The 53,051-nt window shown below is 50.9% G+C and carries 33 protein-coding genes and 1 tRNA gene (1 of these 34 only partly in view); 11 read left to right on the plus strand and 23 right to left on the minus strand.

Going from position 1 to position 53,051, the window contains the following annotated elements; all coding sequences use genetic code 11:
- The 4 genes from DU481_RS04615 to DU481_RS04630 form a co-directional block, all read left to right on the plus strand.
- Positions 1 to 1,152, plus strand: the 3' portion of a protein-coding gene (locus tag DU481_RS04615; RefSeq protein WP_350132990.1) for an AAA family ATPase. The gene continues 129 nt to the left of window position 1, outside the view; only the last 1,152 of its 1,281 coding nucleotides appear in the window; its start codon lies off the left edge, out of view; it ends in the stop codon at positions 1,150 to 1,152.
- Positions 1,153 to 1,158: 6 nt separating this feature from the next.
- Positions 1,159 to 1,638, plus strand: a complete 480-nt coding sequence (locus DU481_RS04620; RefSeq protein ID WP_350132992.1) for a hypothetical protein — start codon at positions 1,159 to 1,161, stop codon at positions 1,636 to 1,638.
- A 128-nt stretch (positions 1,639 to 1,766) separates the two neighbouring features.
- Positions 1,767 to 2,000: an AbrB/MazE/SpoVT family DNA-binding domain-containing protein gene (locus tag DU481_RS04625; RefSeq protein ID WP_350132994.1), complete on the plus strand. Its 234-nt coding sequence runs from the start codon at positions 1,767 to 1,769 to the stop codon at positions 1,998 to 2,000.
- Positions 1,975 to 2,328 (plus strand): type II toxin-antitoxin system PemK/MazF family toxin, encoded by a 354-nt coding sequence (locus DU481_RS04630; protein WP_350132996.1) that lies wholly within the window; start codon positions 1,975 to 1,977, stop codon positions 2,326 to 2,328. Before DU481_RS04625 ends, DU481_RS04630 begins: the two co-directional genes overlap by 26 nt.
- A 1-nt stretch (position 2,329) precedes the next feature.
- On the opposite strand, the gene ald is transcribed toward DU481_RS04630, so the two are convergent.
- From ald to queD, 5 genes are read right to left on the minus strand one after another with little or no spacing between them, the layout of a single operon-like run.
- The gene (gene ald, locus DU481_RS04635; protein WP_350132998.1) at positions 2,330 to 3,445 is read right to left on the minus strand and encodes an alanine dehydrogenase; all 1,116 of its coding nucleotides are present in this window, start codon (positions 3,443 to 3,445) and stop codon (positions 2,330 to 2,332) included.
- 22 nt (positions 3,446 to 3,467) lie between these two features.
- The gene (locus tag DU481_RS04640) at positions 3,468 to 4,208 is read right to left on the minus strand and encodes an SDR family oxidoreductase (RefSeq protein WP_350133000.1); all 741 of its coding nucleotides are present in this window, start codon (positions 4,206 to 4,208) and stop codon (positions 3,468 to 3,470) included.
- A gap of 39 nt (positions 4,209 to 4,247) precedes the next feature.
- Positions 4,248 to 4,895: an ankyrin repeat domain-containing protein gene (locus DU481_RS04645; protein ID WP_350133001.1), complete on the minus strand. Its 648-nt coding sequence runs from the start codon at positions 4,893 to 4,895 to the stop codon at positions 4,248 to 4,250.
- A complete protein-coding gene (locus tag DU481_RS04650; protein ID WP_350133003.1) occupies positions 4,879 to 5,661 on the minus strand; it encodes a TatD family hydrolase in 783 nt (260 codons plus the stop codon). Before DU481_RS04650 ends, DU481_RS04645 begins: the two co-directional genes overlap by 17 nt.
- Positions 5,662 to 5,683: 22 nt before the next feature.
- Entirely contained in the window at positions 5,684 to 6,133 is a 450-nt protein-coding gene (gene queD, locus DU481_RS04655; protein ID WP_350133005.1) for a 6-carboxytetrahydropterin synthase QueD, read from the minus strand.
- Positions 6,134 to 6,196: 63 nt separating this feature from the next.
- On the opposite strand from queD, the gene DU481_RS04660 reads away from it, so the two are divergent.
- Both DU481_RS04660 and DU481_RS04665 read left to right on the plus strand, forming a co-directional pair.
- A complete protein-coding gene (locus DU481_RS04660; RefSeq protein ID WP_350133007.1) occupies positions 6,197 to 7,036 on the plus strand; it encodes a radical SAM protein in 840 nt (279 codons plus the stop codon).
- 475 nt (positions 7,037 to 7,511) lie between these two features.
- On the plus strand, positions 7,512 to 9,113 hold the full coding sequence (locus tag DU481_RS04665; RefSeq protein WP_502889911.1) for an alginate export family protein: 1,602 nt from the start codon (positions 7,512 to 7,514) through the stop codon (positions 9,111 to 9,113).
- A gap of 27 nt (positions 9,114 to 9,140) precedes the next feature.
- Here the strand turns inward: DU481_RS04665 and DU481_RS04670 are convergent, their stop codons facing one another.
- The 6 genes from DU481_RS04670 to DU481_RS04695 form a co-directional block, all read right to left on the minus strand.
- On the minus strand, positions 9,141 to 10,673 hold the full coding sequence (locus tag DU481_RS04670; RefSeq protein ID WP_350133011.1) for an amidohydrolase family protein: 1,533 nt from the start codon (positions 10,671 to 10,673) through the stop codon (positions 9,141 to 9,143).
- Positions 10,674 to 10,805: 132 nt separating this feature from the next.
- On the minus strand, positions 10,806 to 11,600 hold the full coding sequence (locus DU481_RS04675) for an FxDxF family PEP-CTERM protein (RefSeq protein WP_090317039.1): 795 nt from the start codon (positions 11,598 to 11,600) through the stop codon (positions 10,806 to 10,808).
- A 422-nt stretch (positions 11,601 to 12,022) separates the two neighbouring features.
- Complete coding sequence (locus DU481_RS04680) at positions 12,023 to 13,156, minus strand: glucuronyl hydrolase (protein ID WP_350133013.1); 1,134 nt, start codon at positions 13,154 to 13,156, stop codon at positions 12,023 to 12,025.
- An 85-nt stretch (positions 13,157 to 13,241) separates the two neighbouring features.
- Positions 13,242 to 13,514 (minus strand): MoaD/ThiS family protein, encoded by a 273-nt coding sequence (locus DU481_RS04685; RefSeq protein WP_350133015.1) that lies wholly within the window; start codon positions 13,512 to 13,514, stop codon positions 13,242 to 13,244.
- A 69-nt stretch (positions 13,515 to 13,583) separates the two neighbouring features.
- Positions 13,584 to 14,027: a M67 family metallopeptidase gene (locus DU481_RS04690; RefSeq protein ID WP_350133017.1), complete on the minus strand. Its 444-nt coding sequence runs from the start codon at positions 14,025 to 14,027 to the stop codon at positions 13,584 to 13,586.
- Positions 14,028 to 14,516: 489 nt separating this feature from the next.
- A complete protein-coding gene (locus tag DU481_RS04695) occupies positions 14,517 to 15,431 on the minus strand; it encodes an alpha/beta fold hydrolase (protein WP_350133019.1) in 915 nt (304 codons plus the stop codon).
- 225 nt (positions 15,432 to 15,656) lie between these two features.
- Here DU481_RS04695 and lpxK point away from each other — a divergent pair, with 225 nt between their 5' ends.
- From lpxK to DU481_RS04710, 3 genes are all read left to right on the plus strand, one after another.
- Complete coding sequence (gene lpxK / locus DU481_RS04700) at positions 15,657 to 16,676, plus strand: tetraacyldisaccharide 4'-kinase (protein WP_350133021.1); 1,020 nt, start codon at positions 15,657 to 15,659, stop codon at positions 16,674 to 16,676.
- A 423-nt stretch (positions 16,677 to 17,099) separates the two neighbouring features.
- On the plus strand, positions 17,100 to 18,329 hold the full coding sequence (locus DU481_RS04705; protein WP_350133022.1) for an aspartate kinase: 1,230 nt from the start codon (positions 17,100 to 17,102) through the stop codon (positions 18,327 to 18,329).
- Between the two features lie 50 nt (positions 18,330 to 18,379).
- Positions 18,380 to 18,472: transfer RNA gene (locus DU481_RS04710), tRNA-Ser, on the plus strand.
- A 341-nt stretch (positions 18,473 to 18,813) separates the two neighbouring features.
- On the opposite strand, the gene DU481_RS04715 is transcribed toward DU481_RS04710, so the two are convergent.
- The 10 genes from DU481_RS04715 to DU481_RS04760 all read right to left on the minus strand — a co-directional run bounded on the left by DU481_RS04715 (position 18,814) and on the right by DU481_RS04760 (position 34,973).
- Entirely contained in the window at positions 18,814 to 19,218 is a 405-nt protein-coding gene (locus DU481_RS04715; RefSeq protein WP_350133025.1) for a hypothetical protein, read from the minus strand.
- A gap of 335 nt (positions 19,219 to 19,553) precedes the next feature.
- Positions 19,554 to 21,761 carry a penicillin acylase family protein gene (locus DU481_RS04720; protein ID WP_350133027.1) on the minus strand — a complete coding sequence of 736 codons (2,208 nt, stop codon included), beginning with the start codon at positions 21,759 to 21,761 and terminating at the stop codon, positions 19,554 to 19,556.
- Positions 21,762 to 21,763: 2 nt separating this feature from the next.
- Entirely contained in the window at positions 21,764 to 23,407 is a 1,644-nt protein-coding gene (locus DU481_RS04725) for a long-chain-fatty-acid--CoA ligase (protein ID WP_350133028.1), read from the minus strand.
- Positions 23,408 to 23,438: 31 nt separating this feature from the next.
- Positions 23,439 to 26,576, minus strand: coding sequence for an efflux RND transporter permease subunit (locus tag DU481_RS04730; protein WP_350133030.1), 3,138 nt, complete (start codon positions 26,574 to 26,576; stop codon positions 23,439 to 23,441).
- A complete protein-coding gene (locus DU481_RS04735) occupies positions 26,573 to 27,745 on the minus strand; it encodes an efflux RND transporter periplasmic adaptor subunit (protein WP_350133032.1) in 1,173 nt (390 codons plus the stop codon). The genes DU481_RS04730 and DU481_RS04735 overlap by 4 nt, the downstream gene beginning before the upstream one ends.
- 47 nt (positions 27,746 to 27,792) lie before the next feature.
- Positions 27,793 to 29,163 (minus strand): efflux transporter outer membrane subunit, encoded by a 1,371-nt coding sequence (locus DU481_RS04740; RefSeq protein ID WP_350133034.1) that lies wholly within the window; start codon positions 29,161 to 29,163, stop codon positions 27,793 to 27,795.
- A gap of 39 nt (positions 29,164 to 29,202) precedes the next feature.
- Positions 29,203 to 30,180: an alpha/beta hydrolase gene (locus tag DU481_RS04745; protein ID WP_350133036.1), complete on the minus strand. Its 978-nt coding sequence runs from the start codon at positions 30,178 to 30,180 to the stop codon at positions 29,203 to 29,205.
- 52 nt (positions 30,181 to 30,232) lie between these two features.
- Positions 30,233 to 32,386, minus strand: coding sequence for a TonB-dependent siderophore receptor (locus tag DU481_RS04750; protein WP_350133038.1), 2,154 nt, complete (start codon positions 32,384 to 32,386; stop codon positions 30,233 to 30,235).
- Between the two features lie 171 nt (positions 32,387 to 32,557).
- Positions 32,558 to 33,859 carry a lysine N(6)-hydroxylase/L-ornithine N(5)-oxygenase family protein gene (locus DU481_RS04755; protein ID WP_350133040.1) on the minus strand — a complete coding sequence of 434 codons (1,302 nt, stop codon included), beginning with the start codon at positions 33,857 to 33,859 and terminating at the stop codon, positions 32,558 to 32,560.
- A 10-nt stretch (positions 33,860 to 33,869) separates the two neighbouring features.
- Positions 33,870 to 34,973: a GNAT family N-acetyltransferase gene (locus tag DU481_RS04760; protein WP_350133042.1), complete on the minus strand. Its 1,104-nt coding sequence runs from the start codon at positions 34,971 to 34,973 to the stop codon at positions 33,870 to 33,872.
- Positions 34,974 to 35,245: 272 nt separating this feature from the next.
- On the opposite strand from DU481_RS04760, the gene DU481_RS04765 reads away from it, so the two are divergent.
- Positions 35,246 to 36,916 carry a cyclic peptide export ABC transporter gene (locus tag DU481_RS04765; RefSeq protein ID WP_350133044.1) on the plus strand — a complete coding sequence of 557 codons (1,671 nt, stop codon included), beginning with the start codon at positions 35,246 to 35,248 and terminating at the stop codon, positions 36,914 to 36,916.
- Positions 36,917 to 36,920: 4 nt separating this feature from the next.
- The gene (locus DU481_RS04770; RefSeq protein WP_350133046.1) at positions 36,921 to 38,189 is read left to right on the plus strand and encodes a PepSY-associated TM helix domain-containing protein; all 1,269 of its coding nucleotides are present in this window, start codon (positions 36,921 to 36,923) and stop codon (positions 38,187 to 38,189) included.
- Between the two features lie 357 nt (positions 38,190 to 38,546).
- Here DU481_RS04770 and DU481_RS04775 read toward each other — a convergent pair whose 3' ends face one another.
- Entirely contained in the window at positions 38,547 to 50,426 is an 11,880-nt protein-coding gene (locus DU481_RS04775) for a non-ribosomal peptide synthetase (RefSeq protein ID WP_350133048.1), read from the minus strand.
- The coding region (locus tag DU481_RS04780) for a non-ribosomal peptide synthetase (protein WP_350133050.1) at positions 50,427 to 53,051 on the minus strand (2,625 nt) is incomplete at its 5' end.

Consider the following 53,051-nt stretch of genomic DNA (forward strand, 5'->3'; position numbering starts at 1 on the left):
ACGAGACCAGACTTTTGGTTCTTTCCTCGTTTTGATAAAACCGAAGATCTTCAACTAAATAGTTTCTCAGACATTGTTTCAGCTAATTCTGAAAATTTAACATTCTTTGACGTGGGAATTATAAATGTTTCTCTAAAGAAAAATGGCAGCTACGATCTTGATGTCGCTATAAATCGATTTATCGAACAAAATACGATGCCTACAATTGCAACACACTTTCAGCTTCAGGCTGGAAAAGAAACTCATATACGCTTCAACAAGAAAGATACGCAATACCTTGTAGAACCATCACCTCCTTCTTTCGAAACCGAAACAACTGCATTAGAGTATTTCTGGCATAGGCTGCATGCACTTAACGATGCTACCGATTTCAAATCTTTACCACAAAGCTTTCCACCCAATCCACCGCTTGCAGTAGCATTATCTCTAATCCGAGCAATCGAATCAGGTGAGAAACCAAAACTCAATGAATTCAAAGCAGAAATACCAATGGCAATTGATTTAACCTGGATCGCCCCTATCCGTACTCGACCGAAGCGAATATACGAAGGTTTTTCACGCGATTACTCCGCAGAAGGAGAACATTCTCCTTTTGTTCTAAAAAGAAACTTGAAATCCAAAAAATTTGCAGATCGTCTTGCAGCATTTGGTGATGCAAGTGGCCTATTTGAAACAGTAATTACTCATACCTTTGGCAGAGGCGAACGAAATCCTTTTGAAGTTCTGATTAGATTACGAGGTACCAATCTGAATATTAACAACGTTGGATATGGCGTTTCTCAAGCACTTCCTTTAGTTGTAGAATTCTTAGCTCGAGAGAAAGGACGTACCTTTGCTGTACAGCAACCAGAAGTCCACCTGCATCCTAGAGCTCAAGCGGCACTTGGAGGGCTTCTCTTTGAGCTCGCTGTAGAAAGAGAGCATTCATTCTTAGTTGAAACACACTCAGATTACCTCATCGATCGATTTCGCACTGAAATGTCGAGATCAGAAAATCCTCCTAAAGCACAAGTTCTTTTCTTTGCGCGAACTGAAAAAGGAAATACGGTAACACCCATTGAGATTGCTCAATCTGGTCAATATCCTAAGGATCAACCAAAAGCTTTTAGAGAATTTTTCATCAATGAAGAAATGCTACTTTTGTCACTATAAAAAAACATGACTATCGTAATTGACATCAACACGTTTTCAATGGTCTTCGACAAAAGTAACGTAAATTATGATGACTTTGAGCCGGTAAAGAACTGGTTAGACCGTAAAGATGGTTTTCTTCTCTTTGGGGGTACAAAATATATCGCTGAATTGACGCGCTCGTACCGTCATATGCGCTTAGTCAGAACATTAAAGGATGCTGGGATAGCTGTACAAATAAAATCTGATCAAGTTGATTCTATTGAAGATGAAATTAAAGTACTTACTAATGGAACTTGTTGCAATGATCAACACATAATGGCGCTATTGGCAGCTGCAAACTGTTCACTACTTTGTTCTCGTGACGCTAAGCTATATCCATTTGTTACACAAAAGCAGTATTATCCAAAAAGAATCAAGCTGAGAGTCCGAATCTATTCCTCAGCGCGCAATACAAATCTGCTTAGTCGCACAAAACTTAATAATATTCGAAATGCTGATCTTTAGATCAACTTTATTGAATAACTCATTGATAAATAGCATATATAAAAATTATTCTTAATACACAGACTAATTGCAACCTCGCCAGATATACGTTACCGTAAGGAATCCTCACAAAATAAAGGAGTACTGAGGTGTCTCAACTTGCCAAATTAAGTCAAAAAGGCCAAATCACGGTACCTGCCGAAGTGCGTAAACGGTTACAGCTCAAAGCAGGAGATACGCTTGCGTGGGAGGTGCTGGAAAACGGAAAAATATCGGTACATCGAGTGGAAGAGTCACTGGATGCGAGTTACTTGGCTGCATTAAACGATGTTTTATCGGAATGGAACAGTACCGAAGATGACGAAGCCTACCGTAATCTATAATCGCTACGATGTTGTCAAAGTTCCTTTTCCATTCACCGATCAGCAGGCCAGCAAGAGCCGACCTGCGCTGATTATTTCTTCAGCAGCATCATTCAATGATTGTATTGGCCATAGTGTGATGGCCATGATCACTTCAGCTCAACACGCTCCTTGGCCATTAGATACATCCATCGCTGATTTGAATAGCGCAGGTTTACCGGTGGCATCGATCATCCGGTTAAAGCTCTTTACTCTGGATCACCGTCTGATCATTTGCGCATTAGGCCATTTGTCAGATCAAGATAAAACAATTTTTAACAAAAACTTCACCGCACTCACTGCTGATTGAATTACGCCAGCACATCCACCGCAGGCGTATAACCCAACCCCAAATCCCGCGCCACCGCTTCATACGTCAACCGGCCTTGGTAAACATTCAGGCCATTGCGTAAATGCACGTCGTCCGTTAGTGCTTTGCGGTGGCCCTTATTGGCCAGCGCCAAGACGAACGGCAGCGTCGCGTTATTGAGTGCGAAAGTAGAGGTTCGTGCGACTGCGCCGGGCATGTTGGAAACGCAGTAATGCACCACACCATCGACGGTGAAAATGGGATTGGCCAGCGTGGTCGGTTTGGAGGTTTCGAAACAGCCGCCTTGGTCGATGGCAACATCGACCAGCACCGCGCCGCGGTTCATGCGGCTGACCAATTCGCGGCTGACCAATTTAGGCGCTGCGCCGCCGGGAACCAGTACCGCGCCGATGACCAGATCGGCGGTTGAAACATGTTCTTCCAGTGCATCCACCGTTGAGAAAACGGTATTAATTTTCGAGCCGTATTGAAAATCCAGTTGCTGCAAGCGGTGAATCGATTTATCCAGCACGGTGACATGCGCTTCGACGCCCATCGCAATACGCGCGGCGTTGGTGCCGACGACACCGCCGCCGATCACGACGACCCGTGCGGCAGGTACACCGGACACACCGCCCAGCAGCATGCCGCGACCGCCTTGATCCAGCTCCAGCGCGTGTGCCCCGGCTTGAATCGCCATGCGGCCCGCTACTTCGCTCATCGGTGCGAGCAGTGGCAAGCCGCCGAAACTATCTGTCACGGTTTCATAAGCGATGGCGATACAGCCGGAATTCATCAGAGCTTTAGTCTGAACCGGATCGGGAGCAAGATGCAGATAGGTGAACAATACTTGCCCTTGGCGTAACAGCGGCAGCTCGGATGCTTGCGGTTCTTTGACTTTGACGATCAGATCGGCCTTGGCGTAAATTTCCTGCGGCGTTTCCACGATTTCCGCGCCCGCGTTGCGGTACTTATCGTCGCTCAAATCGATTTGCATCCCGGCATTTTTCTGCACCATGACATGATGGCCATGAGCAACCAGTTCGCGTACCGCTGCCGGCGTCAGTCCCACGCGGGATTCATGAATTTTAATTTCCTTAGGCACGCCGATACGCATTTGCTTCCCCTCTCCCTATCTGTTAAATAATTCCACCGTTGACGCCAATATTCTGTCCCGTGATCCAGCGGGCTTCATCGCTGACCAAAAATAACACCACTTGCGCAATATCATCCGCTGCGCCCAGCCTTCCCAAAGCCGCCATCGCCGCCATGCGTTCGATATCCGCCGGGGTTTTACCGCTGCGGAACAATTCCGTATCGACCGGACCGGGCGAGACGATGTTTGCGGTAATGCCGCGCTTTCCCGCTTCGCGCGCGAAAATCCGCGTCAGTTGCTCAACGGCCGCCTTGGTCGCAGCATATGCGCCGTACTTAGGCAGCATCAGGCGCGTCACGGTGCTGGAAACAGTCACGATACGGCCATGATCCGCGAGTTTTGCCGCGGCTTCGCGCAATGCATAAAAAACACTCTTGAAATTGATATCGACAATGCGATCGAATTCGTCGTCGCTGATTTCGGCAATTTCCTTAAATACCAAGACTCCGGCGTTATTGACGAGAATGTCGATCTGCTGGAAACGTTCGATTGCAGCCGTGAAAAGCTGCCGCACCGCAGCCGGATCGCTGACATCGGCCCGCACCGCCAAGCATTCGCCACCGGCTTCGGTAATGGCGGCGCATACACGGTCCGCGGCGGCTTGGTTTTGCGCATAATTGACGATGACTTTAGCACCTGCTTTGGCTAACGTAAGCGCGATCTCGGCACCGATTCCACGCGCCGACCCGGTTACCAAAGCCACTTTTCCTTGCAGCAGCTGCATGCTCAAATTACCGGACAGATAGCTGCTTTCGCGTTCATTTTATTTCGCCACTTCGCGGGTTTTAAGAAACTTAACCATATCCGGGTGATTGTATTTTTCCGCCCAGACCAGAGCATTGTCGCCATGCTCATTTTTGATCGCTGGATCAGCACCTTGGTCGAGCAGCAATGAAACCGCATCAACATGATTTCCCCTGACCGCCATCATCAATGCGGTCGAACCATTGTCGGTAATCGAGTTAATATTAGCGCCACCGGACAACAGTAACCGGAGGGTGTCCAGATGCCCGCCGTAAGCGGCGTAGGTCAATGGATTCCAGCCGCTATGATTGATCTCGGCGCCTTTGATATAAAACAACCGCACCAATTCGGTCAGGCCGTGATAGCTGGCCAGCATAATCGCCGTTTCGCCGTAGCGGTTGCGAATATCCAATTGCGCACCGGCAGCGATCAGCACTTGCGCCATGTTCAAATTCTTATCCTTGGCCGCGATCATTAAGGGTGTATAGCCATCGCGGTTCGCCAAATCCGGATTAGCGCCTTTTTCCAATAACCGGGAGACTTCGGGTACATTTCCCTTTTCCACCGCCCACATGAAATCTTCCTGAATACCCGCAGCCGCGTGAAGCGGCAGGTAAGAGAGCAGCACACATATCGATAACCAATACGATTTAAGCAGATATGCCATGTTTAGGTGGTTTGAATAGGTTAAAAAAATTATCCGTGGTTGCCGTTGCAATATCTTCCAGATCCGCATTCCGCAAGCGCGCGATTTCTTCCGCCACATGCCGCACGAATGCAGGTTGATTCTGTTTGCCGCGAAACGGCACCGGCGCGAGATAAGGCGAATCGGTTTCAATCAACATTCTATCCAATTGAATGTTCTTGGCAACTTCTTTTAATGCCACGGCATTTTTGAACGTCACGATGCCGGAAAATGAAATGTAAAAATTCATTGCAATGGCTTGCTGCGCAACTTCCCAGCTTTCGGTAAAGCAATGCATCACGCCGCCCACTTGATCGGCGCCCTCTTCCTGCATGATCCGCAACGTATCCGCAGCAGCGGAGCGGGTGTGAATGATCAGTGGCTTATTCACCTTGCGCGCTGCACGAATGTGTTGGCGGAAGCGCTCGCGCTGCCATTCCAGATCGCCTTGCAGACGGAAATAATCCAAACCGGTTTCCCCAATCGCGATGACTTTGGGGTGATTGGCCAATTCTGCAATTTGCTCGGCGGCCGGTTCTATTTGATCTTCATAATCCGGATGCACACCGACGGAGGCAAACAGATTCTCGTGCGCTTCCGCCAAAGCGCGTACGCGAGGAAAGTTCGGCAAATCGACGCTAACGCAGAGCGCGTGCGTAACGTGATTTTGCTGCATGTTCAGTAATAATTGATCCAGATCTTTGGCCAGATCGGGAAAATCGAGATGACAATGTGAATCGATAAACATAACAATAAATAGTCTCTAAAAATTAGACTGAGCCACGCACCGCGTCGGCCCAGCAGTTCGGTGTTTCATACAAACGCACCTGCTCGAGTTGCAGATGATTGCCATAGCTGTCCTGGTAAGCGCCTTCCAGAATTTCAAATGCAAGCAATGCCAGATTTTCCGCTGTCGGTTGCACATCCAGCACAACCGTTTTATGGTCTTCGATCGATTGCAAAAATTGCAAAACTTTCGTATCGCCGGAATACACTAAGAAGGCGTGATCCCACTGATCAACCAATACCGATTTGGCAATGCGTTTGACTTCGGAGTAATCCATCACCATGCCTTGCTGCGCAACACCTTCGTCAGCGATAATGTTGCCGGATAACGTAATCTCGATACAGTAACGGTGGCCGTGCAGATGGCGGCATTGGCTGTTATGCGTTGAAATGCGGTGACCTGCGTCAAATTCCAGCCTTCGAGTAATGAACATACGTACAATTGAGAAGCGAAATGAATATATGGAATTGTAACATTGCGAGCAAACTCTAAACTATTGAATACGACCGATCACAGCCGCGACAGCGCCGGACTCACCTACGTGTACCCGGTGATTTCGCGCCGCGCCGGTGGTGTCTCGATCGGTATTAATCTGAATCCGAACAATGCTTGCAACTGGCGCTGCGTCTATTGCCAAGTGCCGGATCTGAAACGCGGCTCCGCGCCGCGTATTGATCTGAACCGGCTGGAGATCGAATTACGATCGTTTCTGCACGAACTGACAGCCGGAGATTACATGCAACAGCATGTACCGCTTGAAGCCAGAAAAATTCACGATATCGCCCTATCCGGTAACGGTGAACCGACGAGCGCGAAAGAATTCGAGCAAGTGATCGAATTGATCGGGCGCGTCAAAAATGATTTTGCATTACCGGCAGCGTTAAAAATCGTGCTCATCACCAATGGCAGCTTGATTCACCGTCCTGCGGTACAAGCTGGTTTGAAGCATATGGGAGAGCTGAATGGAGAAATCTGGTTCAAGTTCGACCGCGCTTCCAGCAAGGAAAGGCAACGCATCAACAACACATCGATCAGTCTGAGAAAAGTCCAGGATCATTTACGGATAGCGGCTTTACTCTGCCCAACTTGGTTACAAACTTGTGTTTTTCAGCTGGACGGCATGCCGCCCTCGAATGAAGAAACTGCCGCTTATTTAAGTTTTTTGCAGCAACTGACCCACAATGAAATTCCGGTCCAGGGCGTTTTATTGTATGGCATCGCGCGCCCATCGCTACAACCGGAAGCATCTCGTCTTTCTAAAATTGACAATGCTTGGTTATCTCAATTCGGCGAGCAAATTAAACGCACGGGGTACGCCGTCAAAATCAGCCAATAGGGTGATGAATTGCCTTAAAAACCGAGTCTGGCGCAGGGTTATACCGCACCCTATGTTGTTGATTTACAACAAAACAACATTCAATCAATTCTACTAAAATCAATCAGTTATTTAACCACCATTTCATCCCGTAATTGACTGAAATCTATCAGTTACCTTGTCAAGAAGGGAAAAGCATTGTTTTAATGTATTATTTCTCCACTTTTCCATACATCGAAGCTATTTATAATACGACACCCTAATTGGCCGCCCTTGGCGATGTCATGCCATAAAGACCAGTAGCCTGCGGTATAATATTTTCAATTCTCTGATACCAATCATATGATTCCATTTGATTACCAACCCGGATTATTAACAACGGAGCTTATTAATGAATAACTCGAGATTCTTCACTTTCTCTGCATTTGCCACTCGTAAGCGAAAACTTGCTATGGCAGGAAGCATGCAGCGATGGTTGCTTAAACTTGGTGTATGTATGCTGAGTATGGGAGTGCCGCTGTCGGTGTATGCAAATCCGCCCGCATCTGCTCCTAAAGCCTCGGATGCCCCCAAAGCTGCTGAAGCGCCCAAAGCAGCCGAGGCGCCGAAAGTTGCTGACGGTAAATTTGATATGGCCAAAGTACCGGCAGTCTCAGCTCCATCACGTCCAGGCTTGTTTCTGTTACCGCCTGCCGGTCCGGGCTATTTTTCACTGTGGGATTTGGTAACCGGTAATAAGCGTGAAAAACCGCCCGTCGCCCCTTATGCGCCGTTTGCGTTATTGACCACACCGGCGTACGACATTGACTTTCGCTATCTGGCCACACCGGGACACGAGAAAGACATATTCGATCCGGTTAAGAGAATGAATCTGGGCGATGATTGGTTATTGTCACTGGGTGGTAACTTCTGGTATCGCTATATTCACGAAACGGATAGCCGTTTGAATGCAGCGGGCACCAATAATGACTTCCACTTGTTGCGTACCAGGGTTCACGCGGATTTATGGTACCGCGACAAAGTGCGGTTATTTGCCGAATTGATTGATGCTCGCGCTTTTGGTTCCGAGTTGCCACCGCTTGCAACGGATAGAAATCATGCTGACATATTGAATATGTTTACCGATATCAAGCTGGCCAATATCAATAATGGACCGGCGTATATCCGTGTGGGCCGGCAAGAGATGATGTATGGTTCGCAACGCTTGATCTCGACATTAGATTGGGTCAACACACGTAGAACATTCCAGGGTGTTAAAACGTTCTGGCGTACGGCGGAATGGGATGTGGATGCATTCTGGATGCGCCCGATGGTCATTGAAAAAGGGAACGTCGATAACTGGGATACACAGCAAAACTTCTTTGGCTTGTGGGCGACCAACAAACCGAAACCAGGCCACTTAATCGATCTTTACTTCCTTAGTTTAATCAACGATCGCAACGTTTCTGCTGCGAACATGCTCGCGGGAAATATTCTGCAAGGCAATGCGGATACTCATACGCTCGGTGGCCGCGTGGCAGGTAACTTCGATAATCTGCTGTATGAATTGGAGGGTATGTATCAGTTCGGTCAGCGGTCCAATCTGGACGTATCCGCTTTCGCTGTGGCAACCGGGGTAGGTTACCGCTTACCGCTGCCAATGAACCCGCAAGGCTGGATACGCTATGATTTTGCATCCGGTGACGGTAATTCCAAGGACGGCAGAAGCAATACGTTTAATCAACTGTTTCCGTTTGGTCACTACTATCTCGGTTTCCTGGATCGTGTCGGACGTCAGAACATGCATGATTTCAATGCGCAATTCACCATGCATCCGATGCCCTGGATAACATTCATCACGCAATATCATCGCTTCTATTTGGCGAATAACCGTGATTATTTGTACAACGCTGCCGGTCAGGCAACATTGCGGGACATCACAGGTCAGTCTGGCAGTCATATCGGCGATGAAATTGATTTCCGCTTAAATCTCCACATGAGCCGCCACCAGGACGTGTTACTGGGTTACTCAAAATTGTGGCGCGGTGAATTCCTGGATAAGCAAAGACCGGGAACTTCTCCTGATCTTTTCTACGTTCAATACAATTTCCGCTTCTGAGTTTTTCAAGTAAGTCAAAACAACAAACTACTGACAGCCAGATAGCGGCAGCCAATTCGCCAGCGGCCCCTCGCTTCGCAATAGCCCATCCGCTTGCTTCATAAAATAAACATGATTATCCGCCGAAGAAATGCCTGCATACACTTGTGTGGCTGGATAATAACGGTAACTGTAGAGACTTGAAACCACCGTTGTCTGACCAGCAGGCGATAATAATTCAGGATACTTTCCTTCCGCCCAAGTCAGAAAACATTCGATACTTGCCGGAGATGATTGATTGATGAATTTATTCACAATCGTGCGTCCGCCGGAAATCACCAATTGTGGATATTCCAACAGTTTGAATTTCTGGAATGGATTACCTTTTACCGCAATCACATCGGCCGGGGCACCCGCCACCAGCGTCCCTAGCGGCGCCAGATCCAAATGCTCACCCGCTTTTGATGTGGCCGATTTAATGACATTGACCACGTCGGTAAAATCGATGGATTCTCTACTGGTTAAATGCAATATCATATGCAACTCTTCGCCGTTGATCCCCCAAGGCACGTTGTCATGTCCAATCTCAGAGCCATAAATAAATTTCGCGCCTTTACTGGCCAGGCTCATGGTATTGGAGTGAATGCCTTTACCTGTGGCGGTATCCACACAAGCTGCCAGCGTATCAATGGTGGTGACGAACATAACCCCTTGATCCACCGCGCGCTGTAGCAAATCTTCCCTGATTTCGCCACAAGGTATATGCGCAAATTCATCAACACCTGCATTAAGCGCCCGTTCAAAACCGGTATTCTCACCGACATGCACGAGAACACGTTTACCCAATGCGTGGGCTTTGGCGACAATGGCATTGGCGATATCTTGCGATAACATCGGCCAGGGCGTCTCGGGCACCGGAACACCGTCGTGCGGCTGCATCCAGGGCGCACCGGTTTCGCCTCCCGGTTCCAATGCCATTTTGATTGCAGTTGCTCCACCAGCAATCAGATCGGTGACCACTTTATCGGCCTCGGTCGTGGATGTGACTGGAATACCGACTTTGTCATAACCGCCATCGCCACCACCGAATACATTCAGAGGATAACCACCCGCTGCTTGAATAATCGGCCCCACGCTCAACAACCGCAACGTTCCATCACCGCCTTCTTTAGCCTGCAATGGACCACCGGTATCCTGAACGGTCGTTACACCGTGTTCCAGCACAGCATTTTTATTAACACCCTGGAATGTAATATGTGCGTGCGACTCGATAAATCCCGGCAGAATAGTCGCATCCCCTAAATTAATCTGATTGGCACAGGATCCGCTCAATTCGGTTAAAGCCCCAATGCGCTTGATCTTATCGCCTTCAATCAACACCGCCATATTGTCTTGCGGAAAATTGACGCCGTCGAACAACCGGGCAGCTGCCAGTATTTGGCATTCCGGCAAACCGGGCGCTAACGTAACCGAGCCGCCATGATCTTCTCCGTCATGACTGAATGCGTTGAAACTGATTCCTTGCCACAGAATCAGTGCGATGGTTATTTTTTTGTTAAAACTGAAATTTATATTTGTCATTTTAATCCGGAATGGATGAAATTGATTCAGAACAAACGACAGCCCCGTATCACGCCGAAGAGGTAGGATTCGTATGATACAGGGCTGTGCGGTACAAATAGCCAGGAGGGTTGGCTATAGAATCAACTCTGTTTAGAGTTTACGGCGGCGGCTGGCGCTGAAGCCGATCAAACCAAGACCTGCCAGCAACATGGCATAGGTTTCAGGTTCTGGCACCAGTGCTACAGTGCCAGCCAGACCATACGCAAGGTGTGATGCAGCAAACTGATCAGCATAATCCGATCCACCTACAAATATTGAGTAGTCGCCCGCTGTCAAATGAAAAACTCCTGATACGGAATGATCCGCCAGACCATCAGCACCGGGAATAACGCCGGTACCATAATCTACAGGACTGCCATCATAGGCGGAACCAACATAAGTAAAGACACTGGCTGGATCGTTAGCTGTATTGGTAATACTCCAATCGGTCAGTGATCTGAAGGAACCTTCAGTCAAACCAACCCCACCCACCGCATCACGAATTGCAATTGACCCTGGGGTAGAGTCAAAATCCGCTCCAAATGGCGCAAGATGCGCAAGTCCTTTGTAAATAGAAAAACCAGGCAGTATACCGGCGGAAATCGAGGCGCCAGCTGAGGTAACATAAGCTTGCTCTTGGAACGAAATTTTCACATCGGCATCACTTGTCAAAGTAAAACGATATGCTTTCACCACATGAGAATCACCCCAGTCGGAATCGGTTCCGTCAATCCAACCATAATTTCCGGAAATTGATTGATTTGTAATTGTGCTAGAAGCTGGAGCCCCAGTGAAGGTACCAAAATCGCGGCCACCATAGCCGATATGTGCCATGGCAGGCAATGATGTCAAACCCGCCAATAACAATGCATATTTCAATGTACTTTTAACGAATGTTTCTTTCATAAATGACCCTAATTTCTTATTTGATTATGAATAGGCGAGAAAAGATTTCACACCTGCTGCGTTGGCCAACGTACGCGCAGTATTGATCAAACACAGTTAAGGGTCAATGCGGTAAATTGTCGCAGTTACAATGAGTTACGCCTAGTTTTGCAAGACAAAAAGATCCCTTCTCCGAACGTAAAAATAACGTCAGGAGCACAGACTCTGAATAGGCAAGCAATGCAGATTATCTAAAGCATTGTATTAGAATATAAAAACTGAACAGTTAATGATAATCCGGCCGACAGTGATCGTGATCGGAAAGAATGAGCATCAAAGCAAAAATTTCGTATGCGATACCCGTACCCCATGCTTTTACCCATCATGATGTGTGGCGACATCGATTTTCTTCTTCTCTTCAAGAGAGCAAGCATGTTCGCAATCTAACAATGGCCGGGTTCGATAAAACCCGTCAGCGTAGCGAGTGCGGCCATCAGGAAAAAATTACCCCACACCGATTCCACCAATTCTTCTTCGTTCTGCCCGGTTTTGTAGCAACACCCCCAGAAAACTCCGGTTGAGCTATTTTTCTGATTTTCACTGCATCCGGTGTCTTGCTGAAATCCGATGAAATACTGGCTGCGGATGATGACACTGATCTGGCGATGCGCGTAAGCACGCCAATATTCGCCTTCGGGCAACAAACGCGCCAGGGAAAGCATCGCAATCGATGCGATGACGGCGGCGGAAGGATCATCGCAGGACACCAATTGACCGAGCCGGTTAGGCGGTAAGGAGCCTGGACGGGAATGCTGCCAATACTCACACGCTGTTTTGGCATGCGTCAAATACGGCTCACCCCACAAAGCCGCTGCCCGGGTTAATCCCAGCATCGCCCAGGATTGACCGCGTGACCATGTGCCCGCTTGATCGTCCGGTTGAAACCCCCTGCCGTCAAAATACGCGCTGGCGTGAAATGCGCCATTATGACGGCGGCACGCCGTCAACATTGTCTCGGCATGATGCTGTGCCATGTAGTAATGGAGGTTTTGTTCGCCGCTGGTCAGGAGCTGAAGCAGCGCGGCAAAATTATCGATCGCGATCGACTGATGACCGGTGGAAACTCCACCCATCGCGGCCCCCAGCGGAATGCAATTTAATTTGGGATTGAAACTGTGTGCCAGCGCGGTAATGGATTTTCTGGTCAGGGCACGCGCCTGTGTATCGCGAAACCAGATTTCCCCCAAAGCTGCGCCATACCAGAAAATCAAACTGCGATATCCCGAATCGACAGGAATTTTTCCGGCCAGGCGCTGGCAAATATCGGCAGCATTCTGTTGATCACTGGCCGACTCGGTTAATTTTGCCCGCAACCACCAGCACGCTCCCCAAAAACCGCCCATCCAGGAACCACTGGAGGACACAGTCCAGGCATTGGTATTCTTCGAGGAATACAATGGAAAATCGGTTGTGCAAATAGCGTTGATTGCATCCATACGGCGAAACATCAATTCCAGCGCATCAATCATTTCTTTGGAACTGAGCAACTGATCAGCCGCGTTATGAGGTATAGACATAAATCTTTCTTGAAAAGGCAATGTCATGGCAAAAGTACTGCAAAGAATCCGATAAAGTGCATGGAATATGCCACGATAAATTCTTTTAGCCTGCTGTCAGTGCAGGCAAAATGGTCACGATATCGCCATCTTGCAGGTTGGTTGCCAAGCCGTCGTGCAAGCGGATGTCGTTATCGTTGACATAAATATTGATGAAACGATACGCACTGCCGTCGAAAATCAATTTCGCTCTGATACCCGGATACTGCTGTTCCATCCGCTCAATGACTTCGGAAACCTTAACGCCTTCGATCGCGATATGCTTTTGCTGATTCGTCAACGATCTTAATCGCGTTGGAATAACTACGGTGATTGGCATGTCTGCGCCTGTTTGAATATTTTGAGGGGTTAGGAAAAAGCGTATTAGGTTGTCAGGATCGATCCGTACTTAAGCAACCATTTGCAATTCGAGCTCGGGTTGATATTGCCGCACGATTTGCACCCTTTCCTCGATCACCATTTGATCGGCAATGCGAAAACTGCGGATCTCCGCTGGGTAGAGATGTTGAGTCGGAATGATGACGTAATGCGCTTGCGGCTCGGTAGCCAACTCGACATCGCTGCGCCTCGGATAAGCTGCGCTGCTGGTGTGGGAGTGGTAGATAACGACCGGTTCCTCGCAACGCACGCTCATTTCTTTCCAGACTTGCAGTTGCTGTTGCGGATCAAACTGAAAGAAATTGTCCGATTGCGCGGCATTACGCATAGGAATCAGACGTAACGGCCAATTAGATCCCGCAGGACCGGCGATGATGCCGCAGGTTTCCACCGGATGATCATTCAATGCCTGAGCGATCATGGCATCAACCAGTTTAGCGTGTATCGTCAGCATAATTCCTTGTCTCCTTAATTATTATGAGTTAATGGCCGGTTTACGGCGCCTCTTTGCAGATGGGTAGCGATTGATCGGCCTGAACGCAATCAATCGCCGGACTGGTTGGTTCTTCTAGTCAGTCAAGATGGATTAGCCGTGCTTTGCGCACGTAAGCGCATCCTTTCAAACCCTTCGTTGCAATTAATTCTCGCGAAATTTAAATTAAACAAACGGTGTTGGGAATGTGGCAAATTGCCGCGCGGCAATTTGCCACAGTGTTGATCTATCTATTCCACGAGATGCTTATTAATCAGCAAAAACAAAATTTCTTAAGGAGAAATATGACATTAAACAATTCAATTCAAACAGCTGAGGTTCATGTGTGAAAAGGAATTGCAGATGCTGAGGTGCCCGGCACGATGGATGTTTTCGTTCGTTCCGGGAAAATGCCGCAAGAAATGCAGCGGTAAAAAAATTCAGTTCAGTGACCTCCGGTTTTGCCTGAGATCATTGAACTGTGATAACAGTACGCGATTTCAGAATGAAATCCCGTACGATTTTTATCTGATGGTCATCCATAAGCATCGGCGCATGGCCGATGCCGGGTAACTCGACGATTTGCGCTTTTGCGCCGCGCAACTGCATTTGCGCTGCCGTTTCAGCCGATAAAATGTCTGATTCAACGCCACGCAACACCAACGTTGGCGTCGCTAACTGATCCCATTGCGCCCACAAATCGATATCGGTGATTTTATGTTCTTTGAAACTGACCGCAATCCTGGGATCATAGCGGAAGCCGTAAGTACCATCCGGATACTCGCGGACACTATGAATCGCCATATGCTTCCACTGTTCCTCGGTCAGAGGCCCAAACGACGCTGAAATCACTTGCATGTACTGTTTGAATTCTTCGAAACTCTTGAAACGCGGATCTTTGCCGACATAATCGGCAATCCTTTTCAGCGCAACGGCAGGAATCAATGGACCGATATCGCTCAAGACCAATTTATGGATCGTAACCGGCTGGTTCGGTTGTATCGCCAGAATCATGCCGATCAACCCGCCCATAGAAATACCGACCCAATCCAAGGTGATTTTCTCTTGATACTGCGATTGGAGATGCGTTATCAACGACACCGCATCAGATAGATACAACGGGTAATAATCATAATCATGCGCGTGCTCAAGCCAATCACTTTGGCCGCGCCCCACCACATCGACGCAAATCACCCGGCAATCCGCTTGCAGCGCCTGTGCAAGATAGTCGAAATCACGGCAGTTACGCGATAAACCATGCACACAGATGACTACATGCGGATTGCGCGGATCTCCCCAATCGGTATACGCAATATGATGCGGCTTTTTAGATTGGCCATCTCCCGACAGCGTGGGAACAAGCAGCCGGTTTACAGATATATTCATGATCTTATTGCTCTTGTGAATTAAGTGTCAGACCCGCATTGATTGCATTATTGCTACGCGAATCCAAACAAAAAATGAAATTTATGATGGCGAATATTCACACAATTCCTAGAGTCTGGATATAGGCCGGGTAAAAATTTTTGCCGGTTCAATCGCATGATGGATAACGATTGGAATCGCATGTACTATGCATACCGTAATCCATACCTCATCTGAATGCAAAATATGAAATTATCGGAGCTGTATTGGCATCGCATCACCCCGTTACACTTTGTTTTGTGGCCATTAAGTGTTCTGTATCGTTTCTTCCTGGCGGGGAAAAAATTGTGCTACTGGTTGGATATTCTTCCGTCGGTCACACTACCGGTCCCCGTGATTATCGTCGACAGCATCAGTATCGGCGATGGCGGAAAAACACCACTGCTGCTTTGGCTTGTCGATTTATTACTGGCGCATGGCTTTCACCCTGGAATCGTCACACAAGGTAACTCGGATAATGCCGGGCCACCGGCAGCAGTCACAACCGCCAATAGCTCGCAGCATAGCGGAGGAAAAGCATTTTTATTAGCGCAATTACATGGAAAATCTTGCCCGGTCTGGGTGGGCAACGATCGGATTGCCGCCGCACAAGCGCTTCTCACCACGCACCCCGAATGCAACGTCATCATCAGTAATGATGGCTTGCAATATCATCGCCTGGAACGTGATATTGAAGTCATTGCCGTTGATTTTAACGAGCAGAACTTCGGCAATGGATTGCTACTGCCTGCCGGCCCTTTACGCAGCACTCTGAAAGATCTGGGAAAATCCAGCATTCTTGTCGCCAATAACTTGCAGAATCATTATATTGATCCGAGTCAGCAGAATAAAATTTACAATATGAAGCTGGTAAACGAAACCGCTTATCTTGTGCTCGATCCACAACAGCGCAAAACTATTGCCGATTTCGGAAAAGAATCAATCCGGATTGTTACTGACGCCGACAATGTCCACTGGCTTTATGAGCTTATGCAAAAAACAGGCATCAACGCGGAATTGCATTCGCATCCAGAAAATCACCGCTTTAAAACGGAAGACATTCATTTCGCGGATGCTGATATCGTCCTCATGCCGGAAGAAAATGCGCTGCAATGCAAAGACTTCGCGCACGGCACACTTTGGGCAGTATCTCAGAAAGCCTGGGTGAATAGCGAACTGCAATCCGTTTTATTAAGGAAACTGCGCGGCAATCCCTCCTCTTTATAAGGGGATACTGATGCTTACCGAACGCCGGTCAGTCTTGACAAAATACCGTTTTCATTTAAAATCGCGGCCACTGAGAAAGACTGCATTGATTTTTCATTTCAGTATTCTCAAAGCTATCGAAATGGGTTCTCCTTCGCAATCCAGCAAATAAACCTAAATCATAGCTAAGTGTTTCAGTTACTTCATTTATATCCTTCCAGAGTACTATCCCGCACGAAATACCCTGGAAGGATTATCCAACAGCTGATCAATAGTGAATAAACCTGAAGTACAAGTGAATACTCGTTGTTGCACGCATCCGCACGATAAGATGGAAAAACAACCTGCTGCCTTTTTCAAAAGCAGCGCAATCTAGTTTTCTAGCAGTGAAATGTGTAGAATTACGCGGTTTTCCAATTCTGAAATTTAGCGGATCATAAATTCGTGGCTTTTTACGTACAAAAATATGGCGGTACCTCAGTTGGCAGTACCGAGCGAATAAAGAGCGTTGCGCGCCGGGTCGCGAAATTTCATTCGCAGGGACACCAGATTGTTGTTGTCGTTTCGGCCATGAGCGGCGAAACCAACCGGCTGATTGCGTTAGCCCATGAAGTACAAGAAAACCCCAGTCCACGTGAACTGGACGTCATGATCTCCACCGGTGAACAGGTTTCCATCGCACTTTTGGCGATGGCATTGATGGAACTTAACGTTAAAGCAAAAAGCTATACGGGACCGCAAGTTAAGATTCTGACCGATAGCACGCACACCAAAGCCCGCATTCTAAGCATCGACGAAGCAAAAATCCGCGCCGATCTGGATGCCGGATATGTCGTCGTGGTAGCCGGATTTCAGGGTGCGGATGAGAAAGGAAGCATCACCACCCTGGGCCGCGGCGGATCGGACACCACCGGGGTTGCATTAGCAGCCGCCTTGAAAGCCGACGAATGCCAGATCTACACGGATGTGGACGGAATTTATACGACGGATCCTCGCGTCGTTGCGGAAGCCAGAAGACTGAACACGATAACCTTTGAAGAAATGCTGGAAATGGCAAGTCTTGGCTCAAAGGTACTGCAATTAAGATCGGTCGAATTTGCAGGAAAATACAAAGTTAAGCTGAGAGTGCTATCCAGCTTTGAGGAAGAAGGCCAAGGCACGCTGATTACTTTTGAGGAAGATGAGAATATGGAACAAGCTGTCATTTCAGGTATCGCATTCAATCGAGATGAAGCGAAAATTACCGTATTGGGCGTTCCCGATCATCCCGGCATCGCTTATCAGATTCTCGGACCCGTGGCCGATGCCAATATCGATGTCGATATGATTATCCAAAACGTAGGCCATGACGGTTTAACGGACTTTTCGTTTACGGTTCACCGGAATGAATTTAAAAACACCATGAACATCCTGCGAGAAAAAATCCAACCGCATATTGGCGCCCGTGATGTACTCGGAGGTGATAGAATCGCAAAAGTATCGGTGGTCGGTGTTGGCATGCGTTCACACGCAGGTATCGCCAGCAAGATGTTCCGGGTTTTGGCGGAAGAAGGCATTAACATCCAGATGATCGCCACCTCGGAAATCAAAGTATCCGTGGTTGTCGACGAAAAGTATATGGAACTGGCTGTCAGGGTTCTACATAAAGCATTCGATCTTGAGCAAGCGCTCTAAGAAATCGATAATGCTGATTTCGGGAAAATCATTATAGTGTAGTCATTAACGGAGAGATGGCCGAGTGGTCGAAGGCGCTCCCCTGCTAAGGGAGTATAGGCTCAAAAAGCTTATCGAGGGTTCGAATCCCTCTCTCTCCGCCAAACATTATATATAATCAATTGAATTATAATAATAATTATATTTTGTTATTATAATGTACACATCTTTTTACCCATATCTTGTTGCTGGCTAGCAGCGGATAATGCCGGATAAATCTGGAGCAAGCATTGTTGTTGACCCCAGTCGTAATTGACCATAAAAACTTGAAATATCAGGATTGTTTACACAGAAGTTGATTGAAATAAGCGTTGAGTATTTCATAAGGGACAGCATTATTCAAACTCTTATGCGGTTTTACAGTATTGTAGAAGTTAATGAAACGGAAAAGCTGAATGCAGCGATCGGTGCTGCCTTAAAGCAAGTTTTGCTGTGCCACATATCATCAGTACGGATGACTCGTTCGCTTTGTCGTTGGTTTGAGGGCGATTAATGCGGGCAAACTTCTGCCCGATACCCTATGCCTGCAAGCTTTGACGACAGCATGAGCGTCAGTTCCTTTAAATTCCTGGCCGTTATCGGAATAAGCATAGTCGATCTGGTAAGGACATTGAGCAGCAGTACTTAGGAGGAAGCAAGCGGCGCGGCGCGGCGCTGTGTTGGGTTTTATCAGGAAAGATCTCAGCATACAGCTCCCTGGAAAATCATCGATGGCCACAAACAGATATTCGCGAGGTTCACTAGCGAATTGCCCTTTCAGCAAGGAAAACCGCTTGGTATCGAAGTGAACAAGCTCGCCCAGGTAAGACTTGTTATAGCGCTTGGCTTCTCGTTTGAGACCGTACTGCAATGTTCTAACCGCTGGTTAGTGCTGTCGCGGGGAGTAAATTCCTGTAGTCTCGCGCGTTTCAGCACGTCATAAATCTTTGGAATGCTGACAAAGGAGCATTCCGCCAAATGCGCTACCTTCCACAGCCGTGGTTTGATTTAGCCGCCAGATCTCCTGGCGATTCAATAAAGTTAATCGTGTACGTTTATGTATGTCCATCTACAGTATTCTCCTGAATACTGTAAACAACGCTAGAAATTCTTACAACTAAGTAATCAAGGTCTGCTTATCGGACTTAGTGTCAATCTAGCTATTTAATAATATCTTTTCAGGTAAATTCAAGCTGCAAAAACTGACTATCGTGTTCTATTTTCATAAATATCCAGCGTATCGTAAGACAGAAATTCACGGAATTGCACATTACTTTCAATCTCATTTTGGCTGCGCCATGCAGGGCGCAATTGCTGCTTTGCAGATAGATGCAATTGGCTAGAAGTTTCAAAAACCTGCGGTTGCGTAGCATTACCGTATGTCACCAGTACTTGCGCACGCATTGGCTTGGAAAATTCAACGACTGCAATAAAAGAATCCCCATAAAACGATCTCAATTTTCCATCGACATCCGGCTCGTAGACAATTTCTCTAAAAACTCCCAAATCCGTGTCAGCGCCATTGCCAGGTAAATCGATCCCATCGCGGCGCAGCCGGGCAACCTCACCCCACGACACATCGAGCTCTCCCGTCTCGGCAAGTAATTGGCTGATCGATTCCCGTAAGGCTGTAAGTGCGAGCGGCTTGTTGGCCAGACCAGATGGTGTAATTAGCGGCTCTGAAGAATCAAATGGCCGTAAATAAAAACGACTGCCCAGCAACTGATCGGGGGTAAAAACATAACTGGGATTTACTTCCGTCGCCTTAGCGATTGTTAATTCAATCCATTTTGCAAACCATAAACTAAAAAGCCTGGCGCCACGGCTTTCCGCCAAATATTGCCGGTCCCATTGGTTCATTACTGCAGCAGCTTGATGTAATAGCGGATCGTTGCTGACTCGCGCAACTGACAACAAATCATCGAGCAATTGATCAGCCGCCAGCGAATGCGTCGAATGCTTGGCGGCGATCACTGCTTCGAAACTCATTTTTTGTTGTGCCGCCAGCATCCTTAAGCTTTGCAATTCGCGATTATTAGTCACATCGATCGCAATATTTTCCGGATACTGATTTTTGTCAAGCCTGGGTAAGGTCATATACCATGGCGCGCCGTTACTATTTTGCACCCAGCCGGAATCCGGATTAATAACTTTAGGCAGATCTTGATAGTAGTGCGCTTGCTTCCAGATCAACCGGGAATCATCGCCAGCTAGGGTTTTTCGCCAAAAGAACGCATCACCGGTTGAACGTTGCGGAATAATACCGTTAAACGCCAGCATAATATTCTTGTCCGCATCGGCATAAATCACATTGAATAAAGCTAAGTGACCACCCGACAAAATTTCCTGGAATTTCTCCAGATTAGTGGCGCGCCCCATTTCCCACCATTGCCGATTCATGCCATTTAGTAGTTGTGTTTCAAGTAGCGCCAGACGTACCGACAAAATTTCTCCCGCATGATCAATTATCGGTCCCTGCATAGCACGGCGAATTGTCAACACCTCACTATCGATGCGGCCATCCGCCCGGAGAATCCGTATAGTCTCACTGCTTAACGCAAAATCATGCACAACACCGTCGAGCCAATAACCATCACTTAAGTGGTTACCGGCCAGCTTTAATCGGTATAGATCACAGCCATCAATGGGATTAACAGTGTGCGTCCAGCCCAAATGATCATTGAATGCGATTTGCAAAACGGGTGATCCAACCAGAGCAGCGCCATAAAGATTCAAATCGGGCATCAAAAGATGCGCTTCAAACAGTGTTTCCATACCGTGCCAGCTCAAATGGGGATTGGCAAGCAACATCGTATGGCCACTGCTGGAGAATTTGGCGCCCAAGGCCCAGCCGTTCGAGCCTGGAGGCTGGTTATTGAAATCAAATCCGGGCAATACCGCGCCGCATTCCGAAATGCCGGCGGTAAAAACGGTCATGACCCGCGTAGTATGTGCAATGATGTCTTGCGGCGTAACCGGCAGAACGGCTTTAACCTGATCAGAAACCGCTTCGGGATGGCGTTGCGCAAAATCGTTGATACCCGCAGCAAAAGCCGACAAATTGTCTTTAAACCCGGATTCCTGCTCCTGGTACCACTGTTCGGCCAGAGCTGGAATACCGAGCAAACGAACCGAACGATCGGCGGACAGATAGTCTTCTCCAAAATATTCGGCGCCGCGACCCCGCGCCATCGCGTACAGTTTGAGCAGCAAATCGGCGTGGCTGCGCATTTGCGCCCAGCCAAAGGCATAAAAAGCATCGCGTTCTTGAACGGCCACGATGTGCGGAACGCCCCAGTTATCCCACAAAATCTCGGGATTCCCACGCTTGCTTGGCAACGGTTCGGTTGTTTGGCACGCACTCAGCGCCAAAACAGACAGCAGCCCACAACGGATAAAAAAGGATCTCATCATTTTCATTCCGGGCTTAGTGATGCAGCAACCCCATGCTCGGACCGTAATGCTTTTTTATCGACCTTGCCGACGCTGGTTTTGGCGATGCCTTGCACCTGTCTGAACTGGGTCAGCAGGGCATGTTTGGAAATCAAACCTTGTGAAATCGATGAGCGAATGTGCTGCTGTGCCGCTGCTTCATCGAATAACTCCGGATCCACCGTCAGCAAAGCCAACGGCCGTTCCCCCCAGCGTGCATCCGGTATGCCGATCACCGCGACCTCCCTGACGCCGGCCACGGAAGCCAGGACATTCTCCACTTCCAGCGACGATACCCACTCCCCTGCCACTTTGATCACATCCTTGAGCCGATCGGTAATGCGCAGATAACCATCCGCGCCCATTACACCGATATCCTGGGTATGCAGATACCCGCCCTGCCAAAGCGCCGCACTGGCTTCGGAATCCTTCAGGTAGCCTTGCGTCAGCCACGGCGCGCGCACGGCAATCTCGCCGTTGCTGCTACCATCGCGAGCTTGGGGTTGCATCGTCGCATCGACAATTTGTACATCCACCAGCGGAATCGCACGCCCGGCGCTACAGCGTTGCATCGTCGACGCATCTTCATCCGCTTGTGGGGTCGCACCGTCCGGCTTCTCGATCGATTGCGCCAGCGTCAGGATCGGTGCGGTTTCGGACAATCCGTAACCGGCAAAGCAATCGATCCCCATGTCCAATGCCTCTTTAGCCAAGGTCCGCGGCAGCGCCGAACCGCCCACCACCACTTTCCAGCCGCGCAGATCGGTGCCAGCCGCTTGCGCCGCCGCCAGGATCATTTTCAATAACGTCGGCACGCAATGTGAGAAAGTTACTCGTTCCTGGACGATCAACCGCAGCAACGATTCAGCCGTGTAGCGGCCCGGATAAACCTGTTTTACGCCCAATAACGTGGCAATGTAAGGAATTCCCCAGGCGTGCACATGAAACATCGGCGTCAGCGGCATATACACGTCGCCGGCATGAAATCGCTGCTGCCTTGCCGGCGCCGCTAACGCCATCCCCGCCGCCAGAGTATGCAGCATCAACTGTCTGTGGGTATAAAAAACACCCTTAGGCAAACCGGTCGTGCCGGTGGTATAAAAAACCGTAGCGCGTGTGTTTTCGTCAAAATCGGCAAAACCGAAATGATCAGACCGGCCCTTCAACCAGGCTTCGTACTCGTCATCCAAGCTCAGCGCTGTAGGCGGTAACGCATCGCCGTCGCTCAGCACGATGATCTTCCGTATTCCGACCAACTGCTCGCGAATGCTTTCGATGATCGGTATGAAGTCGGTATGCAGCAATAATAACGTGGCTTGCGAATGATTCAGGGTGTAGGCGATCTGGGCCGGTGCCAACCGGCTGTTGACAGTCATCATGACGGCTCCGTACATCGGAATCGCAAAATAACACTCGAAATAGCGATGACTGTCGTGATCCATCACTGCAATGACGTCTCCGCGCTTGGCACCCGACGCCGCCAGCGCAGCAGCAAACCGGTTGATGCGCGCATAAGTCTGGCGATAACTCGAGCGATAGCGGTCGCGATAAATAATGGACCGGTCTGCTGCGTTAGCCAGTGGCGTATGCCAGAGCTGTTTAAGAAGCAATGGATAGATTGCAGTCATGTCAAGAAAACCCGGTAAAAATGTGCGCCGGTCAGTATGCTTCTCCGGTGCGTGCGGAAACCTTCATGCGTTCCGTTATTTCGCGCAATACCACGCAACTGACGGGCACCAGCACCAAAGTAACCAGTACCGAAAACAGAATACCGAAGGCCAGTGTCACCGCCATCGGCAGAATTTTTTCCGCGTCCGAACTTTGCACATTGATGAACGGTAACAAGCCGACAAAAGTAGTCGTGCTGGTCAGAAAAATCGCGCGGAACCGCGCCTTGCAAGCCCGGATCACGGTTTGATAGCGAGTGAAACGCTCTTGTGCGGCTTTGTTGATTTGAGCCACCAGTATCAGGCTGTCGTTGATTACGATCCCTCCGACCGCAAACAAAGCCACATAGGATTCGAGCGATAACGGTATGGCCAGTAACAAATGACCCAATATCGCACCGATGAAACCGAACGGAATCGCCAGCATAATCATCAACGGTTGCAGATAGGACCGCAACGGAATCGCCAGCAACGCATAGATACCCAACAACGAGAGCGCCCCATAGCGCCACAGATCGGCCATAGCGGCCTCCTGTTTCTGGCGGGCTTGCCCCGATTCGATCTTTATCCCTGGAAACTGTGCTTCCAATGCGGGAATCACATGGGTACGCAAATCGGCCAGGATAGTTTCAATACTGGCTTGTTCCTTATACACTTCCGCACTGATCAATTGCATCCGTTCCCGGTCCTGCCGGACAATATTGGCGAAACCCGGCATCAAATCGGCTTCCGCCACCGTGGCAAATGGCACGCTATCGCCATTGGGAAGCTGGATCGGTAGGCGATAAATATCATCCAGCGAGCGGCGCTGTTGCGCGGGCAAACGGACGATGACGCGGATTTCGTCGCGATTCAGAAAGAATCGCTGCACTTCCAGACCTAGGAAACCATTACGCACCTGTTCTCCCAGACTGTGCATGGTCAAACCCTGCGTTACCGCTTCCGGCTTGAGCTTGAGATGCAATTCGGGTTTACCCATCTGCATCGCGCCGGTGACGCTATGCACACCCTTATAACCAGCCAGCCTGGTTTTGAGTATTTCGCTAACAATGCTTTGTTGTTCGATATCCTGAGCAATCAACTTCAATTCGATGGCCTTGGCCGATTGCGCGGCAGTGATCCCGAGATTTCTTGGCCAGAAAGTTTGAAACGACAGCGTTGCACCGGCCGGCAGCTCGCCCAGACGCTCTTCCCATCGCTGCTTGATACTGTCCATGCGCAAGCGGATCCGCTCATCGATGGCAATTTCAATATCCACAAACGCGGCGTTATCCTCACTCACCGAAATGATATGTTGAAAACTATCCTGTAACCTATCTGTCGCACCCAATCCGAGCTCGGTATTCAATTCCATCCGAATATCATTGGCGGCGCGCTCCAAGCGAAATACATAGTCATTGACTTCTTCGAACGGTGTACCCGGAACGAACTGCAGGATGGCGAACAGATAATAATCATTGACCGGCGCATCCATAACACTTTGAATCCTCCCGGATGAAACAAGTGCAATTGCCACCAGCAAAATCATCGCAAAAATCGACAGCGTAATGTAACGAAAGTATAGCAATCGCTTCAGTAGCGGTATGTACACGCTATTGACGAACCACTGCAGCGTCGCATCGACCTTTGCTCTGACCTGCTCAAATGCGATCTCGATTTTGCTCTGTGTCGATACCGGACGGTCATACGACGACAAATGAGAAGGCAGAATGAATAACGCTTCCAGCATTGAGAATGCCAATGCCAGAATCACCACGGCGGAAACGTTATACATCAAGTGGCCGCTGAGACCCAGCAGGAATAGGCCAGGTACGAAGGCAATCATGGTGGATAGCACCATCATGACAATCAGCGGCGCCACTTCCAGCGTACCACTGATAGCGCCGGCCAATCCCGGATTCCCCCGTTCCTGGTGGGTGTAGATATTTTCCCCTACGACGATGGCATCGTCAGCCAGAACGCCAATGATCAGAATCAATGCAGAAATCGAGTAGGTGTTTAACGAAATACCCAGCATCGGCATCATCCATAATGCGCCGAACAACGACATAAGGATGCCACTGCTAACCCAAACCGCAAGACGGAATCGCAGTGTAAACATCAACACCAGAAAAACCAGGAAAAAACCGGAAATGGCGTTTTCCTTCAACATACTCATATTTTCCGCATAGTATTTCGACCAATCATCCCACGTCGAAATACCGACACCGGCCGGCAATTCGGGACGGAATGCGTCGATCACGGCATTGACCGCTTCAACCGATGTCGAAATCCGATCCTTGGACATCACGAAGATTTGCACGGTCGGCTTGCCATCAATCCTGGCCCGCATATCCTTGTCATTGACTGTTTCATGGATCCGCGCGACATCCCCCAGTAACAAGCGTGCGCCATTGATATCCGAGCGCAGGGGGATTGCTGCATAATCCGATACCGTCATGGCTTGATGCTTGCTTCTCAGCAACAGTTTGCCGTCTGGCTTCTTGAGTTCCCCGGCCGGAATGTTTTGCGAGACTGCCTGAATCGCTGCAGCTATTTCCTCAAAACTCAAATCGTAACGGTGCAACTCAGACTCCGTGACTTCAATCGAGATTTCATAAGGGATCTCAGGCCAAGGTGTGAGTTTGCCGATATCCGGATGCCGGCTCAGCAGAGCTTGCAACCGGTCGCGTTGACGCATTAAGGTCAACAAGTCTACGTCTCCGTGCACCATCACGGTCACAGCGGTGGTGCCGATTTTCAATTCCGTGATCTTCAATTTTTCGGCTTCCTTTGGAAAAACCGTGATGCGATCCATTCTAGCCTGCACATTAGCCTGGAAACGAGCCGCATCGATTTTCGGATCAAACTCGACGATCACCTCGCATTGCGCCTGGTGAGCGGTTGCATTGAGTTGTCGGATACCTTCCAGATCATGCATCGCTGTTTCTATCGGAATGCACAATGCGCGTTCTACTTCCGCCGGACCGGCGCCCGGATATTCGATCTCGATTTGCAGTTGATTTTGCGGCGCCGGGGGGATGGTATAGCGCTTGGCGATTGTCAATCCCAGAATTCCGCCTGCAATAATGAGTAGCATCAGGAAGTTTGCCGCAATCGGATTCCTGGCAAACCAGACAATCAGTTTCATGGCCTTTCCTTCGCCACCACGGACATGCCTTCAAGCGGATGCAGTATGCCGGAAACCATGATCCGTTCACCCGGCATCAAGCTTTCCTTCAGAATGACCTGCTCACGCTCCTTTTTCAGAACGGCAACGTGGCGCAAGCGCAAACGGCTGTCTTGATCAACGACCGCAATCCGATCGTCTTTCAGCAACGCACTCGCAGGAAGCACATACACACCTTCCAACCATCGGCCTGCGATACTCGCTTCGACATACAACCCTACCGGCAACATCGTGACCGCACGATCCTGTTCATTCCCTCGCAACCCGAACGGATCACTGACTTGAGCCACGATCATCACCATGCCGGTCTTTTCATCGATGGCCCCCTCACCGCGCACAATCCAGCCCCGCCAGGTTTGTAATTCTCCGTGATAGTTCGCTGACAAAATGACTTCCGCACCTTTGGCTGCGGCGGAACGTGCTGGCCAGTCTGGCACATCAACCCAAGACAGCTCCTGGGTATTGACGGGTAAACGCACTTCCGCCAGATCGCTGCTGTAAATACGGCCCAACACGTCGCCAATATTCAGGTACTGCCCTATCCCGATGGTTTTGCTGCGCACCCGACCATTGAAGGGTGCCCGTATTTCCGTCCGCTGCCGCAGCAATCGGGCATTTTTCAGTTCCTCCTGTTCGGCAGCGAGTTTTGCTTTTTTTTCCTTTAATTGCGGAATTCTCAAATTCAAAGGACTGGGGTCGCCCTCACCCAATTGCCGCCACTCCTGTCGCGCCTGCCCCGCTTCGGCTTCCTCGCGGGTGAGTTGATATTGCGCTTCCATCATCCGGGCTTGCGCTTGCGCCACGCGCAAATCGTATTCGGCCGGATCGATGGAAACCAGCAAATCCCCCTTTTTGAAAAAACCGCCACTGACAAATGCTGGCGCCACATGGGTGATATTGCCCGAAACACCCGTTATGACCTCGATTTCGGTTTGCGCTTTGACACGCCCTCGCGTTTGCACTGTCATTTGCAGCCGTTGCGGTTGTACCGTGATCGTTTGCACCACTGGCGGTTCGGCAACTTGTGGCTGCTGATCGGCTTGTGGCGGCATCTGGACGATAATCATGGCGGCAACAACACCTGCCATTATCACGAATAAAGCAATGAATAGTTGTTTACGCGCTTTCATCAACAAACAAATTTTTGCATGAAGAAAAGATGACTGTATAAGCTCGATCAGGCATTGCCACCCAGAGCCAGGTAAAGATTGATACGGTTACTCAGCAATTGCCGCGTTACGGAAAGATGCGCCGTTTGTGCATTCAACATGCTGCGATAACTGTCCAGCAACGTCAAAATTTCAATGGTGCCGTTTCGATACGAATAAATGGCCAGTTTCTGGCTGGACCCGGTATGTTCAACAGCTTTACGCAAGGCAATTTCCTGCTGCCGTAACCACTCCTCGGCTGCCAGTGCCTGTTCCACCTCGCGAAAAGCATTCAGTGCCGTATTTTTGTACTGATTCAGGGCTTCCTCGGCACGAGCCTGGCTGCGAAAAATCTCACCTTGAATGCGCCAACCGGTAAACAAGGGTTGCACCAATCCGGCAAATACATTCCAAGCCGCAGCCCTGGGGTCGATCAACTCGGTCAGATCGACACTGCGGCTCCCACCGGTTGCTGTCAGCGTAATTCGTGGCAAGCGCAATTTTTGCGCGCTGACCGTCCGCAAATCGGCTGCGTGCAAGCGCTTGAATGCAGCGATCAGATCGGGCCTGCGTTCCAGCAATTCCGACGGCAATCCTGCCGGTATCGCGGCCGGTAATAACGGTAGTTGGGTGATGCTCCACACTTTATCCTCGGGATAATTACCTAGCAAGATTTCCAGTCTTTTGGAAATTTGCTGCACCCGGTTGCGTGCTTGCTTCAGTTGCGCTTCGGCATTCGTCAGATCATTTAAAGCCAGACGCAAATCCAAGCCACGAACCAAGCCACGCTGAAAGCGGCCACGCACCAGATCGGCGATCACACCACGTTCTTTGATCGACTGTTCAATGATGGCCGATTGCAATTCGGCTTCGATCAATTCGAAATAACTTTGTGCAACGCGCGCCGCCAGCGATAAACGGGTTCCTTGAAAATCCGCCTGCACGGCAGTGGCTTCTGTTAGGGCCGCCAAGTGTGAGTCGCGGATTCTTCCCCACAAATCCACTTCCCAGCTGACACCGAACAGAGCCTCGAAAACGTTAAAGCGGGCGGAACCGAAGCCAGCATCGCGGATTTGTACTTCTTCATAATCCGCTGAGAAAAAAACCTGCGGCCAGCGCGGGGATCCGTCAATGCGTGCCTGAGCTGCAGCGGCTTGAATTCTCGCGGCTGCGGCCTTCAATTCGTAATTATTTTCCAGTGCGCGATCCACCAATTGTTTTAGCGTTGCATCCTGAAATGTTTCCACCCAGCTCACAGCGACGGATTGCTCCACAGCATGTTCTCTCCATTGCTGCGGGATGTCTGCACCGGCATCACCGGTACGCCGCTCGGACAACAGGCTGCAGGCGCTTAGAGCGAACAAAGGCAGCAGGAAGCAAAACAAATGGAATGGTTTCATAGTGAAGCACGTATAAACTGCATGCACATTTCCCTATTCTCAAATACGATTATTTTCAGGATAAAAAGCTTTCGCCAAGGTATCCGCCAAATCCTGGCGAACTTGCCCGGCTTCTTCGACGATATTGCCCAGCCGTGCAAAATCATGAACCATACCCGGGTATACGTTGACTTGTGTATCCACGCCGCTGGCTTTCAGCCGCTCGGCATAAGCTATTCCTTCATCCAGCAATGGATCGTACTCGGCTAAAACAAGACTGACCGGTGCCAGCTTCGACAAATCCGGCGTTTCCAGCGGCGCAAAGCGCCAATCAGTTCGATCGGCATCAGTGCGAAGATAAAGCTTAAACATCCATTGCAAGGTATCCGCTTCCAGCAAATATCCGCTGGCAAGCCGACGATGGGATCCGGTATTCTGCCATGCACTAGTACAGGGATACAGCAGAAGCTGATAAAGCGGTGGTTGCAGGTTTTCGTCCCGAGCCATGATCGCGATCCCTGTCGCCAATGTACCGCCTACACTATCACCACCGACAGCAATACGATTCGTGTCAAGACCGTGAGCCGATCCATGTTGCACAAGCCATTGATACGCATCATGCGCATCATGCACAGCGCTGGGAAAGCGATGTTCCGGTGCCAACCGGTAAGCGACATGCAATACATAGCAGGGTGTCAGCGCAGCCAGTGAACGACACAATGAATCGTACGAATCCAGACTGCCCAGACAGTAACCGCCGCCATGAAAATATAGCAACACCGGTTGCGGATCTGAAGTCTCTGCAAATTCCAAAGGCTTATACAACCGAGCACTAATCCAGTATCCATCGCGGCTTTCGATGCAAAGCTCTTGCACACTTGCCACTTGCGGACCCGGAACATCCAGTACGTGCGTGGCCGCTTCGTATTCGTGATACGCCTGATCCGCCGGCAAATCGTGCAATGCAGATCTATCTCCATTGACCACTGCTTCTGTTGCCAAGTCGAGAAATACGGATAGATCTTCATTTAGTGACATACGCGCTCCCCCCGATCCAACCAAATATCGAAAAAAACATCATAGCCACCTATTAAAACCGGAATGTCAAGGTGCCGACCACAGTACGTAGCGATCCGAGATAATACCTGTTGAAGTTTGTTGTAGAAATATAGCGTTCATTAAAAATATTACTGGCATTGATGTGGAACGACATGGGGCCTCTCTCATAGCGCAGCATAGCATCGAACAATGTAAACGATGGTGTAGTACTGATATTGCCTTCTTCATTGAACGTACTGCCAACGTAACGAACACCCCCTCCTAGCCCAAATCCTTTCAACCATTCGTAACCCAAAGTACCAAAGGAGTAATCGAGCCATCCGGAAGCCATCGTAGTGGGAATCTGTATCGGTCTTTTCCCTTTAAAGTCGGTTTCTTTTACATTGTCTACATCAAGATAGGTAAAGGTGCCGATGGCATTCAAACCGCGCAGCAATTCGCCACGTCCTTCCAGCTCAACACCACGCGATCTGACTTCTCCAATTTGCATAAGATGCGCTCCGGTAGGATCACTCGGATCTCGTGACAGCGCGTTCGTTTTGGTCAGATCAAAAAATGCTACTGTATAAAGAGACCTTCCTCCCACCGGCTGAAACTTGACACCTGCTTCGAATTGCGAAGCTCGGGTAGGATCAAATGGCTTGCTATTAGCATCAACGCCGGGTTGTGCCATAAATGATTGTGAATAACTAAAATAGGGTGCAATACCATTTGCAAACAGATAGGTTAAACCTGCCCGACCGGTAAATGCGCTATCCTTATTCCGGGTTGCGGAATCACTGAGTAGATCGCTATCCTTGGTGCGAAGCATGTCATAGCGCCCGCTCAGAGTTAAAATCCAGTTCTCATTGTATTTAAGTTGATCCTGAATGTAGAAACCTAATTGATCAATCCGCTGTTTCGCGTTTTGCAGCAACATATCAGGTCTCGGAATAGGTTGCGACGCATAAATCGGATTGGCAATATCAATAGAAGGCGGTACAAAGCCACTGTTATATCCTTCAAAATACCGTAAGGATGCATTGGTCTGATTCCAATCCGCTCCCAGAAGCATGGTGTGATGAACAGGACCGGTAGTGATTTTTGCTTGCAGATGGGTATCGAGCACAGTTTGGTTCAAACGTTCATTGGTCGCATAAGTACTGCGATCCGCCACAGTTGGCTGCTCAGGGTTGTTAAATCCCAACGAAAATATGTCCTGAAAAGTACCTTTCTGAAACGCATGACGGAAGTTCTGCCGGACTGTTAGCATTTCATTGAAATGATGTTCAAGTCGATAGCTGAATGATCCTTGGTTCTGTGCGTAGTGGGAAAACTTCGGTTCGCTCTGAAACACATTGGTAAATCGGCCATCCGGTGCTGTAATAAAAAATGGTGAGGAAGTGCTCCGGTTGTTAAGTACATCTCCCATAAAAGTGATAGTTGTCACAGCGGTCGGCCGGAAAGTGATAGACGGCGCGATATAAAACCGCTCATTATGCGCACGCTCACCTCCTGTATTCGGGTATCTGTCCTGCGTATCAGTGTCAAGTGCTGTAGTCACCAGCCGAAACATGATCGTCCCATCCTTGTTCGCCACCCCCAGATCGGCTGCGAATCTTTTCCGGTCAAAATTACCATACTGAAATTGCACTTCGCGAATCGGCGTAGCAGTCGGCAGTTTGGTTACCCGATTCACAATACCACCGGCATCACCGCGTCCGAACATTACCGAAGATGGACCACGCAGCACATCGACCCGCTCCAGGCCGTAGGTATCCGTGATAAAGCTGTTGAAAAACAAACCTTGTGCCGCATTGCTCAGGCCATCCCGAAAATTCGCGGTCGTTAAGGCGTTAAATCCTCTCATCATTAGATATTCAAAACCACGTCCTTCGAATCCGAATTGATCAACTGTAACGCCAGGCACATAGCGTAAGGCCTCAGTGAAATTTTGCACACTGCGCATATCCATTTCATTGCGCGTCACCACCGATATCGATTGCGGTATCTCGATTATCGGTGTATCGGTCTTGGTCGCGGTAATACTACGTTTAGCGGCATATCCGCTTGTTTCCCCTGTATTCTTAGCTTCAACTACCACGGCCGGAAGCGTCGAATCAGCGGTTCTATTTGTATCCGGTTTGTCGGAATCCTTTTCAGGAGAATCAGTTTTACGATCAGATGCTCCGATTGAATTTTGCATTTCGGCTTGCTTCGTTTGCGCAAAGCCGCTGCTGATGGTTGTAGTTAACACGATGGACAAAACTGCAGAAAATGCCAGATGTTTTGATAGGCCAAGTGATATTGTTGTTTTTTTGTACATGACTAGAAATATAAAAAGCTATGAAAAAAGTAATTGATTAATACACACTGCTCAGGCAGTTAATGATGAAACGGCTCGTGCTGTTATCGGAGGTCTAATTTGATCCAGAGAATCCATCAGGGCTTGAGTAATTTCACTGGCTCGAATTGCAGTAACCGATAGCAAGGTGTCGCTCAATCCATGACTGGATTCGCAGGCTCCTTGTAAAAAAATGGCCGGTTTGAATTGCGGAGCAGCACTCAACCGGTAACTGCGATCTACCGACAAGGTTTTGAAGAAGGGCATTAGCGGTGAGAACAGTGTTTGAAAATGGTCACGGTGATATCCGGTCGCAAGTACGATGGCATCATAGGTTTCAGAGAAATCGCAATTAGCATTCAAGTCGCGAAGTGTGAACTGAATTCCCTGCGATAACGAGTCGGCTCGCCGCACTTCGTGTCTGCGTAAAAACCGATGTCGTTTCGCACCCGCCACCTTCTGTTGGTAGAGCACATTGAATATCTGCTCGATCAGCACCAGATCCGGTGCGGCATAATTGGTATGCCAGAATTCTCCAAGCAGGCTACTGCGCTCCTGTTCTGTGCTATTGAAAACAAAATCGGTGAAATCGGCATTAAAAATTTCATTGACAAAAGGGCTATCATCGGAAGGCCTGATCGAGCGGGCACGCATGATCAAATCGACTTTTGCGTGATCAAAACGGCCGTGTAAATCCATGAAGATCTCCGCAGCACTCTGTCCGCCTCCCACGACAGCAATTTTCTCGACATTTGGGAATTCCCTAATTCTTCTCAAATAATCATTGGAATGGAAAATACGGTTGTCGTCCTTCAATGCCAAGAAACAGCCCGGAATTCTCGGTTTTCCACCGATACCCACCGCCAAGCTGCGTGTCAATCGTTCATGTACGTTGTGATTCCGGTCGCAGGACCTGACGCGCAAATACATTACTTCATTGCCGCTTTTTTCCGGCAAGACCTCGATCACCTCTTCTCCGTATGCGCAACTGTCATCGAAATGCGAGGCAGCCCATGCCAAATAATCGTTAAACTCGTGTCTGCTAGGGAAAAAGGTCTTCAAATTGATGAAATCCTGCAACCGGTTTTTCTGATGCAGATAATTGACAAATGTGAAGTAGCTGGCAGGATTACGCAGCGTGGCCAGATCTTTGAGAAATGAAACTTGCATGTGGGCGTTATCCAACATCATATTGGCATGCCACGCAAATTCTGGTTGTTTCTCGATAAAAAAAGCGTTGATGTGATAGCCGGCTTGCTTTTTTTCTTCCATTGTTATGGCCAGGGCGATATTCGATGGACCAAAACCAATACCAATCAAATCATAAATTTGCATAACGTAACCCTCAAGATAGCGATAAGGAATGTGCGGTGACGGCACTGCGCGGCACCCACTGTTGTTCGGAAAAAAAACGCTCGCGCAGCAGCATGTGCAGTGCGGCACGTTTATGCAGAAAGTCGAATTCCTTGAGACTGGCGTAGCCGCCATATGCGAGATTACGCATCATCTTGAGATTATCGATGCGAGGCTCGATGACAATGCGCTGCGTCCGGCAATCATCCAGGAACAAGAAATGCGAAATCGACGGCAACCAAGCTGTCACGAAAGGTTTGCCGCGCATTTGCGGCTCGCCGATCAGCACATGCCAGCCGCGATCAAAGTCATGCGCGTCGTAAAATGGTGCGATGCGATCTTCTTTTGCCCAATAAACCTCGAAGTAGCCGAATGGCTCATCGTTCAAACACGCAATGAGATTCAGCATGTGAGGATCCGCATCGATCATTTCGAGATAAGCCCGATGTTTTTGCATGTCTCCGGTTTCCTGCCAGAACGCAGCAACAACAGGATCATTCATCCAGCGATTGAAACGCTGTAGATCTTTATCGATGACCACCCGGCGAAAATTCAATGTGGATCCAAGCCAAGGAATATAGCGCCGGTAAACCAGACCGGAAGGTTTGGGCGGGCGCAATGGATGGCGCTGTCCTTGACTGAATTCATAGCGGATGGGATATGGTGCGTCACTGCCGCGTTGATGCCATAGTCTGGGCAGTTGCCAGAATGCTTCGGCATAAACGATCACCCGGCTGCCATCGGCAGTCAGAACTCCTGCCGCAAACAACTCGGGAAATCGCGATTGCGCAACAGTCAGTGTCACTTCCTTCTGTGCCGGGTAGCAAAGCAGAGCTGCTTCGATAACCGCCAACAGTTCCGTTGCAGACGGTTGTTGACTGATAGCACCGATTGGTTCCAAAGTCAGTTGCCCATCGGTATTTTGCAATGACCAAACCGATGGTTGTTCATTGTCTCGACACCGAACGTGTAGCTTTTGATCATCATGGCAGATGGTGCAGCAAACCTGATCGGGATACGACAGTAGGTTCACTTGTGCAACCATGCTTTCGTCGATCAGAGTCATAGATGAATCACTGAGCAGATTCGATTTCATTTATCTCCAACGCAATTTTATTTTTACAATATACTTTCTAAACACTGAAGACGAATGAGAATTATTTTTATTTATAAATAATCATTATTTCCGATAATGTGTGATTCAATTAATTAAGACCAAGCGAATGATTATTAATGTTTTTATTTTACAGATATCGATTAAAACAACTTCTTCAGTCGATATTGCCGCGACACGATTCAGCGATAACTCTGTAAATAATTCTTATTGCCATTCGTCTCAAAGTTGTATCGAAATGAAACAGGTGGAGCATGCTGAAATTTCTCGTTAAACAATCAAAATCCTTATTGCTTGGCGCATCGCTTGCAAGCGTCCTGCATGGCATCGGCAGTGTAATGTTATTGGCGCAGATCAATTCCGCGTTGACCTCGGAAAATACGGAGCGTGAGCAGATGGCATGGTTATTTGCCGTTACCGCACTCGGTGTGATGTTCACTTACGTCATCGCAGCCATTCTTTTCGAACGGCTCGGTCAACAGGCGCATGCCGATTTACGCAGCTTTATAGCAAAACGCGTCATAAGCGCGGACTACCGGCAACTGGAAGTTCTGGGTGCAGCCCGGGTGCAATCCGCCTTATCCGACCACTGTAGCCGGGTTGCCGAATTTTTCGTCAGCTTTCCGGTCATTCTGACCAATGCCGTGGTCGTAATCGGTTGTCTGGCTTATATGGCTTTCCTATCCTGGCAAGTGTTTTTGCTGGCGGTTCTCATTATCGGCTTGGGTTGCATCGGCTATCATCTTGCTCATTTACGCGCAATCCGGCATCTCGATGCAGCCGCCCAGGAACAAGACCAATTATTCGGGCACTTCCGTTCCTTGACGGATGGCGCCAAAGAATTGCGTCTTAATCATGACAAACGGATTATTTTTTTTGACGATGTATTGCGGCGCTCCATTGAGAAAGTACGCAAGGAGCGCACTTTCGGCATGTCGGTCTTTGTCGCATCTGCAGGATGGGGAAACTTTCTGATTTATGCCTTCATCGGTCTGGTGTTGTTCGTTCTGGTAGGTAATGTGCCTGACCGCACCTTGATCATGACCGGTTACGCGCTGATTTTCGTTTACATGGTGGGACCGCTGGAAGCATTACTTCTGAATATTCCTCGCGCCAATTTAGCGCAAGTTTCCGCGGACAGGATCGAGGAAATAACGCAAGCCATGGCTTCCACGGAACAACCGGTCACCGACACAGCGATACCGCCGTTACAGTCGATCGTGCTTAAAGATGTGCTTCATCGCTACTATCATGAGCAAAAAGATGAAATGTTCACACTCGGTCCGGTCGATTTATCGTTCCGTCCCGGTGAAATTACTTTTCTGGTAGGCGGCAACGGCAGTGGCAAAACCACGCTAGCAAAGCTGCTCGTCGGCTTGTACCCGCCGGAAGCCGGTACCATCACGCTGAATCAGATTCCGGTCACCGACATCAATCGCGATTATTACCGTCAATTCTTTACGACCGTCTTCTCTGATTTTCATCTCTTCGATCGGATTTTGGAAACCGGTCACAACACCGATTTGGATCAAAAGGGAAATCAGCTGCTGGCGAAACTGCATTTGCAGCACAAGGTGAAGGTACGCAATGGCTCCTTCACTACCTTATCGCTATCGCAAGGACAACGCAAACGGCTTGCACTGGTGGTGGCTTATCTCGAGAGCCGTCCGTTTCTGGTGTTTGACGAATGGGCCGCCGATCAGGATCCGTTATTCAAGGATATTTTTTACCATGAATTGCTGCCGGAATTGCGCGCGATGGGCAAAACCATGCTGGTGATTTCGCACGATGATCGTTACTTTCATTTGGCCGATCGCTTGCTGCGCATGGAAAATGGCTGCTTGACAGTCGACCAAAATCACGACCGTTCCGATCAATCCAAGCCGGCTTCAACCCCGTTGTTTGCTCTCAATAGCATCACCTGACATCATGAAAAAGCCTCTCGTCACAGAATTGCCTGATCAACCTCAGCAATCCGGAAAAAGCATTACAAAAATACGAGCAACACGTCACATCCTGACCTTACTCCATCGCTGGGCAGGTCTCTCGCTGGCAGTTTTTCTGTTTATTGCCGGATTTACCGGCGCCATCATTTCATGGGATCACGAGCTAGATGAATGGCTGAATCCACAACTATTTGAAAGGCATAGCCAAGGAGAAACATTGCCTCCGCTCATGCTCGCCGATCATCTGGAAAAAACCGATCCTCGCATCCTGATCACCTGGCTGCCGCTTTCCATCGAACCCGATCAGAACCTCGGATTGGCGGTCATTGGCCGGCCGGATCCGCAAACTGGAAAAGCGATCGAAATCGGGATAAATCAAATCGCGCTTGATCCGATCACTGCAGAAATCCGGGGATCGCGCATGTGGGGAGAGATTGCGCTGACACGGGAAAATTTCGTGCCGTTTCTGTATAAGCTGCATTACAGCATGCACCTGCCGGATTTTTTCGATATCGAATTTGGCATTCTGTTCATGGGCATACTAGCGATTGTTTGGGTCATCGATTGTTTCGTCGCCTTGCTATTGTCTTTTCCCAATTGGCAAACCTGGCGCAAATCGTTTACTTTCCGCTGGCATCAGGGCGGATACAAACTGAATTTCGACTTACACCGCTCCGGTGGCGTCTGGTTATGGGGTTTGTTGTTGATTCTATCTGTAACGGCTGTATCGATGAATCTGAATCAGGAAGTAATGCGTCCTATTGTTTCGGTATTTTCCACGCTAAATCCCGATCCTTTTTCCGTGCGATCCCCCAATGCGCATGACGAACCGATCGAGCCCGGTATCAACCGGCATGAAATCGTTAGGCTGGCACAAGCTGAGGCGCATCGGCTAGGTTGGAAAATCCCGCTGGGCGGAATGTTTTACGACCCGGAATATAGTATTTACGGTGTGACGTTTCACGAGCCCGGCAAAGACCATGCGGACCGCGGACTCGGCAATCCTTGGCTGTACTTCGATGGCCAGGATGGCCGCTTTCTGGGCGATAAGATTCCCGGCAGCGGCAGTGCCGGGGATATTTTTCTGGATGCGCAATTTCCCTTACATTCCGGCAGAATCCTAGGATTACCGGGGCGCATCATGGTCTCAATGCTGGGTTTATTGGTTGCAATCCTGTCGATTACCGGCGTGATCATCTGGTACCGCAAACGCAATGCTCGGGCGTTAGTCAATTATCTTGATCGAGGCTAAGGAAGCGCTCATTAATTGACTGCACGAGCGAGTTGCTTCGTTGCGCGGCACTCACTCCATCACCTATCAGATTGATATATCGCGATTTTTGCGTTCCGTGCGCTTCGGCCCTTCATCACACTCGTCGAATTAATCAGCACTTCCCCAATACACTAACCGATTAACTTCAAAATCTGCTGAAACGTAAAGATTTGTAAAAAAACTGATTCCTTCACTACTCACGATACAAATCGTAGTTTAATTCTCTCCTAATCTGTATCACAATCATAACTGCCGGATACTGAAATCGTTCTCTATCATCCCATTGGCATCGACCAAATTCATAGTGCAAAAGTAGTTAGGCCGGAGTCATTTGGATTATGAGTTAAATTGAATCAATCCCGCAGATATGCTCTGAAGCAAGGCTTCGGCGCGAATGATCCCGAAATGATCAGTATCAATTTCAATCGAATGAATCTCAGCGGGAGCAATCTGCTGTTCGAGGGCCTCTCGATGGTCTGGTTCGCGATCCGACGCCCACCAGCATACGGGATTTACGCGCAGCGCTCTCAATTTCGTTGTCTGTATCGACAGCATTTTCAAGCGCCGTGCCACTAAAAAGACTTGCGTCAATTCATCTGTTCCCATCGCGGCGTAGCCGGAGGCCTTACAAACACCCGCCGCGCTCTCAAAAAGAGACATGAGAACCATGGCTACCGTTTGCACGATTTCATGTTCTTCCGCTAACGGGGACGGCACGACCGGTAATACAGTATCAGAAACTGCACCAAGAGCGACAACGGTTACAAAATCCGCCAAATCCTGCCGCCAGTCATCCGCTTGCGGCGATTCCACACCGGGTATATAAGGATCGATCAACCCCAGGAAAGCCACGGATCGCCTATCGGCTTCGAATATTTCCGCCATCAGCGCCGCCAGAGTTCCTCCCAGCGACCAACCGGCAAGATGCACCGGTCCTTCTGGCTGAATCGCGCGAATCATGGCGCAATAGTCTTGTGCCATTTGACGCAACGATGTATCCCGATGCGCCGGATCGGCCAGCATGCGGCAAGGCAGACCATACACTGTGCGTATCCCTTGCAACTGCCTCGCCAGCGGCTGGTAGTCGAACACCGTACCCAACCCGGCATGGATACAAAACAAGGGCAGTTTACTGGGATCGTCAATCGCTTGATTCAGCAACAGCAAACCACTTGCAACCGGGCTATCCAATCCCAGCAGACTGGCAATGGTAGGTTTCTGCATTAAATCCCGCAGTTTGAAATTCAGATTCAGTTGTTTCTGATTGCGGATACGGGCGATGACTTTAAGACTGGACAACGAATCACCTCCCAACGCGAAAAAGTTATCCGTTTCACCGATCCGCTCCACACCCAGCACTTCCTGCCAAATTTCCGCCAGCGCCCGTGCTTGCTGGGTCGATGGCGCGCGATAGTTGTCACCGGCTGCTTGCGGCTCGGGCAAGCGTTTGCGATCCAGTTTGCCGCTCAGCATCCGGGGCAATTCGTCGACTGCAATCCAGTATGACGGCACCATGTATTCCGGTAGCTGTTGGGTCAATGATTGTTTCAACCGGGTCAGTAAAGATTGCTTCACGGCCCGGTTTTCCGGCAGGATATAAGCCGCCAGTTGCGCACCGCTCGTCCCCGCATGCACGACCACAGCCACATCGGCCACGCCATCCACGGCACGAATACGCGCCTCGATTTCACCCAGTTCGATACGAAATCCGCGTATCTTCACCTGATCATCGGCACGTCCGACGTACTCGATGTTGCCGTCGTCCAGCCAGCGCACCAGATCACCGGTACGGTACAAACGTCCTCCCGCAGGGTCGAACGGATCGGCCACAAAACGCTCCGCAGTCAAGCCCGCCCGCCCCAGATAACCTCTGGCCAATCCGTATCCACCAATATACAACTCGCCGACAATACCAAACGGCACCGGTTGCATATCGGTATCCAGAACATAGACCGTGCGCTCCCCAACCGGACGGCCAATAGGCGCATACGCGCAATCAAAACTATCAGTGGCACCGGTTTTCCATATCAGCGGCGTCACCACGGTCTCGGTCGGCCCATAGCCATTAATCAGTCTGTCCGGTCGTAATATCTGACGGATCAAATCATACGAAGCTTTCGGCATTGCTTCGCCGCCAAAAACATACAACTCCACCGGCGGCGGGTCGGTACGGGACGACGCCCATTCGGCAATCTGGCCCAGGTACGCAGGCGGAAAAGCGGCATTGGTAATCCGGTAGTGCCGCAAGGCGTCGTAAGTTTTTTCCGCCGTCCATAATTCTTGATCGCGCACCGCCAGTCCGGCGCCGACCGTCAACGCAGTCAACCAGCGCTCGTGCGCGCCGTCGAAAGAAAACGACATGAACAACAACTCGCAAGAACCGGGATGCATCTCGTATATTCGCGCGGTCGCCTGACAATGCATCGATAACGGGCCGTGAGTAACGCCAACCCCTTTAGGAAGACCGGTCGATCCGGACGTGTAGATGACGTATGCCAATTGCTGTTGATGAACTGCGACTGCCGGATTCGCCGTGTGTTCAAAATTCCATTCGATGCCGTCCAGCACAAGTTGCGGTACGCCACTGTCAAAAGCATACCGGGCCAGTACCGCCTGTTGCGTAATCAACAGCGACAATCCGCTGTCCTTGATCATGAACTGCAAGCGCTCGATCGGATAATCGATATCCAGCGGCACATAGGCTGCACCCGTTTTCAGAATCGCCAGGAAGGTCACGATGACATCGAGCGACCGTTCCAGGGCAACACCGATGCGGATTTCAGGCGCAGCGCCCAACTGCATCAGTTTATGCGCCAAACCATTGGCTTGCGCATTCAGTTGCGCGTACGACATTTCCTGCTCACCCATCAGCAAGGCAATCGCATCAGGCTGCACTCGTGCATTACGCTCGATCAGGCAATGCACCGGTTGGTAAGATTCTGTTTCCGTTGAAGTCGCGCTGGTACCACGCAGCGACAGTAACCTGGCTCTCTCCGGCTGACTGATCCAGGATAATTCACCGACGGGGCGAAGCGCATCGGCCATCATTTCACGCATCAATGACTCCATGTGCAAACGCAAGTTTTCCACAAAAGTTTCGCTGAAATCATTGCAACTGTAGGCATATTCGATTTCCAGCGTCTCTCCGGCGACAACCTGTAAATCCATGGCATAGCCGGTCATACCCTTGCTATGCAGGGTGCCGAATTGCAATCCGCCGCTTTCCGATTCGCGCAATGCGGCATCGACCGGATAATTTTCAAAAACGACAATGCTATCGAACAGTGGTTGCCCGGAATAACCAGCCCAACGCTGAATGTTCGCCAGAGCGGTATGCTCGAAATCGCGCAAGCGCACATTCGTTTCTTGCAGTCCTCGCAGATATTCCGCAACGGTCCAATCGTTGCGGCGCTGCACCGGTACTGGAATGGTATTGATGAACAGACCGACCATCTCGTCCGAACGCGTGAGACCCAACGGCCGCCCCGCCACCGTGGCACCGAATACGATGGATTCCTTGCCGCAGTAGCGTTGCAACAGCAACGCCCAGGAAGCCTGAACGAAGGTGTTCAGTGTAATATGCTGACGTTGCGCAAAATCCTGCAAACGGCCGGTTTCCTCCGCATCCCAGCGCGTATACAGCAGCGCAAAATCTGCTGATCCATCCCGGGGCACCGCCCGCCTGGCGGCTTGTGCCAGTAGTGTCGGCCCCTCCAACCGGGCCAGCTCGGTTTGCCAGAATTGCTGTGCTTCCTGGCTCGGCTGTGCTTCCTGGCTCGGCTGTTTTTCCAGCCAGCGCACATAAACCCCATAATCCGGGCCAGTTTGGCGTAACGATTTGCCGCAATAATCATCCAGCCAGTCCCGGATCAGCAGGGTATGACTCCAGCCGTCGAACAGAATATGATGATGCGTCCAGATCAATTGGTGGCGATGTTCCCCGGTTCGAATTAAACACAACCGCGCCAACGGCGGACGAAGGAAATCAAACTCCTGCTTCAATTCAGCTTCGGCATACGCTGCAATCCGCTGCTGCAAATCGGGCTTGTCCTGCCAATCCAATTGCACCACCTCGGCAATAGCACTCCTGAATACCATTTGCAGCGGCCGTGCAAGCCCCGAACGCCATAAAAACCCGGTGCGCAACACCGCATGCCGGTCTATCATGCGCTGCCAGGCCTGCACCATGCGATCGGCATCGAGTCCGTCGACCGTCACGCTGATCTGATTGACATACAACCCCGTGCCCGGTGCTTCCAGCGTATGAAACAACATGCCTTCCTGGGTCGGTGACAGAACATACACATCGTCGATCCGGTCATTTCCGATTCCCAGGGAAGCGATCGTCGCCGCATCGAGATAATCGTCCAGCCGGGCGCGCTCCACTGCCACTTCGGCAATGCCGGTTGCTGCGACAGTCTCCACCATCAGCGCCAACGCCGCCACGGTCTGCTGTTCGAATAACTGCCGCGGTGTAATTTTCCAGCCGACCTGCTGCGCTTTCGAGACAATCTGCAGACTCAGAATCGAATCCCCACCCAGCTCGAAGAAGTTATCGTGCCGGCCTACAGTTGCGACGCCCAGCACCTCCTGCCAGATTCCGGCCAGCATGACCTCGATCTCACCCTGCGCCGCCTCGTATCCATCGGTACCGGCAAACTCCGCTTTCGGCAACCGGTTACGATCCAGCTTACCATTGGCATCTAGCGGTAACTGACCCAGCATGACAAATGCCGCCGGTATCATATAGTCGGGCAGCGCAGCCGCCAGGGCTGCGCGGATTTCAGCAGAGGTCGCTGTTTCTCCCGGATGCAACGCCACATACGCCGCCAGCCGTGTACCGCTGGCCGCAGTTTGCGCCAGCACGACTGCCTGGCAAATTTGCGGCAGCGATAACAAGTGTGTTTCAATCTCGCCCAATTCGACCCGGTAGCCGCGGATTTTGACTTGATGATCTCGTCGCCCCAGGTACTCGATTTGCCCATCCTCGCGCCAGCGCGCCAAATCACCGGTACGATAGAGCCTGCACCCGTTGCCGTCAAATGGGTCGGCGACAAAGCGCGTTGCGGTTAAACCCGCTTGCTCCAGATAACCGCGCGCCAGCAAGTCTCCACCGATACACAACTCTCCGGCTTGGCCGCGACCGGCTGGGAGCAGATCGTCATCCAGCAAGTAAATCCGCCGTGCAGGCAGCGGTTTTCCAATGGCGACCGGTTGCCACTGCTGCCGGCCGTCATGCCGGTAGCGGCTGCAATCGAACGCGGTTGCGGTGACCACCGCTTCGGTAGGCCCATATACATTGAGCAACCGGATGTGATCCAAACCGGCGGTATGCCATTTTTCCAGCGATTCCGGCGGCATGCTTTCGCCGCCGACATTGATATGACGCAGCGCGGAATAACGGCCGTGCCGGAGCTGCTCGCACTGATTGAGCAGAACAGACCAGTAAGCCGTAGTCAGATCGGCAACGGTGATGCGCTTGTCGTGTAATTCACGATAGAAAGTTGCCACATCCCACAGTTGCGAATCGCGCAACACAACTGCGGCTCCGCTACATAATGCCGGAAAGAGTTGATCGATAAACGCATCAAAATTGATGGTGGAAAATTGCAGTATGCGGTCGTCGCGCTTCAAGCCATAACTGAATGCCGCAACTTGCGCATGTTCGGCAAGTGCATGATGCGCCACGCCGATGCCTTTCGGCTTTCCGGTTGAACCGGAGGTATAAATGATATACGCCAAATGCTCCGGGTGTAACATCACATCCGGATCATGTGCCAGCAAGGTACGCAAATCCAGCGCATCCAGTTCCACTGCCGGACAAGTTACCGCCTGTGCGATTTTTGCGCGTACCCCACTGCGCGTCAGCAACAGGGCGATAGCGCTATCTTGGGCGATGTGCGTCAGGCGTTCGCGTGGATAATCCGGATCCAGGGGCACATAAGCTGCACCGGCTTTCAACGTGGCCAACAGCGCGATAATCATTTCGAACGAACGATCCAGTGCGATACCAACCCGTTGTTCGGGTCTGATCCCAAGCGCAATCAGATGATGCGCCAAGCGATTTGCCGCCGCATTCAGTTCCCGATAGCTGAGTTCCCGAGCGCCCAGAACCAACGCCGTCGCATCCGGATGCAGTGCAACCTGCCGTTCGATCAGCCGATGCACCGGTTGCGTCGCATCGTGGCGTTGTGCATTGACACCCCAGTCGCGCAGTTGTTGCCATTCCGCATCGCTTAACAGCGTCAATTCGCTTAGACGCGAGTTTGCATCCGTAATCAACTTGCCCAGCAATTGTTCAATCTTTGCAGCGATACCGGTTACGGTCCGGAGTTTGAATTCCGAGCGTGCATAGCTGAAATGCAGAACTAATCCATCGTTTTCCAGCACCGACACCGTCAGCGGATAATGAGTCGTTTCATGAACCTTGACAGCAGAGAAAGTCAGTCCTCCCGGCGCATATTGTTGCAATGTTGCATCAACCGGATAATTCTCAAAAACCAGAATGCTGTCGAACAAGCCTGCACGTTGATAACCAGCCCAGCGTTGAATCTCGTACAGCGCAGCATGTTCGTGCTCGCGCGAAGCCAGGTTTTGCAGTTGCAAATCGTGCAACCACTCTCCGATAGTCCATTCGGACCTAAAAGCGGCCACGACCGGCAGCGTGTTGATAAACAAGCCGAGAATCTGGTCGGCGCCGGGTAATTCCGCCGGTCTGCCCGCTACCGTGACGCCGAAAGTTACCCGCTCTTGCCCGCTACGCTGTTTCAACACCAGCGCCCAGGCAGCCTGCATGAGCGTATTCAGGGTGATGCGCTGCCGCATCGCAAATTGCGACGCTGCCGAGACCAGTCCGGGATCGAGCACAAGGGTGTATTCATCAAAACCGGAATCAGCGTGCAACTTGTTGTTGGATGAAGCCAGCCGTGTAGGCTCGGTAACCGGTTGCAGCAGTGTTTTCCAGTAGCGCTCCGCCGCGACTGCATCCCGGCCGGCAAGCCAGGCAATGAAATCGCGATAATGGCTAACCGGAATCGATGGTTTCTCCCCGCCATAAATCCGCAGGACTTCGCCGAGCAGTTGCGAAGTGCTCCAGCCGTCCAGCAATAGATGATGAAGCGTCAGCATCATGTGCGATTGCTGTGCGGAACAATGCACTAGAACGATTTTAATCAGCGGTGGCTGATCCAGATGGAATCCCGCCATCAATTCAGATTGCGCCAGCGCATCCAGTGCTTGTTCCATGCCATGCTGCGATGCAAAGACCCGGCGACACCAGTCGTACTCCGCAAACGGCAAAGTCGCGGTTTTTGCCACCCACTGCAACGGCACCCGCCCTTCCGGCAGAAAGCCGGTGCGCAAAATCGAATGCCGCTCCACCACGGTTTGCCAGGCTACCCTGAATCGTGCAACCGAGAGCTGCGCGATATCCACACGCAGCTGATTCACATAGGCATGGCTATCGGTTTGAAAAACGCTGTGAAATAAAATGCCGGTTTGTAACGGTGACAGCGGATACAAATCCTCAATCCGTCCGGCGGCAACCGGTAAGCTATTCAGTTCGTCCTGGGAGATGCGCACCAGCGGAAAATCCGCAGGTGTGACGGCACTGACGCCGCTGGTGCAATGCGCAATGATCGCGCCGAGTTCCGTTAGCAAACGCTGTCCGAATGCCACCATCGTGGCATGCGTATAGCGCGCCGAACTGAAGTTGATATTGATGCACAGCTCGCCCCGGGAGACATGGCTGTTGATGGCCAATTCATGGGTCTGCGGCATGCCCGGATCGATCAGATCGCCGACCGGTTCATCGGCGAGTTGCCACAGCGAATCTGCCGTGAAACTGGCATCCAACTGTCCGAGGTAATTGAATACCACCTGCGCTTGCGGCATCGCGGCAATGATCTGCCGTTGCTGCGCTGAGCCGTGATATTTGAACAAACCGTATCCTATTCCCTTGTCCGGTATTTGCCGCAGCTGTTCTTTGGTTTGCCTGATACGCTGAGGTAAATCGCCGCCGGCATCCAGCATCACCGGAAATACCGTCGTATGCCAGCCGACCGAACGCGACAAATCGATATCCGGAAAAAGATCTTCGCGTCCGTGCCCCTCGAGATCGATAACGATGCCCTGCTGTCCGCACTCATGACATAACGCCCCAGCCAATGCGGTCAGCAGCAAATCGTTGACTTGAGTACGGTAAGCGGACGGCGCATCCTTCAGTAATGCACGGGTTTGCTGCTGATCCAGCGTTATCGTAATGCTGATGCGATTCGCCGCATCGTTTGCGCCGTGCGGAAAATCACACGGTAATGCAGCCGGTATGCCTTTCAAGCTTTGCCAATAGTCAAATTCGCTTGCATGTTGCAGCGGATACTGTATCAAGCGACGGGACCACACGGCATAATCGGCGGTCACCGCGGGCAGATCGATGTCTTGCTGCCGTGCAGCCTGACGGTAAGCGGTTTCGAGATCTTCCACCACAATGCGCCAGGACACCCCGTCGATCACGGTATGGTGAATCACCAGTAACAAACGCTGAGTACCGTCGGCCCAATCGATCAACACCACACGCAGCAGCAAGCCTTGTTGCAAATTCAGACTGCGTTGCGCGGCGCTGCAGATGGCCAAGAATTGTTCCTGATCGGCAGCTTGCCGGATCCACAAATAATCGTGTTCAGATCCGCTATCGGCTGTTTGCTGCCACTCGCCCTTGGCATCCTCGTGAAAACGGAAGCGCAACGCGCGATGCTGTTGTAGCACTGCGATTAATGCTTCCTGCAAGTAACTGGCCTGTAATTTTTCGCGGCAGTTCAACAGTACCGCTTGATTCCAGTGCGACCGGACAGGGATGGATTGCGCAAAGAAATCCTGTTGGATAGGCAACAATGGAATCACTGCCGCATTCTCCGCGCTACCGGAAAGTGCTGTACTGGCCGGTACTATTTCTTCCAGCGGCAGGGCGGCTGGTGCCAACGCCGCAACGGTTTGCCGTTCGAACAATTGCCGTGGTGTGATTTTCCATCCGGCACGGCGGGCTTTGGTGACAATTTGCAAACTCAGAATCGAATCGCCGCCTATTTCAAAAAAATTGTCATGACGGCCGACACGGGGAAGACCCAGCACTTGTGCCCAGATGTCAGCCAAAGTTGTTTCGACCCCGGCTTGCGGCGCATCATATTCCTTGTCGTGTGCAAATTCCGCTTGTGGCAAGCGATCGCGATCAACCTTGCCGTTGGCGTTCAGCGGCAAGCTTTCCAAGGTTATGATCGCGGACGGCAGCATATAATCCGGCAATACTCGGGCCAATGATTCGCGCAATGTGCTTCCATCTTCTGTTCGATCGTCTTGCAGCACAACATAGGCTATCAACCTAGCACCCTGCGGACCTTCCTTGATCGCGGCAACAGCTTCCCTCACCACCGCTAACCGCAACAATTGTGCTTCAATTTCGCCGAGTTCGATGCGATAACCGCGAATCTTGATTTGATGATCCAGCCGCCCGAGGTATTCGACTTGTCCGTCGCGCCGCCAGCACGCCAAGTCGCCGGTGCGGTACAACCGCTCACCCTGTTGACCAAACGGATCGGCGACAAAACGCTCGGCCGTCAAACCGGGACGATTCAGGTAGCCGCGCGCCAATCCGGTTCCCCCCAGATACAATTCCCCCGGCACACCGACCGGAAGCGGATTCATGTCGGCATCGACAATATAGGCGGTACGGTCGCCCACCGGCGAACCGATCGGCAAGTAACTCGAATCGAACCAGGTATCCGGCCAGGCTTTAAAAATGAGTGGCGTGATGACAGTTTCGGTCGGACCGTAACCGTTGATGATGCGCGGCGGCTGCAGGGTTTGCTGCACATATTCAAAAGCGCTGCGGCTCATGGCCTCACCGCCCGCGGTATACGAGCGGATCGGCAGGTTGCGCCCGGCGCTGCCGGTAAATTCGGCCAGCTGTTGCAAATAACCCGGGGTAAAACAAGCAATGGTGATGCGGTGCCTGATGATTTCATTGACAGTCCGGTCGGCGGCCCACAATTCGTTGTCTCGTGGCATCAGCGCCGCGCCAAAAGCCAACGGCACCAGCCAGCGTTCGTGCGCACCATCAAAATTGATCGATGCAAACTGCAATTCCCGGTCTGTCGGCATCATACCGTACGACTCGCCGATTGATTGCACATGCATTGCCAGTGGCCCGTGCGCCACCGCCACACCCTTGGGTTTACCGGTGGAACCGGAAGTGTAGATGATATAGGCCAGATGCTCGGGATGCAGTGTCACGTCCGGGTTATCGTCTGGATAATCCGTGACGGTCAGTGTATCCAGTTCCAGCACCGGGCAATGTTCCGCGTAGGGTATTTTTGCCCTGACATGACTTTGCGTCAGCAACAGTTCAATACCGCTGTCGGCGATCATGTGCTGCAGCCTTTCCGCAGGATAATCCGGATCGAGCGGCACATACGCGCCGCCCGCCTTCAATACCGCCAGCAGCGCTATGATCATTTCGATCGAGCGTTCTGCTGCAATGCCGACCCGGCTTTCCGGCTTAACGCCCAGTGCGATTAACCAGTGCGCCAATTGATTGGCGCGCTGATTCAGTTGTGTATAACTCAGTTCAGTGTCTTGAAAGATGAGTGCCACCGCGTCTGGCTGTTCCATTACGCGCCGCTCAATCAAACGGTGCACTGGTTCGACATCGGCATAACGCCGTGCGTTGACTCCCCAGTTTGCCAGTTGTTTCCATTCCGCCGCACTCAACATATTCACATCGCCCAGGCATTGCTGCGCATTGCCCGTCAAGTGCCGCAGCAGACATAGATAGTGTTCGCTCAAACGCTGTATCGTGTCCGCCTCGAACAGTTCCGCCGCGTACGTGAACCGCGCGTCGATTTGGCCGTCCGGTTTCTCCACCGTATCCAGCACCAGTTCGAACTGCGCGTTGCGTTCACCCGGTTCAAATTCGCTCACCGTCAGTCCGGGCAGTCGATACAGCGCTCGGTAGTCTTCGCGCAGGTGGTTGAACATCACCTGGAACAGCGGGTTCTGGTGCAGGCTGCGTTCCGGTTGCAGTGCTTCGACCAGGTGCTCGAACGGCAGATCCTGGTAAGTTTGCGCGCCCAATGCGGCGTCGCGGGTTTGATCGAGGATCGCCGCCAACGTCATGCGGCTATCGATACGATTACACAATACTTGCGTATTGACGAACAGACCGACGATGCGTTCGGCTTCCGCGCGCTGCCGGTTGGCAACCGGCACACCAACGCGAATGTCGTTTTGTCCGCTGTAGCGGTACAGCAGCATTTGAAAGCCGCATAGCAATGCCATGAACAGCGTGACGCCGCGTTCCTGCGCAAAGCGCCGCAGCCCAGCCGCCAGCGGCGCGGGCAGTTGAAAGTTGTACTGCGCGGCGCGATAGTTGTTGACCGGTAAACGCGCGTGATCCACCGGTAACTGTAAAATCTTGTGCGTATCACCCAGTTGCGTACGCCAATACGCTAATTGCCGTTCTTTTTCTCCGGCTTCGAGACAGTTGCGCTGCCAGACCGCATAATCGGCATACTGCACCGGCAGTTCCGGCAATTGCGGCAATTCTCCCACCAGACATGCCTGGTAACACGCCGCCAGTTCATCAATGACGATACGGTTGGACCAGGCGTCGGAAATGATGTGATGCATCGCTACGATCAAATGGTGTTCCTGCGCGTCCAAGCGGATCACCGCCACACGCAGCAGCGGCCCCTGCGTCAGATCGAATGGAGTAGTGATGATTTGCTTGGCTTCCTGCGTCGCGCGTTGCTGTCGCGAGTCGAGCGGCAAATCGCTCAGATCAATCGTTTGCAGCGCAAAATCCCCCGCCGCTTCGATCACCTGCTGCGCTTGTCCGTGTACATTGGCACGGCACACCGTGCGCAGCGATTCGTGCCGCTGCACCAATATCCGGAAGCTTGTCTGCAACGCCACAACGTCCAGTTCACCGCTCAAACGTAACGCCGCACTCAAGTGATACGCCGTGCTCTGCGGTTCCAGTTGCCATAAAAACCAGTGACGCTGTTGCGCATAGGATAATGGAACCGAATCCGTGTCCGGTCGGCGGATGATCGGCAACTGGGTAAAATCGATACCGCGTTCGTTCAGCGCATTGAGAAATATTTTTTGCTTATCGGTGGCGAGCGCTGCAAACCGTTCGGCGATCGCGTATTTATCCAGCTCCAATCAATTCTCCAACGTATTCAATAATTCCGTCATTTGACTCAATACTCCCGGTTCACCGGTGTTTTTACTCAGTTGAGTGTGGACTGCCAAGGCGATGTCTTTCAGCACCGGGGACTCGAAAAAAAGCCGCAGGGGAAGCGAAACCGGATGTTTGGATTTCAATCGTTGCTGCACCTGCAAAATCATCAACGAGTGCCCACCCAGCCTGAAAAAATGATCATTCCTGCCGACCCGGCCGATGCCCAGCACTTCCTGCCAGATTCCGGCCAGCAATTGCTCGGTTTCATCTTGTGGCGGCTCATAGTCATCAACATTGACAAATTCCGGCTTCGTCAAATGGTTGCGGTCGATTTTGCCGTTGGCGTTCAGCGGCAAGCGATCCAGAATCACGACTGCCGATGGCAGCATATAATCCGGTAGAGTCTTACACAGCGCTTCGTTTAGCAGCACAACATCCACCGTTTTGCCCGCGTGCAGTGAAATATAAGCCACCAGCCTGGCATCTTGACCGGTTGCATACATACTCACCACCGCTTCACGGATTTCCGGTTGTTGCAGTAACCGTGCTTCGATTTCACCAAGCTCGACACGAAAACCGCGAATCTTGACCTGATGATCCAGCCGCCCGAGGTATTCGATTTGTCCGTCACGCCGCCAGCGCACCAGATCACCGGTACGATACAACCGCTCACCCTGATGGCCGAATGGAGCGGCGACGAAGCACTCGGCCGTCAAACCGGGGCGGCTCAGGTAGCCTCGCGCTAATCCGGCACCGCCCAGATACAATTCTCCGGCGACACTCAATGGCACCGGGTTGAGATCGCTGTCCAGTATGTAGGTTTGCGTGGCGCTGATCGGCCGGCCGATTGGAATATTGCTCGACGATTCAGGGCGGCAAGCCCAGTGCATCACGTCGATCGCCGCTTCGGTCGGGCCGTAGAGATTGTGCAGCTTGACCGTCGGCAACCGGTCGAACACCGCTTGCTGCATCTCCGATTGCAGTGCTTCACCGCTGCAAATGATGTATTTAAGATTGGTACAAGTTGCGGCTTGGGCATCGGCCATGAAGGCGCGCAACATCGATGGCACGAAGTGTAGCAGTGTCACATGGTGCTGCCGGATCAGTTCGATCAATCGTCCGGCATCCCGATGATCGCCGGGATTGGAAATCACCAGGCGCGCGCCGTACATCAACGGCCAGAAAAACTCCCATACCGACACATCGAAACTAAACGGTGTCTTTTGTAAAACTGTATCGCTAGCACCAATCGGAAAGGCTTCCTGCATCCACACCAGGCGATTATGCAGTGCACCATGACGATTCATCGCGCCCTTGGGTTTACCGGTGGAACCGGAGGTGTAGATGATATAAGCCAGGTGCTCGGGATGCAGCGTCACGTCCGGGTTATCGTTTGGATAATCCGCGACGTTCAACGCATCCAGCTCCAGCACCGGGCAATGTTCCGCGCAGGGTATTTTTTCCCTGACATGGCTTTGCGTCAGCAACAGTTCAATACCGCTGTCGGCGATCATGTGTTGCAGCCGCTCTGCAGGGTAATCCGGATCCAACGGCACGTACGCGCCACCCGCCTTCAATACCGCCAACAGCGCCACCACCATGTCGATCGAGCGTTCTGCTGCAATGCCGACCCGGCTTTCCGGCTTAACGCCCAGTGCGATTAACCGGTGCGTCAATTGATTGGCGCGCTGATTCAGTTGTGTATAACTCAGTTCAGTGTCTTGAAAGATGAGTGCCACTGCATCCGGCTGTTCCAATACGCGCCGCTCAATCAAACGGTGCACTGGTTCGACATCGGCATAACGCCGTGTGTTGACTCCCCAATCGTTGAGCTGCGCCCATTCCATTTCGCTCAGTACATTCACATCACCCAGGCATTGCAGCGGATTGTCCGCCAGTTGCCGCAGCAGATATAGATAGTGTTCGCTCAAACGCTGTATCGTGTCCGCCTCGAACAGTTCCACCGCGTACGTGAACCGCGCGTCGATTTGGCCGTCCGGTTTCTCCACCGTATCCAGCACCAGTTCGAACTGCGCGTTGCGTTCACCCAGTTCGAATTCGCTCACCGTCAGTCCGGGCAGCTGATACAGCGCACGGTAGTCTTCGCGCAGGTGGTTGAACATCACTTGGAATAGCGGGTTCTGGTGCAGGCTGCGTTCCGGTTGCAGTGCTTCGACCAGGTGCTCGAACGGCAGATCCTGGTAAGTTTGCGCGCCCAATGCGGCGTCGCGGGTTTGATCGAGGATCGCTGCCAGCGTCATGCGGCTATCGATGCGGTTACACAATACTTGGGTATTGACGAACAGACCGACGATGCGTTCGGCTTCCGCGCGCTGCCGGTTAGCAACCGGCACACCAACTCGAATGTCGTTTTGTCCGCTGTAGCGGTACAGCAGCATTTGAAAGCCGCATAGCAATGCCATGAACAACGTGACGCCGCGTTCCTGCACAAAGCGCCGCAGCCCGACCGCCAGCGGCGCGGGCAATTGAAAGTTGTACTGCGCGGCGCGATAGTTGTTGACCGGTAAACGCGCGTGATCCACCGGTAACTGTAAAATCTTGTGCGTATCACCCAGTTGCGTACGCCAATACGCTAATTGCCGTTC

Source organism: Nitrosomonas sp., assembly GCF_040240425.1.
GTDB lineage: Bacteria > Pseudomonadota > Gammaproteobacteria > Burkholderiales > Nitrosomonadaceae > Nitrosomonas.

Excerpts from the sequence above, each read along its gene's own strand:
- queD (WP_350133005.1), bottom strand. The coding sequence starts at position 6,133 with ATGTTCATTACTCGAAGGCTGGAATTTGACGCAGGTCACCGCATTTCA.
- DU481_RS04725 (WP_350133028.1), bottom strand. The coding sequence starts at position 23,407 with ATGACTGCAATCTATCCATTGCTTCTTAAACAGCTCTGGCATACGCCA.
- DU481_RS04630 (WP_350132996.1), top strand. The coding sequence starts at position 1,975 with ATGACGAAGCCTACCGTAATCTATAATCGCTACGATGTTGTCAAAGTT.
- DU481_RS04680 (WP_350133013.1), bottom strand. The coding sequence starts at position 13,156 with ATGTCTATACCTCATAACGCGGCTGATCAGTTGCTCAGTTCCAAAGAA.
- DU481_RS04740 (WP_350133034.1), bottom strand. The coding sequence starts at position 29,163 with ATGAAACCATTCCATTTGTTTTGCTTCCTGCTGCCTTTGTTCGCTCTA.
- DU481_RS04640 (WP_350133000.1), bottom strand. The coding sequence starts at position 4,208 with ATGCAGCTGCTGCAAGGAAAAGTGGCTTTGGTAACCGGGTCGGCGCGT.
- DU481_RS04760 (WP_350133042.1), bottom strand. The coding sequence starts at position 34,973 with ATGAAATCGAATCTGCTCAGTGATTCATCTATGACTCTGATCGACGAA.
- DU481_RS04650 (WP_350133003.1), bottom strand. The coding sequence starts at position 5,661 with ATGTTTATCGATTCACATTGTCATCTCGATTTTCCCGATCTGGCCAAA.
- DU481_RS04765 (WP_350133044.1), top strand. The coding sequence starts at position 35,246 with ATGCTGAAATTTCTCGTTAAACAATCAAAATCCTTATTGCTTGGCGCA.
- DU481_RS04695 (WP_350133019.1), bottom strand. The coding sequence starts at position 15,431 with ATGAATATATCTGTAAACCGGCTGCTTGTTCCCACGCTGTCGGGAGAT.
- DU481_RS04665 (WP_502889911.1), top strand. The coding sequence starts at position 7,512 with ATGCTGAGTATGGGAGTGCCGCTGTCGGTGTATGCAAATCCGCCCGCA.
- DU481_RS04720 (WP_350133027.1), bottom strand. The coding sequence starts at position 21,761 with ATGATGAGATCCTTTTTTATCCGTTGTGGGCTGCTGTCTGTTTTGGCG.
- DU481_RS04670 (WP_350133011.1), bottom strand. The coding sequence starts at position 10,673 with ATGACAAATATAAATTTCAGTTTTAACAAAAAAATAACCATCGCACTG.
- DU481_RS04690 (WP_350133017.1), bottom strand. The coding sequence starts at position 14,027 with ATGCTGACGATACACGCTAAACTGGTTGATGCCATGATCGCTCAGGCA.
- DU481_RS04735 (WP_350133032.1), bottom strand. The coding sequence starts at position 27,745 with ATGAAAGCGCGTAAACAACTATTCATTGCTTTATTCGTGATAATGGCA.
- DU481_RS04685 (WP_350133015.1), bottom strand. The coding sequence starts at position 13,514 with ATGCCAATCACCGTAGTTATTCCAACGCGATTAAGATCGTTGACGAAT.
- DU481_RS04750 (WP_350133038.1), bottom strand. The coding sequence starts at position 32,386 with ATGCAAAATTCAATCGGAGCATCTGATCGTAAAACTGATTCTCCTGAA.
- DU481_RS04620 (WP_350132992.1), top strand. The coding sequence starts at position 1,159 with ATGACTATCGTAATTGACATCAACACGTTTTCAATGGTCTTCGACAAA.
- DU481_RS04745 (WP_350133036.1), bottom strand. The coding sequence starts at position 30,180 with ATGTCACTAAATGAAGATCTATCCGTATTTCTCGACTTGGCAACAGAA.
- DU481_RS04770 (WP_350133046.1), top strand. The coding sequence starts at position 36,921 with ATGAAAAAGCCTCTCGTCACAGAATTGCCTGATCAACCTCAGCAATCC.
- ald (WP_350132998.1), bottom strand. The coding sequence starts at position 3,445 with ATGCGTATCGGCGTGCCTAAGGAAATTAAAATTCATGAATCCCGCGTG.
- DU481_RS04645 (WP_350133001.1), bottom strand. The coding sequence starts at position 4,895 with ATGGCATATCTGCTTAAATCGTATTGGTTATCGATATGTGTGCTGCTC.
- DU481_RS04755 (WP_350133040.1), bottom strand. The coding sequence starts at position 33,859 with ATGCAAATTTATGATTTGATTGGTATTGGTTTTGGTCCATCGAATATC.
- DU481_RS04675 (WP_090317039.1), bottom strand. The coding sequence starts at position 11,600 with ATGAAAGAAACATTCGTTAAAAGTACATTGAAATATGCATTGTTATTG.
- DU481_RS04730 (WP_350133030.1), bottom strand. The coding sequence starts at position 26,576 with ATGAAACTGATTGTCTGGTTTGCCAGGAATCCGATTGCGGCAAACTTC.
- lpxK (WP_350133021.1), top strand. The coding sequence starts at position 15,657 with ATGAAATTATCGGAGCTGTATTGGCATCGCATCACCCCGTTACACTTT.